Source organism: Acinetobacter zhairuonensis, from assembly GCF_022601715.1.
Classification (GTDB): Bacteria; Pseudomonadota; Gammaproteobacteria; order Pseudomonadales; family Moraxellaceae; genus Acinetobacter.
The window spans coordinates 288357-346027 of the sequence record NZ_JAKVIM010000001.1; the positions used below are offsets into that span (position 1 = coordinate 288357).

Annotated in this window: 56 protein-coding genes and 1 tRNA gene (1 of these 57 only partly in view); 36 read left to right on the forward strand and 21 right to left on the reverse strand. The window is 39.4% G+C overall.

The features are described from left to right. Window positions 1–609: the 5' portion of an EF-P beta-lysylation protein EpmB gene (gene epmB, locus MKI85_RS01405; protein ID WP_241624269.1), read on the reverse strand. Its footprint begins 408 nt before the window's first position; 609 of the gene's 1017 nt are visible here — the first part of the coding sequence; the start codon lies at window positions 607–609; its stop codon lies off the left edge, out of view. A 90-nt stretch (window positions 610–699) separates the two neighbouring features. Between epmB and efp the strand changes: the two genes are divergently transcribed. Further along, window positions 700–1269 carry an elongation factor P gene (gene efp, locus MKI85_RS01410; protein ID WP_241624271.1) on the forward strand — a complete coding sequence of 190 codons (570 nt, stop codon included), beginning with the start codon at window positions 700–702 and terminating at the stop codon, window positions 1267–1269. Between the two features lie 479 nt (window positions 1270–1748). Here efp and MKI85_RS01415 read toward each other — a convergent pair whose 3' ends face one another. From MKI85_RS01415 to MKI85_RS01445, 7 genes are all read right to left on the reverse strand, one after another. Continuing rightward, window positions 1749–1967, reverse strand: coding sequence for a DUF6500 family protein (locus tag MKI85_RS01415; protein WP_241624274.1), 219 nt, complete (start codon window positions 1965–1967; stop codon window positions 1749–1751). A gap of 82 nt (window positions 1968–2049) precedes the next feature. Then, the gene (locus tag MKI85_RS01420; protein ID WP_241624275.1) at window positions 2050–2295 is read right to left on the reverse strand and encodes a hypothetical protein; all 246 of its coding nucleotides are present in this window, start codon (window positions 2293–2295) and stop codon (window positions 2050–2052) included. Between the two features lie 83 nt (window positions 2296–2378). Continuing rightward, window positions 2379–2627, reverse strand: a complete 249-nt coding sequence (locus MKI85_RS01425) for a hypothetical protein (protein ID WP_241624277.1) — start codon at window positions 2625–2627, stop codon at window positions 2379–2381. 414 nt (window positions 2628–3041) lie between these two features. Further along, window positions 3042–4262, reverse strand: a complete 1221-nt coding sequence (locus MKI85_RS01430) for a glycosyltransferase family protein (protein ID WP_241624279.1) — start codon at window positions 4260–4262, stop codon at window positions 3042–3044. 26 nt (window positions 4263–4288) lie between these two features. Continuing rightward, the gene (locus MKI85_RS01435; protein ID WP_241624283.1) at window positions 4289–5089 is read right to left on the reverse strand and encodes an HAD-IIB family hydrolase; all 801 of its coding nucleotides are present in this window, start codon (window positions 5087–5089) and stop codon (window positions 4289–4291) included. A 21-nt stretch (window positions 5090–5110) separates the two neighbouring features. Beyond that, on the reverse strand, window positions 5111–5818 hold the full coding sequence (locus tag MKI85_RS01440; protein ID WP_241624285.1) for a transglutaminase-like domain-containing protein: 708 nt from the start codon (window positions 5816–5818) through the stop codon (window positions 5111–5113). Window positions 5819–6023: 205 nt separating this feature from the next. Beyond that, window positions 6024–6443, reverse strand: a complete 420-nt coding sequence (locus MKI85_RS01445) for a hypothetical protein (protein WP_241624287.1) — start codon at window positions 6441–6443, stop codon at window positions 6024–6026. A 420-nt stretch (window positions 6444–6863) separates the two neighbouring features. Here MKI85_RS01445 and MKI85_RS01450 point away from each other — a divergent pair, with 420 nt between their 5' ends. The 8 genes from MKI85_RS01450 (at window position 6864) to MKI85_RS01485 (ending at window position 15910) form a co-directional block, all read left to right on the forward strand. Beyond that, window positions 6864–7328: a hypothetical protein gene (locus MKI85_RS01450; protein WP_241624288.1), complete on the forward strand. Its 465-nt coding sequence runs from the start codon at window positions 6864–6866 to the stop codon at window positions 7326–7328. Between the two features lie 61 nt (window positions 7329–7389). Continuing rightward, the gene (locus MKI85_RS01455; protein WP_241624290.1) at window positions 7390–7836 is read left to right on the forward strand and encodes a hypothetical protein; all 447 of its coding nucleotides are present in this window, start codon (window positions 7390–7392) and stop codon (window positions 7834–7836) included. A gap of 1559 nt (window positions 7837–9395) precedes the next feature. Then, a complete protein-coding gene (locus MKI85_RS01460) occupies window positions 9396–11498 on the forward strand; it encodes a carbon starvation CstA family protein (RefSeq protein ID WP_241624292.1) in 2103 nt (700 codons plus the stop codon). Next, the gene (locus MKI85_RS01465) at window positions 11498–11803 is read left to right on the forward strand and encodes a YbdD/YjiX family protein (protein WP_241624434.1); all 306 of its coding nucleotides are present in this window, start codon (window positions 11498–11500) and stop codon (window positions 11801–11803) included. Before MKI85_RS01460 ends, MKI85_RS01465 begins: the two co-directional genes overlap by 1 nt. Before the next feature lie 86 nt (window positions 11804–11889). Further along, window positions 11890–12849, forward strand: coding sequence for an AAA family ATPase (locus tag MKI85_RS01470; protein ID WP_413351768.1), 960 nt, complete (start codon window positions 11890–11892; stop codon window positions 12847–12849). Window positions 12850–12869: 20 nt separating this feature from the next. Further along, window positions 12870–13775, forward strand: a complete 906-nt coding sequence (locus MKI85_RS01475) for a DUF58 domain-containing protein (protein ID WP_241624435.1) — start codon at window positions 12870–12872, stop codon at window positions 13773–13775. Between the two features lie 2 nt (window positions 13776–13777). After that, window positions 13778–15805, forward strand: coding sequence for a transglutaminase family protein (locus MKI85_RS01480; RefSeq protein ID WP_241624296.1), 2028 nt, complete (start codon window positions 13778–13780; stop codon window positions 15803–15805). 28 nt (window positions 15806–15833) lie between these two features. Next, window positions 15834–15910: transfer RNA gene (locus MKI85_RS01485), tRNA-Val, on the forward strand. Between the two features lie 584 nt (window positions 15911–16494). On the opposite strand, the gene MKI85_RS01490 is transcribed toward MKI85_RS01485, so the two are convergent. Next, a complete protein-coding gene (locus MKI85_RS01490; protein ID WP_241624298.1) occupies window positions 16495–16824 on the reverse strand; it encodes a site-specific integrase in 330 nt (109 codons plus the stop codon). A 507-nt stretch (window positions 16825–17331) separates the two neighbouring features. Here MKI85_RS01490 and MKI85_RS01495 point away from each other — a divergent pair. The 3 genes from MKI85_RS01495 (at window position 17332) to MKI85_RS01505 (ending at window position 18498) form a co-directional block, all read left to right on the forward strand. Next, window positions 17332–17556, forward strand: a complete 225-nt coding sequence (locus MKI85_RS01495) for a hypothetical protein (protein WP_241624300.1) — start codon at window positions 17332–17334, stop codon at window positions 17554–17556. Window positions 17557–17676: 120 nt separating this feature from the next. Continuing rightward, window positions 17677–17913, forward strand: a complete 237-nt coding sequence (locus MKI85_RS01500) for a hypothetical protein (RefSeq protein WP_241624302.1) — start codon at window positions 17677–17679, stop codon at window positions 17911–17913. 327 nt (window positions 17914–18240) lie between these two features. After that, entirely contained in the window at window positions 18241–18498 is a 258-nt protein-coding gene (locus MKI85_RS01505) for a hypothetical protein (protein WP_241624304.1), read from the forward strand. Window positions 18499–19472: 974 nt separating this feature from the next. On the opposite strand, the gene MKI85_RS01510 is transcribed toward MKI85_RS01505, so the two are convergent. Beyond that, window positions 19473–19727, reverse strand: coding sequence for a hypothetical protein (locus tag MKI85_RS01510; RefSeq protein ID WP_241624307.1), 255 nt, complete (start codon window positions 19725–19727; stop codon window positions 19473–19475). Between the two features lie 368 nt (window positions 19728–20095). Here MKI85_RS01510 and MKI85_RS01515 point away from each other — a divergent pair, with 368 nt between their 5' ends. From MKI85_RS01515 to MKI85_RS01535, 5 genes are all read left to right on the forward strand, one after another. Beyond that, on the forward strand, window positions 20096–20287 hold the full coding sequence (locus tag MKI85_RS01515; protein ID WP_241624309.1) for a hypothetical protein: 192 nt from the start codon (window positions 20096–20098) through the stop codon (window positions 20285–20287). A 424-nt stretch (window positions 20288–20711) separates the two neighbouring features. Then, window positions 20712–21167 carry a DUF2147 domain-containing protein gene (locus MKI85_RS01520; protein WP_241624311.1) on the forward strand — a complete coding sequence of 152 codons (456 nt, stop codon included), beginning with the start codon at window positions 20712–20714 and terminating at the stop codon, window positions 21165–21167. A gap of 500 nt (window positions 21168–21667) precedes the next feature. Next, window positions 21668–22330 (forward strand): hypothetical protein, encoded by a 663-nt coding sequence (locus MKI85_RS01525; RefSeq protein WP_241624313.1) that lies wholly within the window; start codon window positions 21668–21670, stop codon window positions 22328–22330. Window positions 22331–23263: 933 nt separating this feature from the next. Then, entirely contained in the window at window positions 23264–24586 is a 1323-nt protein-coding gene (locus MKI85_RS01530) for an NCS2 family permease (protein WP_241624315.1), read from the forward strand. Window positions 24587–24649: 63 nt separating this feature from the next. Continuing rightward, window positions 24650–25648, forward strand: a complete 999-nt coding sequence (locus tag MKI85_RS01535) for an adenosine deaminase (protein WP_241624317.1) — start codon at window positions 24650–24652, stop codon at window positions 25646–25648. Between the two features lie 79 nt (window positions 25649–25727). Here the strand turns inward: MKI85_RS01535 and MKI85_RS01540 are convergent, their stop codons facing one another. Continuing rightward, window positions 25728–26282, reverse strand: coding sequence for a cytochrome b (locus MKI85_RS01540; protein WP_241624319.1), 555 nt, complete (start codon window positions 26280–26282; stop codon window positions 25728–25730). A gap of 226 nt (window positions 26283–26508) precedes the next feature. On the opposite strand from MKI85_RS01540, the gene MKI85_RS01545 reads away from it, so the two are divergent. The 3 genes from MKI85_RS01545 to rnhB all read left to right on the forward strand — a co-directional run bounded on the left by MKI85_RS01545 (window position 26509) and on the right by rnhB (window position 28019). Then, on the forward strand, window positions 26509–26886 hold the full coding sequence (locus MKI85_RS01545) for a hypothetical protein (protein ID WP_241624320.1): 378 nt from the start codon (window positions 26509–26511) through the stop codon (window positions 26884–26886). 128 nt (window positions 26887–27014) lie between these two features. Then, window positions 27015–27380 (forward strand): hypothetical protein, encoded by a 366-nt coding sequence (locus MKI85_RS01550; RefSeq protein WP_241624322.1) that lies wholly within the window; start codon window positions 27015–27017, stop codon window positions 27378–27380. A 66-nt stretch (window positions 27381–27446) separates the two neighbouring features. Then, window positions 27447–28019, forward strand: a complete 573-nt coding sequence (rnhB, locus tag MKI85_RS01555) for a ribonuclease HII (protein WP_241624324.1) — start codon at window positions 27447–27449, stop codon at window positions 28017–28019. 55 nt (window positions 28020–28074) lie between these two features. Here the strand turns inward: rnhB and csrA are convergent, their stop codons facing one another. The 3 genes from csrA to alaS form a co-directional block, all read right to left on the reverse strand. Next, window positions 28075–28329 (reverse strand): carbon storage regulator CsrA, encoded by a 255-nt coding sequence (csrA, locus tag MKI85_RS01560; protein ID WP_016166582.1) that lies wholly within the window; start codon window positions 28327–28329, stop codon window positions 28075–28077. A 244-nt stretch (window positions 28330–28573) separates the two neighbouring features. Then, complete coding sequence (locus MKI85_RS01565; protein ID WP_016166581.1) at window positions 28574–29854, reverse strand: aspartate kinase; 1281 nt, start codon at window positions 29852–29854, stop codon at window positions 28574–28576. Between the two features lie 65 nt (window positions 29855–29919). Further along, window positions 29920–32613: an alanine--tRNA ligase gene (gene alaS, locus MKI85_RS01570; protein WP_241624326.1), complete on the reverse strand. Its 2694-nt coding sequence runs from the start codon at window positions 32611–32613 to the stop codon at window positions 29920–29922. A gap of 400 nt (window positions 32614–33013) precedes the next feature. Between alaS and gap the strand changes: the two genes are divergently transcribed. Continuing rightward, a complete protein-coding gene (gap, locus tag MKI85_RS01575) occupies window positions 33014–34036 on the forward strand; it encodes a type I glyceraldehyde-3-phosphate dehydrogenase (protein WP_241624328.1) in 1023 nt (340 codons plus the stop codon). 44 nt (window positions 34037–34080) lie between these two features. On the opposite strand, the gene MKI85_RS01580 is transcribed toward gap, so the two are convergent. Further along, a complete protein-coding gene (locus MKI85_RS01580; protein WP_241624330.1) occupies window positions 34081–34602 on the reverse strand; it encodes a hypothetical protein in 522 nt (173 codons plus the stop codon). 258 nt (window positions 34603–34860) lie between these two features. On the opposite strand from MKI85_RS01580, the gene MKI85_RS01585 reads away from it, so the two are divergent. Then, complete coding sequence (locus tag MKI85_RS01585) at window positions 34861–35175, forward strand: hypothetical protein (protein WP_241624437.1); 315 nt, start codon at window positions 34861–34863, stop codon at window positions 35173–35175. A 17-nt stretch (window positions 35176–35192) separates the two neighbouring features. Here MKI85_RS01585 and MKI85_RS01590 read toward each other — a convergent pair whose 3' ends face one another. Beyond that, window positions 35193–35492 (reverse strand): AzlD family protein, encoded by a 300-nt coding sequence (locus MKI85_RS01590; RefSeq protein ID WP_241624332.1) that lies wholly within the window; start codon window positions 35490–35492, stop codon window positions 35193–35195. After that, entirely contained in the window at window positions 35489–36241 is a 753-nt protein-coding gene (locus MKI85_RS01595) for an AzlC family ABC transporter permease (RefSeq protein ID WP_241624334.1), read from the reverse strand. The genes MKI85_RS01590 and MKI85_RS01595 overlap by 4 nt, the downstream gene beginning before the upstream one ends. Window positions 36242–36383: 142 nt before the next feature. Between MKI85_RS01595 and MKI85_RS01600 the strand changes: the two genes are divergently transcribed. The 5 genes from MKI85_RS01600 to MKI85_RS01620 all read left to right on the forward strand — a co-directional run bounded on the left by MKI85_RS01600 (window position 36384) and on the right by MKI85_RS01620 (window position 40970). Further along, complete coding sequence (locus tag MKI85_RS01600) at window positions 36384–36836, forward strand: Lrp/AsnC family transcriptional regulator (protein WP_241624336.1); 453 nt, start codon at window positions 36384–36386, stop codon at window positions 36834–36836. A 212-nt stretch (window positions 36837–37048) separates the two neighbouring features. After that, window positions 37049–38215: an ATP phosphoribosyltransferase regulatory subunit gene (locus MKI85_RS01605; protein WP_241624338.1), complete on the forward strand. Its 1167-nt coding sequence runs from the start codon at window positions 37049–37051 to the stop codon at window positions 38213–38215. A 69-nt stretch (window positions 38216–38284) separates the two neighbouring features. Then, window positions 38285–39604 carry an adenylosuccinate synthase gene (locus MKI85_RS01610; RefSeq protein ID WP_241624340.1) on the forward strand — a complete coding sequence of 440 codons (1320 nt, stop codon included), beginning with the start codon at window positions 38285–38287 and terminating at the stop codon, window positions 39602–39604. 168 nt (window positions 39605–39772) lie between these two features. Further along, the gene (locus tag MKI85_RS01615; protein ID WP_241624342.1) at window positions 39773–40081 is read left to right on the forward strand and encodes a phosphoethanolamine transferase domain-containing protein; all 309 of its coding nucleotides are present in this window, start codon (window positions 39773–39775) and stop codon (window positions 40079–40081) included. Between the two features lie 112 nt (window positions 40082–40193). Beyond that, on the forward strand, window positions 40194–40970 hold the full coding sequence (locus tag MKI85_RS01620) for a M48 family metallopeptidase (RefSeq protein WP_241624344.1): 777 nt from the start codon (window positions 40194–40196) through the stop codon (window positions 40968–40970). A gap of 112 nt (window positions 40971–41082) precedes the next feature. On the opposite strand, the gene MKI85_RS01625 is transcribed toward MKI85_RS01620, so the two are convergent. Both MKI85_RS01625 and crp read right to left on the reverse strand, forming a co-directional pair. Beyond that, window positions 41083–42132, reverse strand: coding sequence for an NADP(H)-dependent aldo-keto reductase (locus tag MKI85_RS01625; protein WP_241624346.1), 1050 nt, complete (start codon window positions 42130–42132; stop codon window positions 41083–41085). Window positions 42133–42285: 153 nt separating this feature from the next. Then, window positions 42286–42993 (reverse strand): cAMP-activated global transcriptional regulator CRP, encoded by a 708-nt coding sequence (gene crp / locus MKI85_RS01630; RefSeq protein WP_241624348.1) that lies wholly within the window; start codon window positions 42991–42993, stop codon window positions 42286–42288. A gap of 148 nt (window positions 42994–43141) precedes the next feature. On the opposite strand from crp, the gene MKI85_RS01635 reads away from it, so the two are divergent. The 3 genes from MKI85_RS01635 to MKI85_RS01645 all read left to right on the forward strand — a co-directional run bounded on the left by MKI85_RS01635 (window position 43142) and on the right by MKI85_RS01645 (window position 47928). Further along, window positions 43142–43564, forward strand: a complete 423-nt coding sequence (locus MKI85_RS01635; protein ID WP_142768353.1) for an OsmC family protein — start codon at window positions 43142–43144, stop codon at window positions 43562–43564. Window positions 43565–43847: 283 nt separating this feature from the next. After that, window positions 43848–46427, forward strand: coding sequence for an ATP-dependent chaperone ClpB (gene clpB / locus MKI85_RS01640; protein WP_241624350.1), 2580 nt, complete (start codon window positions 43848–43850; stop codon window positions 46425–46427). A gap of 211 nt (window positions 46428–46638) precedes the next feature. Continuing rightward, window positions 46639–47928 (forward strand): DUF945 family protein, encoded by a 1290-nt coding sequence (locus tag MKI85_RS01645; protein ID WP_241624352.1) that lies wholly within the window; start codon window positions 46639–46641, stop codon window positions 47926–47928. A gap of 64 nt (window positions 47929–47992) precedes the next feature. On the opposite strand, the gene rlmKL is transcribed toward MKI85_RS01645, so the two are convergent. Continuing rightward, window positions 47993–50197 (reverse strand): bifunctional 23S rRNA (guanine(2069)-N(7))-methyltransferase RlmK/23S rRNA (guanine(2445)-N(2))-methyltransferase RlmL, encoded by a 2205-nt coding sequence (gene rlmKL / locus MKI85_RS01650; RefSeq protein WP_241624355.1) that lies wholly within the window; start codon window positions 50195–50197, stop codon window positions 47993–47995. A gap of 262 nt (window positions 50198–50459) precedes the next feature. On the opposite strand from rlmKL, the gene MKI85_RS01655 reads away from it, so the two are divergent. The 6 genes from MKI85_RS01655 to MKI85_RS01680 all read left to right on the forward strand — a co-directional run bounded on the left by MKI85_RS01655 (window position 50460) and on the right by MKI85_RS01680 (window position 56517). Continuing rightward, window positions 50460–50804 (forward strand): hypothetical protein, encoded by a 345-nt coding sequence (locus MKI85_RS01655; protein ID WP_413350714.1) that lies wholly within the window; start codon window positions 50460–50462, stop codon window positions 50802–50804. Window positions 50805–51054: 250 nt separating this feature from the next. Further along, window positions 51055–52071 (forward strand): aspartate carbamoyltransferase catalytic subunit, encoded by a 1017-nt coding sequence (locus MKI85_RS01660; protein ID WP_241624358.1) that lies wholly within the window; start codon window positions 51055–51057, stop codon window positions 52069–52071. 9 nt (window positions 52072–52080) lie between these two features. Then, window positions 52081–53316, forward strand: a complete 1236-nt coding sequence (locus tag MKI85_RS01665; RefSeq protein WP_241624360.1) for a dihydroorotase — start codon at window positions 52081–52083, stop codon at window positions 53314–53316. A 156-nt stretch (window positions 53317–53472) separates the two neighbouring features. Beyond that, window positions 53473–54930: an OmpA family protein gene (locus MKI85_RS01670; RefSeq protein WP_241624362.1), complete on the forward strand. Its 1458-nt coding sequence runs from the start codon at window positions 53473–53475 to the stop codon at window positions 54928–54930. A 214-nt stretch (window positions 54931–55144) separates the two neighbouring features. Next, complete coding sequence (locus tag MKI85_RS01675; protein ID WP_241624364.1) at window positions 55145–55846, forward strand: VIT1/CCC1 transporter family protein; 702 nt, start codon at window positions 55145–55147, stop codon at window positions 55844–55846. 446 nt (window positions 55847–56292) lie between these two features. Further along, window positions 56293–56517 carry a hypothetical protein gene (locus MKI85_RS01680; protein WP_241624366.1) on the forward strand — a complete coding sequence of 75 codons (225 nt, stop codon included), beginning with the start codon at window positions 56293–56295 and terminating at the stop codon, window positions 56515–56517. A 110-nt stretch (window positions 56518–56627) separates the two neighbouring features. Here the strand turns inward: MKI85_RS01680 and bioB are convergent, their stop codons facing one another. Further along, window positions 56628–57617 carry a biotin synthase BioB gene (gene bioB, locus MKI85_RS01685; protein ID WP_241624368.1) on the reverse strand — a complete coding sequence of 330 codons (990 nt, stop codon included), beginning with the start codon at window positions 57615–57617 and terminating at the stop codon, window positions 56628–56630. Window positions 57618–57671 lie beyond the last annotated feature (54 nt).

Below are 57671 nucleotides of genomic sequence, written 5' to 3' on the forward strand. Positions count from 1 at the left end.
ATCGACACGGTTGGGGATTACGATAGGAACCCGTGAATGAATTCTCAAAAATTTAATTTGTGGTAATGATTCTAATCGTTCGATCCAGAGTTTTAACTTGCGATTGGTAAGTGTAAGCGGATCTCCACCACTTAAAATCACCTCATTCACATCAGGCTGACTTTCAATATAGTCTCGAATATTGAGCCAATCTTCATTTTTCGGCAGGTTTTCTTGATATGGAAAATGGCGGCGGAAGCAATAACGGCAATGTACGGCACAAGCACCCGTCAGTGTTAATAAAAAACGAGACTTATATTTATGTAATACACCAGGTTGCTGATTGGCTTGTTCTTCACCCAAGGGGTCAGTCACAAACTCAGGATGATCATTTAACTCGAGATGATGCGGTAAAACTTGCAATAAAAGTGGGTCAAAGCTATCCCCGATGTTCATTTTTCCGACGAACGCACGTGGAACACGTAATTTGAACTGTTCAGAAGCCAAGATTGCCCCTGATAATAATTGCTCTGGTGATAACTGGAGCGTTTCAAGCAACTCTAAAGGGTCTGTGATTAAGTCACTCAGTTGAGATTGCCAGTTTTGCTCTTGATACAAATAGTTTATCATGCCACGTGTTAAAAATAGTGCTAGTCTAGCATTAATCGACTATTCTAGCATGAACAGATTTTAAGTTAGCAAGTTTGGAGTGTGCCAGTCATGGCCAATTATTCTACAAATGATTTCAAGCAAGGCCTTAAGGTAATGCTTGACGGTAACCCATGTTCAATCATGGAAAACGAATACGTTAAACCAGGTAAAGGTCAAGCGTTTAACCGTGTTAAATTACGTAACCTTAAAACAGGTAAGGTATTAGAAAAAACGTTCAAGTCTGGTGACTCTCTTGAGGGTGCAGACATTGTAGAAGTAGAAATGAACTACTTGTACAACGACGGTGAATTGTGGAACTTTATGGATCCTGTAACTTTTGAGCAAATCGCAGCTGACAAAACAGCAATGGGCGATGCTGCAAAATGGTTAAAAGACGATTCTAACGAACTTTGCACAATTATGTTGTTCAATGGCGTGCCTTTAAATGTAAATGCACCGAACTTCGTTGTATTAAAGATCGTTGAAACTGATCCAGGCGTTCGTGGTGATACTTCTGGCGGTGGCGGTAAGCCTGCGAAATTGGAAACAGGTGCTGTTGTACGTGTTCCATTATTCGTACAGCAAGAAGAAAGCGTTCGTGTAGATACTCGTACGGGTGAATACTTAGAACGTGCATAATAGTTTTATTCAAAACTATTATCGAAGGGATGATGATTAATCATCCCTTTTTCATTTATAAGCATTTGTTTTTTAATATCTAATTATTTTAATTATTAAATCATACTCACATTATGAAATCCACCTCATAAAAAAGCCGCTTTAAGCGGCTGTAGTGTTGGTCACAACTGACTGCGCATAAGAGAGCAGCCAGTAACTCTTTCGACCATCTCGAAATGGTTTGTTGTATAGACCATCCTGAATTCTTGAATCAAGTGTTTCAGGTTCTATGTTGAGCATAAATGCTATATATGAAGTGCAGCGGTGGTATTAGAAGTAATCTGTAAATACATCTACATTTACATTCAGAACCTGTTAAAACTCTGATGAATAAAGATTGGAGAGTTTGTATACATAATTAAAATGGAAAAACTACACTAAGAATAGTGATGATTTGAAGCATGTAAATGCATATAAAAATGCTCTATATACCAGAGGGGCTAAGACTCATTTAAAATAAGCTGCTTAATCTTAACTGCTTTTTCAAAGTGATCGAGTTTATGTTGCATGATCCACCAATGCGCTGCTTCCATTAACAGTTCAGGGTTGTCATTTTTATTTTTAAAAAAAGCATAAAAAGATAAACCTACGTTGTCGCCTTTTTTCTCAATCTTTTCATCGCATCCGCGAATAAAAATTTGTTTTAGTTCATCTCTCATACATTACTCAGTTTCATATTAATTATAAAAGTTAAGTACATTCGAACAAAAACCCTCGGGCGAGGGTTTTTGATGCAAACAATTAATGTGCTTTACCATCTTCACCGTCAGGAGCAACTGCATGAGATTCCGTGGTTGGCTGTGCTGGGGGAATTACCGCTGGTTGCGTCGCAGCTTTAGGTTCACGGTTAGGCATATACTCAGGATCGCTAGACATAGCCAAATACAAAAAAGTAAAAAAGATGGTCGTGATAATTCCGACAATAGCAATAAATTTCCAACCCAATACGGTTGATTCGGTATCATTCGAAGTTGAAGTATTTTTCATAAAAGCCCAAATGGCAAAAAAGTAAAAAAAGCGCCTACCTTATAGCATAAAATTGAATCAATTCAAAAATGATCGAAAATGGGTTACTTTTTATTTGATGGGTCTGTTTCCAGTAAAGGATTCTGTTTCGCATCATCTATGCAAGCTTTTAGGCGATCAATACTCGCTAGCTTTACACTGGCATCAGCCACGGAGAACTTGTTATCTAAAATATGATCTACGTAATGTAGTAAAAGTTGATCCAGATCGTAACCATCTAATTTTAATAAATTTACAAGAGCAACCAAGGTCGTTTCCGAAAGCTCTGCTTTTGAATAGGTCTCTACTGACATGATGTTCTCTTTATAATTATATAATTATTTATATTAACAACTTTATTCTCCAAAAACCTCAGTAGCGCGCTAAAAATTCCCCATGCTTTTTCGCCAAGTAGTCTTGAACACTGACTCGATCAATAAGTGTCATTTTATAATTTTGATCTCTCACCAATGTATAACTTGTCGTGTATTGAGCATCAATTTCTGAAGGCTCCCAACGATCATTATAAACAATCCTTTGACTATATAAATATATGCCTTTCTTTTTGATACATCTCATAAGCTCCATCCATAAATGGATTGGATTTGTATGCCAGAGGATTCTTAGGAGAGGTTGTTAAAATGTGTAAAATTATTGCCTGAGCTTTTTATAGAGTCACTGGTTCGGACTTATATCCGAATCATTTTATCCTTTAAAGTATTAAAAGCTTAGACGCTTCCAACATTATCTTCTTCAACCGCTTGATAAATTTCATCAAAGATATTTGGAAATGCGGATTGCACTCTATTCCAACTTGGAATAAAGGGTTGATCATTGGGTCTGTCTATAAATGCTTGACCAGCTTCTAGAATAGATTGTGTAAATAACTCAACTGCTATTTCTTCAACATTTTGATCAAATGACAGCCCATTCATCACGGCATCATGATGATAAATTTCGATCATATCTAGGGCGCTACGATAATAGGTTGCTTTCAAAACTCGGAATGAGTCACTGGTCACATTCACCCCCAATATCGCCAATTTACGTAATAAAGATAAAATAATGTCCTGACTCATACGTTTTAAACCGCCAGTTCCATCCTCATGTGTTAATAATTGATGCTTATGTTCATAGTTATCCAGAATTTCGATTTGGCAGCTGCGTTTAGGGCTGTAATTCCGATAGATTTCCGACAATATCCCAATCTCTAGCCCCCAGTCTGACGGGATTTTAATGTTGTTCAGTACGCGAGTCCGCATTGCAAACTCACCAGATAACGCATAGCGAAAATGGGACAAGTACGCTAGGAAATCGTGATGACCATACACCAGCTGTAAAGAGTGTAATAGGGGACCCACAAGTAGTCGGCAAACGCGTCCATTGAGTTTATCTTGCGCTATACGTGAATAATAACCTTTGCAAAAAATGTACTGGAAAGAAGGGTTGGCAACAGGATAAATCAGCCGCGCCAGTAAAGAGCGATCATAAGTTAAAATGTCACAGTCATGCAAAGCTACACAGTCGGTTCGATCTGATGCTAAGTTGTAGCCCATACAAAACCAGACATTGCGACCTTTACCAGCTTCTAAGGGGGCAAGCCCTTTTTCTTTTAATTTCTCATCAATTGCTTTTAAACGAGGACCATCATTCCATAAAATGCGATGTCGTTGTGGCAGTCGCCCAAAAAACTCTTTTGCATATAAAAATTGCTCCCGACTTGCCCGATCTAGCCCAATTACAATTTCTTCCAAATAAGGCACTTTGGTGAGTTCATTAATAATGTGATTGAGGGCAGGACCTTCAAGTTCACTAAATAAGGAAGGTAAAATTAAGCCCATTTTTCGGCGTTTTGAAAAGGTGAGTAATTCTTGTTCTAGCTCTTCTACAGGTCGGCGGGTAAGATTGTGAAAGTTAGTAAACATTCCATTTTGATGAAAATCAGACATATAGCTCTCCTTTCTAAAGTAAATTGCTATAGTAAAAAATGTCGAATACCTTCACACCATCCCTGAGGACCTTGATATTGACTATGATAAATATTGTGCTTGTCTTTACGTTTTAACAGCATTGTTTTGTCTAAGGCAGAGCGAATAATGACTGCATAATCGGTCAGTTCTAAAAATGATAAGTCGTTAGGACTGTCGCCTAGACCGATTGTTTTCCACGTTCTCTGCTGTTGCAGCTCTTGTTGCATAAATGCGTTGAATGCGGCCCCTTTATGACTGCCAGCATTCATCACATGCCAAAAACGACCTCCTTGAATCAGATCCAGTTGCTTTGAAACCAATAATTGCTGAAAGAGCGCAAAATTCTTAGCAGTGTCTTTCCATAAAATAGGTTCAGATGCAATACGTTCTTGCGAAAATCGTGCCTGCTCAAGGGTTAACCCTGTTAACTGTACAACTTGAATAGTGTCAACATCATGAAATCCAATGAATTGAAAGCCATAAGTTGTTCTAATCTGACTTAATATTTCTGTAATTTGAGGATAGCTTAGACCAATCGCAGCATCAGAAATGATCTGGATCTCATGGTTTATAGACAATATTGCACCATTTTCAGCAATATAGGGCTGACCCAGTAAGCCCATTTGCCTTTGTAAGGCTTCAATCTCGGATTGTGTCTTACTGGTACAAAACACAATCGGAATGGCTTTATTTTTTAACTGGCACAAACAGGATTCTGCTGCGACCCAATCATAATGACGATGATCGAGTAATGAACCATCTAGATCAGTTATGATCATGAATGCTGTTTCATGTCTACTGGTCATTTTTATAATGAAAATCCTCTTTTAGGTTATTTTTGTAGATCGAATCGTATTAACATTTTTATTCATAGAATGCCTGATCCAATTTCTAAAAAGTACGCCCTTTAAGTAACTAAATTCTTGCTGATGCGTTTTGTAGAAATCATCTGGGCTATCAAACAATCCAAAATCTTGATTAATCCCTTTGTCTTGAATGTAGGTATTGCTGAGATTCCAATCTATAGGAGGATGATCAAAATTCTCTGTGAAAACGCCAAAACCACAAAAAACGTTTGAAGTATTTTTATTCATTTTTTGAAGTTGTGCTAAGTATGGTTTATCTAGAATAACACCTTCCAGAATGTAGCAGTTGTCATTGACAAAGACCTCGACCCAGCTATGCAGAATATTATCTGGAGAAAGCGCATACCAGATCCCATCAAGCGCACCTTTCTGTAATTTCTTATCGATAGTGAAGCCGTGTAGACGATTAGGAATGCCTACTGCTCTTAATAGTGCCATCAATAAGGTGGCTTTGGTATTACATTGTCCATAGCCATCAGTTAATACTTCGGATGCTTTAATTGCGTCACTGGTGTTGTATCCAAACTTAATATCATCCCGCACAAAGTTATAAATCTGTTTTACTTTTTCCACATCATCAAGTCGATTCCATTCTTTTTGATGGGTGAGTTCTTTTATTCGCGGATGATTAAAGTCTAACAGGGGAGTTGCTTTCAGATAGTTTTCCATAGTGATTTCTCATTCTAAAGTCTGTTCTTAGATTAAAAACTATGAAGTAAGACTTAGGTCAATATGAAAAGAAGAATAAGAATTTATGCGAGACTATTCGCAGCCTGAATCTTTTTACGCAGGGCTATGGTTTAACGGCGTTGGATTGGAAATTAAGGGAAGAGGGTTTTATATCAAAGGCTCTCAATTGAGAGCCTTAAAACGCTCATGACTCACAAAGTTCCATGCATGCACAACCTATCGCATCGACAAAATGCCAGAAACATATATCTGCCGTGAGGTTTTGTGGTTTGTTTACTATAGCTATATCGAACAATCGGTCTGAATTGATTTCTATTCCATTTTCGTCACCACCTAGAAATTTAACTTTTCCTTCGGTAGCGACATCGATTGAAACAACGGATGGGGAACCATAACCTAAGTCATTGAGTGCAGCAAATGGTTCAAAGATATGTATTATTTTTTTATTTCGATCGACTTGAACCGATATAGAGTCATTACTACTACTGTCTATTAATCCATTAATTACATGTTTTAAATATAAAAAATCATTCTCTTCAAATGATTTTGCCCATGTAATTGAGTTTAAAGCTGTAATTCTGTCTTGATCTATAATTTCAGGCATTGTAATTCCTTATACCATTCTGAAAGCGATGAAGTAATTATTTGGGGAAGGGGGTGTTCTATAGTCCTTATTCATGGCACCGATCTAGGTCCACTTGTTATATTTGTGATTCTTGTAATCATCAGATCATCATTTTACTCCTTTACGGCCTTAGCGCCGTGACAAAATCCTCCATGTTTTTTGCTAAGTCATCTCTGGAATTCATTCAATCTAATAAAAGATAAGAACCCTCCAGAGTATGGAGTCCAACCATAACGTGTTGCTGCCTGAGCGTCAATTTCAAAAGTGCTCAAATAAGCATCTATGGGGAGATGGTCTAACCTGCCATAATTTTTGATTTTTACAAATGTGAAACTACCTATACAATGATGTTTTTTAGCCGATTTATTGGCTTTTTATTTTTATCTCAGGGGTAGTTTTATGAAAGGCTTAATCAAGAGTACCTTGGCAATTTTGCCAGCTTTATTTATTTCAACGCATGTGTTTGCGAAAGTAGAGTGTCAAATAGCCTACATCACCAATCAAGAACTGGACAATATGATTATAGATAGAGGGCTTGAGCTAGAAGATTACGACAAGACATGTGCATTGTTGAAAGCAGCCAATGCCACGATTGATATTCAGTATGCTTATCAAATTACACCCCATCAAACTTCTGCTTCAGCATCCATTCGTTTACTGGCGAATGAGTATTTGGAGCAAGATGTCGCTGTATATTCAACAGCAGATAACTGGATGACTTATGACGCTGAGCGTACCTCTAAGGCTCAAAAAGATGTTTTATATGATGTTGCCATGATTGGAATTGATGATATTAAACAAGATGCGGTAGATAGCTTGAATGAGCAACGCGCTAAATTTAAGGCTTACCAAGTAAAGAAATAAATCACATTTAAGCCGAAGAGGATTGCGCTTCGGCTATCAGCATTACTTAAAGAATAGGTAGATGATTGGGGGAGAGCTAGCCATTAAACCTCAAATTTATATGATCATGCTGTTGAGTTTTAGCATTATTGCACTTGCGCTGTATTTTACGTTTAAGCCCTTAAATAAAAAGACTTACCTTAAAGATTTGCTTCCTGCTGAAATGACACGATTACACAGTCCACCACAAAGTCCTCGTGAAATACAGGGTGAGGAGAGAATTGTGACGTTACTGGATCATTTTATGCGCCAGTGTCATGCAGTAACTTATTTAGAGACAAAGGCGCAGCCAGATTTTCACTTTGTCTTTGAAAATAACGAGCGCATAGTCTCATATATGATTTATCAGATTGATGAAGACAATTTTCAGATGCAGACGAACCAGCAAGTGAAAGATTCTATCTGGAGTGGTGTGAAAGCACGTTTTTATGAATGTGATCAGAAGCTCTTGCTTAGTGAAGAAACTTAATATTTTGAAGCCAGCAAAAGATTAGAAAAACGATCTACTCTATAAATGGACAATGCAGTAAGTGTAGCTCTAACCAATGCTCTAAATATGATGAGGCGACGTGTAAGTTAAACCCACAGATTACATTTTGTACAGAACTATTTTATAAATGGTACTTTCGTTTCTTGGATGTTTATTGCGGAATCGGAGAAAGTCTCTTTAAGAATGCAGTCTGAAGCTTATCAATAGAATCGAAGAGAGAATGAGTGGTTGGAATCAACCTATATTTCATAACTTATTACGACCTATGGAATATCAATGATTTCTGCAATTCAATTAGAAGTTCTTTAAGTTTAGATTAATTTATTTTGAATTAATTTCATATACTAAAACCAAGTAATACAACGGTAATCAAGGCAATCAAACCGCATACAATCCATAAGCCAATAGCAAGAAATAAAGATATAAAAAATTTCCTAAAATTTGACAGATTATAGTGTTCTAAGCTCCAAACTACCGATATATAAATGGTGATAAAACAAACGAGTCCAATCAATCTTGAATATGTGGTACTAAGGTCTTTAATTTTATTTAGATCAGTCGTGAGATAGGCAATATTGAGAATTATCCAGCCAATAGAAAGAATAATAAACAGGAGGACTAATCTCGCCCATTTTTTGTGAATTAAGGTCATTCTAAGCTTCTCTTTTCTTTAATTATTGTGCTCTATCTAACATGTGGTTAGCTTTAACTCTATACCGATAATCCATAAATCATCTATGGTACTCCCTGAAAAAAGAGAAGGTTAAAGTGACTGACAAGAGAAATCTATCTTTTTTATTAATGTATTACGTATGATTTGAGTTCGTCGACTGATGAAATAGCTCTTACATCTTTATTGCCTATACCCTTATAAGCATCCTAAAGGCAACTTGTCTAAAATCACACACAATACAGGTGAGATTGGATAGCCATTTTTACCTTGATAGACTTCTGAATAATCTGCTTAAAAGTATTTGTACAAGTATTTTTAGCCTCCACTTTTTTTTCTGCGCAATGAGTGATAGGGTTAATGTTACAAACACGCAAACCCTTTGCTTCATCACGCTTTTTTATAGCTTCTCGGCTAATCTGATGAGGGGATATTGACCAATTGTAAGAATCTTTGGCATGGCTAAATATCGGTAACGATAGCACCAACATTTCTTCTCAGTTAATTCTAATCACAGGTCATCTGAATGAGTTCAAGCTACATCTTTTCAGCGGGCTTTAAGGAGCAAAGTTTAGAATCACTCAGTATGATAAAAATGAGTATGAATGGAAGTACTCACAATATATGATTTTACTAAGTTTGGTTAAAATTCTTCCAATTAACTAAACTGTTGCTTTATAAGAATAGAAGATCATAAGAATTTTTAAAGGGCGATCTGGATTTACCTTAAAAATAACATGATTAATCAACCTTTTCATCCCAAAGTCGTAGAGGAATACGAAAGTATAAGGAGTAGAGTGAATAAGGAATTCGGCAGACAACGCGAATAAGAATACAAACTGCTTAACGAATCTGAATGAGGTCATGAATGGATACGATTCAACAAAAATCTACGCTCCCCTCAAAACTTGTCTGGAGTTTAGTCGCGATTATAGGCGCGGTGTCTTTTGGAATATTAGCGGTTAGTCGTGGAGAACATGTTAATGCGGTATGGCTAGTTTTAGCGGCTATCTGCGTATATAGCATTGCTTATCGCTTTTATAGTCTTTTTATTGCAACCAAAATCTTTGAACTGAATCCAAAGCGATTAACACCAGCACATCGTTTAGCTGATGGTTTAGATTATGTGCCGACCAATAAATATGTATTGTTCGGACACCATTTTGCGGCAATTGCAGGTGCAGGTCCCTTGGTGGGGCCAATTCTCGCTGCGCAAATGGGTTATCTACCAGGAACACTCTGGTTACTGATCGGGGTGGTCTTTGCTGGTGCAGTACAAGATTTCTTGGTGTTGTTTATTTCTACACGTAGAGATGGGCGTTCGCTGGGTGAAATGGCGAAACAAGAACTCGGTACTTTTGCTGGAATTGTGGTCATGCTTGGGGCACTAGGCGTAATGATCATTATCCTAGCGGTACTGGCGCTGGTCGTAGTGAAGGCATTAGCACATAGCCCGTGGGGTGTGTTTAGTATTGCTGCCACTATCCCAATTGCCCTGTTTATGGGTGTGTATATGCGTTACTTGCGCCCAGGGAAAATTGCTGAAGTCTCGATCATTGGTTTTGTCCTGATGATGATGGCGATTGTCTATGGTGGTCAGGTTGCCGCAGATCCTTATTGGGGACCGTTCTTTACCCTGACAGGGACACAACTCACATGGTGTTTAATCATCTACGGCTTTATCGCCTCTGTACTGCCTGTCTGGTTATTACTTGCACCACGTGATTATCTGTCTACCTTCCTCAAAATTGGGGTAATTGCGGGCTTAGCTGTCGGAATCATGGTGGCTATGCCAATGCTGAAAATGCCATCCGTAACGCACTTTATTGATGGGACAGGTCCAGTATTCTCAGGCAGCTTATTTCCTTTCTTGTTCATTACCATTGCCTGCGGTGCAATTTCAGGTTTCCATGCCTTAGTATCGAGTGGTACATCACCGAAACTGGTTGATAACGAAGTTGATATTCGGGTGATTGGTTATGGTGGCATGTTGATGGAGTCATTCGTTGCCATTATGGCAATGATCTGTGCCACTGTACTTGATCCAGGTATTTACTTTGCCATCAATGCACCATCTGCTGTACTGGGAACCACGGTTGAATCTGCTGCAGAGGCGGTACGTAATCTAGGCTTTGTGGTCACACCTGAAACACTCAGTTTGTTGGCACAGGAAGTCGGTGAGTCAACGATTTTATCTCGTACGGGTGGTGCTCCAACCTTCGCGATTGGTATGGCTCATATCATTTCGGAAATTTTCAATAACCGCTCAATGATGGCATTCTGGTATCACTTTGCCATTCTGTTTGAAGCTTTATTCATCTTGACCGCAGTTGATGCTGGAACACGTGCTTGTCGTTTTATGGTGCAGGATACCGTAGGTATCGTTATTCCAGCAGTTAAAAAATCAGGTTCATTCTTTGGTAATGTGATTGGCACGACTGTAGCCGTAGGTGGTTGGGGTTTCTTCGTGTACCAAGGTGTTGTCGATCCACTTGGCGGGGTGAATTCTTTATGGCCATTGTTTGGTGTAGGTAACCAGATGTTGGCTGCCATGGCCTTGATTTTGGGTACTGTCATCTTGTTTAAGATGAAAAAAGAAAAATATGTGTGGGTGACCATCATCCCAACAATTTTCTTGCTCATCACCTGTATGGTTGCAGGCTGGCAAAAGATTTTCCATGAAAATCCAAAAATTGGTTTCTTGGCACAAGCGAATCGCTTTTCAGATGCGTTGGCTCGCAATGAAATATTAGCGCCAGCTAAAACTGTTTCAGAGATGCAAACCGTGATCTTCTCGAACCACATCAATGCGCTTTTATGTGGTTTCTTCATGATTGTTGCAATTGTGATGGTAATTACTTCGATTGGTGTCATTCGTCGTGCATTAGCAAGCAAAGTTCCAACCATGAACGAAGCTCCAGCAGTTTATGTGGAAGAAAATGTTTCAACAGTAACTTCAAAAGGTGAGTAATCATGGAATTGAAAATTGCTAAGAATGGTAAATCTATGATTGTGAAAATCATCAAGATGACCATCATGTCGCAGAAAGACTTGATTCTTAATCCAAAGAATTGGTCGCGAATTGCGACTTTGTGGCAGCGCTTACAACAAAGTTTTCGCTTGATGGTGGGTGTGCCCGATTACGATCATTATCTGGAACATATGAAAAAGCATCATCCAGATTTAACGCCTATGGATGCTAAAACCTTTTATCGCTATTGTGTGGATGCGCGTTATCCCTCTGCAGGTGGGACTTTAAAGAAGTGTCCGTGTTGAGTGTCTTTTAGAAAGTTACTGATTCCTTTGGAAAAAGTAGAAAACGGTGTATGTTAAGCATGCGCCGTTTTTATTGGGGAACATTTGTGATTTGGGCAAAACAGAAAACTGAACAGCACCTTGCAGAAGATACACGGAAAATCGAGGCTGCGATTCAAGCAAATGCCGGTAAAATTCAGGCATTTCTGACTCAAATTAATCAAATTATTCTAGATAAACAACAACAGACCAAATTGGCATTGAGCTGCTTACTGGCAGGAGGGCATGTCCTTTTTGAAGATTTACCTGGTTTAGGCAAGACCACACTATCCAGTGCCTTAGCGCACATTGCTGGATTACAATTTCAACGCATTCAGTTTACCAATGACATGCTGGCGAGTGATGTGATTGGCGTGAATATGTTTAACCAAAAAGAACATCTGTTTGAGTTTAAACAAGGACCGATTTTTACCCAGATTTTACTGGCGGATGAAATTAATCGCTGTAGCCCAAAAACCCAGAGTGCTTTGCTTGAGGCAATGGAAGAAGGTGCTGTGACGGTAGATGGTATTCGTTATGCTTTACCTCAACCATTTTGGGTGATTGCTACACAAAATCCACTATTTCAGAGTGGAACTTATGCTTTGCCAGAATCACAGTTAGACCGTTTTCTCATGCGTTTATCATTGGGTTATCCTTCGCGCTCGGCAGAAAAACTCTTATTGCAGCAAGATTCACGACAGGTCCTGATTTCCACCTTGGCACAAGTCTTTCAGCAAGATGAAATCCTGCAATTACAACATCTGGTGCAGCAGGTCTATGTGGGCGATGTGGTGATGGATTATCTTTTAGATTTGGCACAAGAAAGTCGTAAAGGACGACATGGTTTGTCGACCCGCGGGTTATTGGCACTGAAAAAAGCTGCACAAGCGCATGCCTTAATTGAGCAACGTAGTTTTGTCACCGCAGATGATGTACAAGCGGTTTTTGTTGCAGTCACGGCACATCGAATTGGATTAAGTGAATCTGAAACTGCTCAGATGATGCGCCAAATTCGTATCAGCTAATCGGAAGGAAGCTCGATGTGATTCAGTCATTCTGGTCAAAATGGACAAAAAAAAGATTTAGTTTTGCCCGACAAAAAACACTCACGCAAAAGGATGTGCTGGTTTTTATCTATCAGCAAGGTTATTTATACCTAGTACTAATCTTCATTACCTTTATCGCTGGTGTGAATTATGCCAATAACTTGATTCTTGGTTTTTGTTTCCTGATTAGTGCTGTTTTATGTATTAGTTTTTACATTACCTTTAAGCAATTGCATGGCTTAGAGATAGACGTTTCTTATGCAGAGCTGGGGCAAGTGGGGCAGCCTTTAGTATTAGAACTCTACTTTAAACAAAGTCATTCTCAAGCACGGTATCTGTGGGTACAGGCAGATGAACAGCTTGATCATATTTTATTTAGCGACTTACAACATCGATATACACTCGAATTGAGTCCAGATACCCGTGGGATATTTACCTATCCGACGATAAAGTTTTTTTCAGTCTATCCATTTGGACTGGTTCGTGCATGGACTTATCTATATTTAACAGGACAATCTTGGATAGCTCCGCGTGCTGAATATCCTACGATGGAGCAACAGCGGAGCCAGCAAAAACTGGAACTTGAGTTCGATGAATTTCGAGAACTACGCAATTTCCGCCAAGGTGATTCGATACAAGCAGTTTCATGGAAGCAGGTAGCACGGGGGCAGGGACTTTATGTAAAAGTGTTTGAACAGCATGATGATCAGCACAGCATAGAGATTGACTATCAACACATGCCAAGTACAGATCATGAGGAAAAGTTGCGTTTGATGATGGGGCTGATAGAACAATGTGAACAACAACAATGTGCGTATCGCTTGTTTTTACCCCATGCTGAACTACCAAAGGGAATGGGTGAGCAGCAATTACAGCAAGCTAAACGATTATTGGCACAGGCTTAAGTATGAAAAATACCATTACTGTATCGGTTAAATTTTCAATATTGCTTAGCTTAAGCTTAATTTTAATTGCACAAGCCTTTTATTTACCGATTGTACTCTCAGTCCTTTTACTGATTGCGATATGCATTCTTTATATTCAGTTTCGTCGAGAAGCATTACCAGTATTTTCTAAACTATGGTTAGGTTTTGGAGTAATGGTAGCACTTGCGAGTATCTATTTTAGTTATCACACATTTATTGGGGTAGAAGCGGGTGTAGCCATATTGACCACCTTCCTATTTGCCAAAGCTTTAGAAATTAAAAATAGTCGCGATGTGATTATTATTTTTAATTTTGCATTATTTGTTGCTGCAAGCTCATTCCTTTTTAGCCAGTCGTTTTGGATGGCAGTGATTGTACTGACTAGTTTAGTCAGTAGTTTAATGGGATTGTATCGGTTACAAACTTCAAATTTTCATCATCAAGTGACTATGAGGGCTGGATTGAAGCAGGACCTTAAGCATGTCACTAAATTTATTGGTCTGGCTTTACCATTTTTTGTGTTGCTGTTTCTGTTCTTTCCGCGCTTACCGCCGTTATGGCATATCCCAATTCCTGAAAATAAAGCCGTCACAGGTATGAGTGATCGTATGTCCCCTGGGGATATTGCGGAATTATCACAGTCGAGTGCTTTAGCATTCCGAATTTTAGGTGATATGTCGAAACTACCGCCGCGTTCAGAATTGTATTGGCGCGCGATGGTGCTGGATCACTATGATGGACAAACGTGGACCAGTGGTCAGCGAAATCAGCACAACTATGGACCTGAGAATCGGACAATTTTATTGCAGCAGAGTCAGTTTGCTTATCAATATTTAGCAGCGAATCCGCAGAGTAGTTGGGTGATGGGGTTGGATCAATCGATCCCCAATAATAATCAATATTCGTTAAAGGTGGATGGCAGCATAATATCAAATCGTGCTGTTCAGTCGAGTCATCCTATAGCGCTACGATGGTTGGGCAAGACAAGTCTGAATGAACCTTCCAATAATCAGAAAATCACATTCAAAAACACGACGGATTATCCTGCAAAGTTAGATCTACACTCACAAAAATTAGCACAGCAATTATTTGAACAATCGGGTCGTGATCCTGAGCAATATATACAGCATTTAATTGGCTGGTATAAGCAGCAACAGTTTGCCTATACCTTGCAACCGGGTTTGCTGGGGCAGAGCCGTATTGATGATTTCCTGTTTCGGTCTAAACAAGGTTTTTGTGAACATTATGCTTCCAGTTTTGCTTTGTTGATGCGTTATGTGGGGATTCCTGCACGAATAGTCGTTGGGTATCAAGGTGGAGAATTGGCTCCTGATGGCAAGAGCTGGGAAGTTCGACAACTCGATGCTCATGCTTGGACAGAAGTTAAATTACATGATCGATGGATTCGAATTGATCCGACAGCGATTATTGCACCGCAACGTATTGATTCGGGGATGCAAAACTTTATGGAGGCAGATCAAAATGTATGGGGAGCAGAACGCTCTAGTGTGAGTTATCAGCAATATGCCTTACTCAAAAACATGCGAATTTGGAGCGATTACGCGAGCTATCAATGGCAAAGTAAAGTGGTTGGCTATAATGCTGAATCACAGCAAAGTTGGTTAACTAAGTTTGGTATTCATTCTGTCTATTCCATGGTTATTGTTTTATTTGTCAGTATTGCATTCCTGATAGCAGGATATTTTGTCTTTATTTTTTATCATAATTGGAAAAGTACATCTGAAGTTGAGCGCATAATTGAGCGTTTTTCGAAAGGATTGCAGCCAAATTGGCGTAAGAAAACCGCTGAAACGGTCTCTGTTTGGATGCAACGACTGGGTGATCAAATTGACACGAATGAAGCACAGATCTTTGAAAAAGTTGCTCAATTACATCAAAAGATTAAGTATGCTCCACAACATAATCAGCAAGACAAGGATGAGTTAAAACGAATGCTTAAAACTTGTTCATCTGTATTGAAGAATAAGAGAAAGTTCTTGTCTAAGTAAAAAAAAATTAATATTATGCGTGGCATATAGGCGTATAGCTCAGTTGGTTAGAGCGCTACGTTGACATCGTAGAGGTCTCCAGTTCGAGTCTGGATATGCCTACCAAATATAGCTGTTAATTCAGCAACAAAAAGCCCACTTCAAAAGTGGGCTTTTTGTTTTCGGGTAACTTTCGGGGAATGAAATATTTTCCTACTGTTAATAACTCGCCCATTTAAATTTAAAAACGATGACTAACGGTAGTTAATTTGCTCCAGTTTTGGGCTACATGATAACTATTAAAAGAATATGCTTTAATGCATAAAGTCTATTTAGTCCCAAAGTGGATTTAAATAAGCTCATTAAAGTTGGGATTAGATTTCATTTGGAAAATTAGAAAAATGCTTAAGAAAAATTCACCAATTTTAATGCTAATAATTATCGTAGTAGGCGCACTAATTTACTCTGTGAATGGCGGCAGTAATCTATTTCTGAGAAAACCATCTATGGTCGATTCGAAGTGTTATGGCGTTGATGTTCCCGCATCAATTAAGTACCACAAAGCAGAATTATTCTGCTCATGTATTCAAGTAGGTGGGCATGTGAGTAAAGAAGAAAATTATAAATATTGTTTAGGTAGATTTAGTGAGTAGACCTAAAATGTACCAAAGCTGATGATCCATTTAATGAAAGCATCAGCTTTGGCATGACTAACGGTAGCTAATCCGCTCTGGTTTTGGCGCTTCGTGACCTTCTAAATAGTGGTCGGTCATCTTCACATTTGCATGCCCAGCCAGTGCTTGTGCGTACTTTTTCCCATACTTTTGCGTAATGTTATAAATACCCAAGGCACGTAAGTCATGCAGTGATGGTCGTTGGTTTGGCCCTAAATGATAAGCACCAGACAAGACCCAATACTTCTTAAACTGCTTGGTAATATGATCTTCCGTTACTGCAAAATGATGCAGTTTCGCATTACGGATTTGTTCATTAATGCATTCTGGTCGAGTTGCAATAAGGTAAGGGTAGTGCAACTTCATAGAATGCTCTACACATTACAGCACAACTTCTCTTAGCTCTGGATGCATATCTACTTCATAAACACAGGCTTATCGTGATTCAGCGATATTCATTGCTGTAAGGTCATTAAGGTGCGTAATCGGTGTTATTGCTGTTCAACACATTTTGATTACAAGCTGTGATACTTGGATTGAATCCATGCTTGAGTAAGGTTTAAAAATGGATGAAAGTGCAATGTTCAATAATTTATCTACTTGAACGGTGCAGATCACTAAATTATCTACTAATACAATTAATTATATGAAATGTAACTAATACAAGTCAGTTACTTATTGAGAAAAACTTGCATTTAAAGGGAAGATGGTTAATATGTCTTAGGAGTGATTGAAGTTTAATTGATAAAATATTGATGGAATTTACTCCAAACTCAGCATTTCGATCAACAAATTATTTAGGATCGATTGTCTTATAAGCTCATATTCAGGTTGGGCTTTTCTATTTATAAAACTATTACAAAAGGGATTATTATGTATTTTTTATTGAAAGAAGATTCGCTTCAGTCAAATCGGAAAATATTTGTGACTGGTGGTCTTGGAGCCGATTATCGAGATCCATCAATAACAACCCGATACGTTACGCATAACGTTGAGGAGGCATTGAATTTTAAAACGCCTGAAGATGCCGCTCAGTTTTTATGTCGGGGTTATGTCGTAGCTAAACGAGAAGCAAACGATATTTTCATACCTGTATAACAAAGAAGAAAAGCTCATCGAAAGATGGGCTTTTTTTATTGGTCATTAATTCTTTTTTTTGTAAGAACAATAGGTTTAAAGTGAAGTACTTCATTATAAAAGCAGCAGGGGATAATCCAAGTGAGTGATATCAATTTAGATTTCTTAGATGAAACATTAAATCAGAATGAAAAGAAGAAAAGGAAAATTAAGAAAATACGTATTGGTTATAAGCTTTATGAGAAATTTATGGGAGATCATAAATTTGCTGAAGAGGTGGTTAATTCGGCATTAGATCTTGATAAGCGTTGTTATCGTGGAATAAAGATAAAGATTACACATGATGATTATGAGCTTACTTTTTTAACAAATGATTAGTAATTTCTATTTAATTATCATTTTGTGAGAATTTAACCGATATTTATCTTGTGTGAATATTCATATTTTGGCAAAATTGCGACGAATTTCTCGCGCTGGAAGTTTCCAGAGTTTGGTCTGCTTTATCACCCATAGAGCAGGCCTTTTTTATAGCGGCTCCTTTCATTCGTAGTCTTTAAAATTGAATGCCGACACCCAATGCGCGATTAGAGCTCGGTCAAGTGATCGGACTTTTTTGTTCTTAGGAATGTTACAAGCAAATCAATCTAGAATCGATTGATCGTCGTATAATATAAAATGTTAATGGCGAATGATTTGAGAATAAAAATGACGACTCAAAAATCACATTGGTATATGGTTAACTTGAATTTCTTACAAGACAGTAATCCAATTCCTAAGAACCACGTGGTGTTCCTTCCGATGGAAGAAAAATATGAAAATATTAATGCATCCATGGTTAAGCAATTTTCTATGCTGGGAAAAGATTGGTTAGAGAATAATGGTCATTCACATATTATGGACATCTTTACAACCAGTATTACTTATTTAGGCTTCATGTCTAATGAAGAGTTTTATACGGAATAAGCTTCTTGGTCGTAATTCTAGTTCACTTTAGGAAGATCAAAATTGGATGAAATGATCAAAAATGTTGAGCTCTTATCAGCCTTTAGTCTTGTGCCATTGAAGGATATATAGAGATATCCGAATATTAATATATATTGTTTAGCTCTTTAGGTAACAGACGGTACAAATATGTTCATAAAGGTAAACGACATTATCGTTAATTCAGATCTTATTCAATATATGGAAGTGAAGAGTGATGGTCCATTTAGTGTAAGTATTCAATTTAATGTAGGTAGCGTAAAAAGAATAAAGTTTAAGAGTCTACGAGAACTGAATGATTTTCTGGGAAAGCTGAATGAAGAAGATCCTTCAGGTTTCGTTTATGCAAATGCTGTATAAATAAAAGATGAAAAGAGCTCACCTCTTCAGGTGGGTTTTTTATAGGATTTAATCTACCTTGTCCGATGCTGGATTGCGAAGTTGCTCAGGAACTTTGTTTAGTCTATTTCTTGGTGTATCGCTAAAAGTACATGTTGCAGAGTAACTTATGAGAACAGTGAATAATGAAACTGAGCAGCATATAGAACAATAATACGCAAGATATTCATAAATCTATAAACCAAAAAGAATATTACTATTAGGCTGATTCGTAGCTGTAATGAAGTAATTGAATGAGCTTCAATATGTTGTTGCTGCATTGAGGAACCATTAGTGCTCACTTGATAACAATCAGCAGTTTAAAACATCGAAAGGCTATGCCGTGTTTTGCATTTGCTACAGATTACTCAATGCATATTAATTATGTACATGATCAAGCTATGTACTAGATTTTGTAGGTGAATGGTTATAGATAGTAATAAGCGATAATTCTTTATGTACCACACTTATTATCATAGAAACATTTGATGTTTGATTTTAAGATTATGATTTTAAATGCTTTATAGTTTTTTGAAAGCCCTACATATGCGAGGGCTATACAATCAGAATCTTATTTTTTAGAGTAACCAACTATCTTTTTTTTCGATATCAATATATTCCCAAGTTTGCTTAAGTCCTTTTTCATGAAATCTAAGGGTGAATGGTTTGTTCGTAATTATTTCAGTAATATCATTTTTATAAGAAATTATAACATTTGCCATAATTTCCTTTTGATCATTTAAATAAAAGTTAATTTCAGGTTTAGGTTCTTCTACAAAGTAACAATTTTCTGGAAGGAAGACCATGGCTTTGGCTGCATCAATTGCATTCATCCGGTCGTGCTCAGAAAAGAATGTATCAAAATTCATACTGATTAACCCCGATTTATATCGTTTTCTTTATTGTAAATGATAGTTTTAAAAATGATATATATTTAACACTTTTACATATAAAAGATGATTGGTATGCAATATTAATTTATTATGTTAAGTATATTGATTGAAATAAATAATTATTTTTAAAGAAAATTTTCTATACGATTATGCTTTTAGATCCACCGTAGTTTGCTACATCAAGTAAGAGCCAATCTAAAAGTTATTTTTATAAAATAGGCAATTGTCTAAGTTACAATTAATTTATTGTGATATAGGTCACACTTTTGTATTATTCGATCTCATTTACTGGTTCTTATGGGTGGATTATGATCATTTCTGATGGCGAATATGTATTCCCTGAACGCGCGAATACTTTTAAAGCTTTCCTTAAGAAATACCTATTTGAATTGGATGGTGAGCATTTGCTTGAAGAAAAAACTTTTGTGTATGACATTGAAGATGATGAATTTCTTGAATCAGAGATTCAGGCATTTTATACACTTTGGTCTCCAAGCTAAGTAAACTGAATTAAACCGCCTTTAGGCGGTTTTTTATTATAAAATATATGTACTTATACAATTAAATGTAAATAATTACTTAAGATTCTTATTTGTTATGCTAAAGAGCTGTAGATGAACCTAGTTGCAAGGAAGCTATTTTTTCCTTAGGTGTGAAATTCTTAAAAATAATCCAGATTGAATCTTTTGCTTGATATAAAAATGCGAGGGCCTATCTCGTTCAAGCTAGATAGAGCGAATAATAGTAAAGACCGATAAAATGGAACGGATACTTTTAGTTGAAATAATGAAAATGTGTTGATGACTGTTATCAATAAAAAAAGACCAAATTTTATCTTGCTCTATATGAAATTTTTGCTAACAAGCTGATTTATAGATTATTTTTTTGCTATACTCCCGAAGCTTTTTTATACATGACAATTTTATGAAATTTAGAATTTTAATTGCTTCGACTTTGTTATTGGGTTCAACACAATTTGTAGCGGCTATGCCTGTAGATCCCTTATTAGGCTCGTGGAAGGTCATAGATGATAAAACGGGTCATTACATTTCAGAAGTCGCTATCCGCAAAAATTCGAAAACTCAATTGTATAGTGCTTCAATTATGAAGTCATATGCACTACCAGGTATAGCAGCTTCAGACGTTTGTAATAAGTGCTCAGGAGCTATGAAAAACAAGCCACTGTTTGGTTTAGAGGTTATGACTAACTTGCAAGAATCAGCAAAAAATAAATTTAATAGTGGTACTTGGGTGAATCCACAGAATGGTGTGGTGTATACCATTGGTGCTGATTTGAGCAATACTGGTGATCAAATGAAAGTATATGGAAAGTCTAAAAGCGATAACTCCACTACAAGTATGACGTGGAAAAAGTTTTAAGGATCAAAACTATAAAAAGTTACAGCTCGTTCGGGCTGTGACTTGAATTGTCACCTATAGGTTCTATTAAATGAGGATTTGAGGTATAGCTGACAGTAAAATGATAATTGCGTAATGTAGAAGCATGTTCAGAAAGACAAAATCACTTTGTATATCGACTAAGATTATGTTGATCACTTTCATCAGTATCTACTAAAAATATTATTGTAGAAAGGACATGTAAATCAGGAAGATAGAAGTTATAGATTTGTTCTGGATTTTTTTAAAGTTCTATAAAATGGTCATAATTCACCTTCCTGAGACTTTAAGGTTAGCTCAATCAATTCAAGCTTCTAAATAATTATATATATAAAAAACAGTGATAATTGATTCTTCGTGTTGGTAATCGGTCTTTTGAATAATTATTTGGCTAGATGTTTTCTAGAAATACTTGAAAGTGGTTGGATTATTTTTACTCACTTTGTTAGATTAGAAAATGCGAATAACAACAAGGTCATATCATGAGAAAATTATTTTTCTTTGGGGTCGTAGGTTTAATGATAGGTGCAGCAAATGCAGCCCAGACTCAGGAAAAGCCGTTACAACTACAAGATGTTGAACCTGCGCCGATGGGGGAACCAGTTCAAGCGCAACCTGTCAAACTAGAGCAAACACAATACAATACTCAACTTCATCAAAGAGGTGTGATCTATTTAGGCTATGCAGGTTCTCAAATAGACTCAATCTACCTCGATGAAGATAAAAGCCATCATGGTGTAGATATTGGTTATGCTGCTGAATATATCGATAACGTCAATTACGGAGTAGGTTATACCTATCAAGCTTCTTCAGATTGGGAGTATTCGGAAGTTTACGCAAAATTAGGTTATCGTTTTTTTGAGAGAAATGCGCATTACGCAGCAACTTCTTTAGGTGTAGGTTATGTGTGGGGTGATGCCAAAGATTATAATATTGATACTGAGTACTTTTCTGTCCCAATAGAGCTTGAGTTAGGGCATTATGTTCAGCCTAATTTCGCCATTTATGGGACATTAGGCTACAAATGGTTATTTAATCAGGATGTAGACCTGTGTGCTAATGGCGAGTGTGCCTCGGCTGATGGTATAGATGAATTAGATCTTGATGGTCTGACGTATAAATTAGGTATGAAATATCACTTCTAAGTGACCTTGATTGATCATTTTTAATCAGTCATAACAACCATAATAAAACCCTGCAAGTGTAGGGTTTTATTTTATCCCTTGCTTGTCGAAAAAGAATCAGTAAGAGTATGTTGAATATTAGTAATATTTAATCCCCAACATTCAACATTAAATACAATGACGGACGGTGTAAAAAACGTAATTGTAAAAAAACTTATTATTAAGCCTTTCTGGTGATTAAGTTCATATTTATGGAGCAAGGACTTTAGTCAAAAGATGAAAGTTATTCATATTGTTCATTCTTGTACAATTTAATGTGAACCATGAATCATTTTAGTGTATATTTTATCAATAAGTAAAAACTGTACTTTATAATAATGAAGAAGTTACTCATCCCATTTTTTATCGTGATGGTTTGCATCTTGGGTTTTAGTGTATACCATGAATCTGAAGCTAGGCAAAAGCAGAAAATTGATCGTTTAGTGAGCGAAGCACATAGCTCATTACAGCAGATTGAAGCCGATGTGCACTCAAAAAAAATTTTAATAAAAAAAGATCAATAGCTGTATGAATTCATTTTTGTAATTAAAGATTTAAATTTACTTTTCTTCAATTTTTAGGCGCTAAGTCTCTGTAGTTTAAAAATTCTAGAAACAATGAGAAAATCAATATGTTATAATTCAGACCGAATTCAATGAAATGTTTATGTTTTTTATTTAAGTTATTGATTTAAAGAGTATAAATGGTAAGGCTGCATATTTTATGCAGCTTTTTTCGTTTACTCGTTGGTAGTATTTCATGTTTTATATCGTGGACTCCCATATTTAGCTTAGAAAAAAGCATCAGATATTTGGCATACCCATTGCTTAAAATTTTGATATTTAAATGGCGAAAAGTTTATTTTTTAGCCTAGGTTCGAATTTTAGCATCATGTTTTTTTACAGGGGCGAGGTCATGACGACTCCTAATCCAGCTTCAGAAAATGTGCTTGAGCGCTTATTTAAATTAAGCGAAAACAAGACAACATTTCGTACTGAAGTGCTTGCAGGTGTAACCACCTTTTTAACCATGTGTTACATCATTATTGTTAATCCAATGATTTTATCCGAAACAGGGATGGATCATGGAGCTGTCTTTGTCGCAACCTGTCTTGCTGCAGCTATTGGCTGTTTAGTGATGGGGATTATTGCGAACTATCCAATTGCTTTAGCACCTGGTATGGGACTTAACGCTTACTTTACCTATTCAGTGTGTATGGGTATGGGCGTGCCATGGCAAACGGCTTTGGCCGCTGTCTTTATGTCTGGTTTGATTTTCATTGCCATTAGCATGTTTAAAATCCGTGAAGCGATTGTGAATGCAATTCCAATGTCACTTAAGCTTGCAATTGGTGGTGGTATTGGTTTGTTCTTGGCGTTGATTGCGTTAAAGAACTCAGGCATTATTGTTGATAATCCAGCAACTCTAGTAGGTTTAGGCGATCTTAAACAACCAACAGTATTGTTGACGTTGTTTGGTTTTTTGATGATTGTGGTGTTGCATCAGTTTAAAGTACGTGGTGCGATTATCATCAGTATTCTGGTGTTGACTGCAATTTCTACCTTTATGGGTTTAAGTGAGTTCAAAGGTGTTGTCGGGGAAATTCCTTCAATTGCACCGACGTTCTTACAAATGGACTTTGAAGGCTTGTTCACTGCTAGTCTAGTTGGGGTCATTTTTGTCTTCTTCCTGGTGGATTTATTCGACTCGACAGGTACGTTAGTCGGTGTTGCGCACCGTGCAGGCTTACTTCAAGATGGTAAATTACCACGTTTGAAGAAAGCATTGTTTGCTGACTCAACTGCGATTGTTGCAGGTGCGGCTTTAGGTACATCTTCCACTACACCTTATATTGAATCTTCTGCAGGGGTTGCTGCTGGTGGTCGTACAGGTTTAACGGCTGTTGTTGTCGCTGTATTATTTGTACTGTGCTTATTCTTAGCACCTTTAGCTCAATCTGTACCAAGTTTTGCTACTGCGCCAGCACTCTTATTTGTTGGTGTATTGATGATTCAGGGTATCGTGCATATTGAATGGGACGATATTACTGAGGCGGTTCCAGCATTTTTAACCATCGTATTTATGCCATTTTCATATTCAATTGCAGATGGTATTGCTATGGGCTTTATTAGCTACGCATTAATTAAATTATGTACAGGCAAGGCTGCAACTGTTCCATATATGGTATGGATTGTTGCGGTGCTTTGGGCGATTAAATTTGCATTTTTTGGTGGTTAATACCCACACCAATTTTAAGGGTGTAAACTTGTTTACACCCTTTTTTCTTTCTGAGGATAAGGTATGAATCAACTTGAGCTCATCCGTGCTTTACCAAAAGCGGAATTACACGTCCATATCGAAGGGACTTTTGAGCCCGAACTGATGTTTGCAATCGCACAACGTAATCAGATTGAAATTCCGTACAAATCGGTTGAAGAAGTTAAACAAGCCTATAATTTTCATAACCTGCAATCCTTCCTAGATATCTATTATGCGGGTGCCAATGTACTGGTACATGAGCAGGACTTTTATGATCTTGCTTGGGCATACTTCGAAAAATGTCATGAAGATCGTGTCATGCATACCGAAATGTTCTTTGATCCGCAAACACATACTGATCGTGGAATTGCATTTGAGACCGTGATTAACGGTTTACAGCGTGCCTGTGATGATGCCAAATCAAAATATGGCATCAGTTCGCATTTAATTATGTGTTTCTTGCGCCATTTAAGCGAAGAAGCGGCATTTGAAACTTTGGCACAAGCACTGCCATTTAAAGATCAAATTATTGGTGTAGGACTGGATTCAAGCGAAGTGGGTCATCCACCATCAAAGTTTGAACGTGTATTTGCTCAAGCACGAGAAGCGGGTTTCTTGGTGGTTGCACATGCGGGTGAAGAAGGTCCTGCAGAATACGTGTGGGAAGCTTTAGACTTATTAAAAGTTAACCGTATTGACCATGGTGTACGATCGGAAGAAGACCCAGTGTTAATGCAGCGTTTAATCGCAGAGAAAATGCCATTAACCGTTTGCCCACTCAGTAACTTAAAACTGTGTGTGGTGGATGATATGGCACAACACAATATCCGTCGTTTATTACAGCAGGGCGTGCATGTCACTGTAAATTCAGATGATCCATCCTATTTTGGTGGTTATATGAATGACAACTTTATTGCGATTACTGAAGCATTGGCATTGAGCAATAACGAACTGAAAACACTCGCACAAAATTCGTTTGAAGCATCCTTTATTAGTGATGCAGAAAAGCAAAAATGGATTGCAGAAATTCAGGCGCTATAAAAAACTACAATGTAAAAAACCGCACAATAAAGTGCGGTTTTTTATTCACATGAATAAACTGTATATGGTCAGTCCAAAATTATTTCGGCTGACGAGTCATACTGGTGAGCACAGTATCTTTATCAATAAAGTGGTGTTTTAAGGCTGCTGCAATATGACCAACTACCAAAAAGCCTGCTCCCCAAGAAAGATAGATGTGAAGTGGTTTTACAATCTCTAATACATCGTAATTTTCTTCAATTAGGGTTGGTAGATTAAACAGATACAGCACAGGGGCAGGGTGGCCCGCGCTCCAACTGAATAAACAGCCCGTAATGGGTAAGGCAAGTAACATTAAATATAAAGCCAAATGCCCTGCATGTGCCAATCCTTTCATCATTGGCGACATGCTATCAGGTAAAGATGGCGCAGGGTGTGTATAGCGCCAGAAAATACGAATCACGACCAAAAAGATAATGGTGGTAGCAATATTTTTGTGTAGGGTAATGATATCGCCTTTAAAACTGCCATCAGTTTCATAACTTAAAAAATTTCCGCTATAAAAACCAATCAACCATGCAGCAATAAAAATAATTGCCATGAGCCAGTGTAGAACTTGTGCGGTGCGCGTGTAATAGAGTGTTGTATTTTTCATAAAGTATGAAGAAACAGGTCAGAAATTTCCATCATCTTACTGAATTGGAAATAGCAAAAATACGCAGAATCTGCAACGAAGCGTATATTTGTTGCAACGCTGAATGGTGCGGAATGTCTTTGTCTTTAATTTGTGCAAAGAGTTGTGCCTTTACGCAATTGGGGCTTTTTATTTAGAAATGATGCTGCACAATAGCGCTACTTAAAACCAAGACAAGGGAAACCCTGTGAATAAACGATTAGCTGCCTTAGTTCCTGTTTTTTTAGTACTTACAGCATGTGCAACGACAGAAACTGCGAACACTACTGCGACAACAACACAGCAAGTGGGTATGGCAGCCATGAAAATTGCGATTAATGCAAAATGTACAACTGAACTAAATAATACGCCTGCATGGAAGACGGCAACGCAAGTGATGACGGCTGAGCAGAAGCAAAGTATTCAAACGGATATTTGTGGCTGTGTCAGCGAGAAAGCTCCACAAAATGTAACGACTGTGGATTTGGCTACAGCCGCTCTAGATCCAGCTGCACGTGCAACAATTGTCACCAATGTGGTGACCAAAACCATCCAGAGCTGTGTGGCAGAAGCAGTCAATAAATAAGCACTAAAAGCTAGGAATTACCTAGCTTTTTTATTAATATTTTTTGTACATTTCGCATAATTTCCTCTATATTAAATTGAATAATAAATAACCTCTACACATGATGAACTATAGATAAGGGTTGCATAATGATGAAAAAACTTAAACTTTTGATGTGTCTATCCGGAGCAGTGCTATTGTCGGCATGTGCATCCTCCCCAATGTCTGGCTCAGATTCGAATGGTATTTCTGTAATTCGAATGGCATCCAACCAAAAATGTATGGATGAAATTGAGAGTAATCCAACTTGGATAGTGAGTAGTAAATTACTGTCTGAAGATCAAAAACAGAAGAAGAAACGTGAAGTCTGTAAATGTGTAGGAGAGAATGCACCTAAAATGCTGTCCAAAGAACAGTTGGCTCTGGCTGCTATCGACTCAAAAGCTAAAGATGCCTACGCTGCTTTGGCAAATACAAAAACTTCAGCAGTATGTGCATCGGAAATGTTAAACTAAACAGATAAGATTAATTATGATTTTTAAAATGGCTGATAATTCAGCCATTTTTTATGAGAGTAAGACATGCGAATAGCTGGTGTAGATGAAGCAGGGCGTGGTCCCTTAGTGGGTTCAGTTGTTGCTGCAGCTGTAATTCTAGATCCGAATAACCCGATTGAGGGTTTGAATGACTCTAAGAAATTAACTGAGAAAAAGCGTGAAAAACTTTTCTTGGAGATTCAGGAGAAGGCATTGGCATGGTCGATTGCTGAAGCGAGTCATGAAGAAATTGATCAAATTAATATTTTGCAAGCCTCTTTATTGGCAATGCGTCGTGCGGTAGAAGCATTACAAATACAGCCAGAGCATGTCTTGGTAGATGGCAACAAAATTCCTCAAGGTTTGAGTATGAGTTGTGATGCTGTGGTCGGGGGAGATGCGCTGCATGCTGAAATCTCAGCAGCAAGTATTTTGGCAAAAGTCACACGTGATCGTGAAATGGTGATGCTAGATCAGAAGTATCCACAATATGGATTTGCCAAGCATAAAGGTTATCCAACTAAAGCACATTTTGAAGCTATCGCTGAACATGGCGTAATTGATGAACATCGCCGAAGTTATGCCCCTGTAAAGAAAGTACTAGAGCAATTGGCTTAAGCCATAAAAATTTAAAGCGGCTTAGAAAAGCCGCTTTAGGAGATAACATTTAATATTAACGATTAAAGTTATTCTGGGAGTAATTATCTTCCTCAAAAGAAGGCTGATAATCTTGATCGAGATGTTGAAGGTGTTCGTGCATCGCGCGTTCATGTTGAATGCGTTGATAGATCTCTTCGCGATGAACTGATACTTCTTTTGGAGCATTCACGCCAATACGAACTTGGTTGCCTTTAACGCCAAGCACAGTAACACTGACTTGATCCCCAATCATTAATGTTTCTCCGACACGTCGGGTCAGAATCAGCATGTTTATCTCCTTGCAAAATGCTAAACCTGCATTGATTAAAAAGTTAAAATACACAACCTTGGTAATAAAGAAAATTTAACAGAACTTATAGGCTTATAAATTGAGTACTTATAGAATTCTGTTGAAATTTACCAAAACGCCTCTAGCCTAATATAACAGAGCCACTATAGAAAAAACTATAGTGGCTCTGTATTTTTATTGGAATTTGAAAAATTATCTATTGAAAAATTTTCAACTTTCCGATTTAAGCACGAGCGCTAGATTCGCCGTGTTCACGATCTAAGCCGAATGCTGTGTGTAAACAACGGACAGCAAGTTCTAAATAGTTTTCTTCAATCAGTACAGAGATTTTAATTTCTGATGTTGAAATCATTAAAATATTAATGCTTTCATCTGCTAACGCAGTGAACATTTTACTTGCAACACCTGCATGTGAACGCATACCTACACCAACGATTGAGACTTTGACGATATCGTCGCGAGTTACAACTTCACAGCCTTCAATGCTGCTTGCTGTTTGTTCCAAGATTGCTTTTGCTTTTGCCAAGTCAGTACGGTTTACGGTAAAAGTAAAGTCTGTCGTACCATCTTCTTCTACGTTTTGGATAATCATATCCACTTCGATATTGGCATTACTGATAGGCGATAAGATTTTAGATGCAATACCTGGTTCATCAGGAACACCCAAGATAGTGAGTTTTGCTTCGTCACGGTTAAATGCAATACCTGCAATGATTGGTTGTTCCATATCGTCTTCTGCCTCAGTCGTAATTAGTGTGCCTACGTTTTGTTTGAAATCTTCATCAAATGCGCCATCATCATCATTATCAAAACTTGATAATACACGCAATGGAACTTGATATTTACCAGCGAATTCAACAGAGCGGATTTGTAAAACTTTTGAGCCTAAAGATGCCATTTCTAGCATTTCTTCAAAAGAGATACGGTCAACTTTTTTCGCTTTTGGTGCAACGCGTGGGTCAGTGGTATAAACACCATCTACATCAGTATAGATTTGGCATTCATCTGCTTTCAGCGCAGCTGCCAGTGCTACCCCAGAAGTATCTGAGCCACCACGGCCTAAAGTTGTGGTGTTGCCATCGGCATCAAAGCCTTGGAAACCAGCAACGACAATGACACGACCTGCATCTAAGTGCTCAGTCATTACGTCAGTATCAATCGATTCAATACGTGCTTTGGTAAACGCGCTGTCCGTTTTAATACCAACTTGGCGACCAGTGAGTGACTTAGCTTCAACGCCAATTGAATTGAGCGCCATCGCTAACATGGAAATCGTTACCTGTTCACCCGTTGAAACCATTTGGTCTAGTTCGCGTGGGTCAGGGGTGTCCGTAATGGCTTTCGCGAGAGCTAATAAGCGGTTTGTTTCACCACTCATTGCTGATACTACAACCACTACCTTGTGGCCGTGGTCATGCCAGCGCTTCACACGACGAGCAACATTTAAAATGCGCTCGGGGGTACCCATAGAAGTACCGCCATATTTTTGAACGATTAATGCCATAGTTGTTCCATATAAGCCATGACCCTGAAGTGCCAATCAGGGTCAGTTACACAAAAGGTGAAGTTTTATTTTGCTTCAAGCCAAGCAGTTAAATCTGCCATCACTTGTGCAAACTTCTCGTTTAGTGGCGCGCCACCTTGTGCCAAGTCAGGTTTACCACCACCTTTACCACCCAGCTCGGTTGCCAAGTGTTTGATGATGTCACCTGCCTTTATAGAAGCAGTAAATTCTTTTGCTACAGATGCGATCAAGCTCACCTTGTCACCCTCTACACCTGCAAGAACGATTACTGCATTTTCTAATTTTGATTTCACACCGTCATGTAGGTTGCGAAGTGCTTTTGCATCCATGCCCTGAACAGTCGTGATTAAAGTTGTGCGGCCTGCAAGCATTTGAACTTGGCTTAAAAGTTCAGCAGCTTGTAGGCTTGCTAATTTCTGATTGAGTTGTTCAATCTGTTTTTGCAATGCAGATGAAGTTTCAACAATCGCTTCAACTTTCTCTACAGTTTGCTCTTTCTGAGCTTTCAATAAGCCATTGATATGAACAATATCGGCTTCGACTTTCTGTACAACTTCTAAAGCCTTAGTGCCTGTAACTGCTTCAATACGACGTACACCTGCAGCAACACCACCTTCAGAAGTGATTTTGAATAAGCCGATGTCGCCAGTGCGTTGTACGTGAATACCACCACACAATTCAATTGAGAAGTTTTTCTCTTCAATAATTGAACCCATAGACAGTACGCGAACTTCGTCACCGTACTTTTCACCAAACAGCATCATTGCGCCTTTGGATTTTGCTGACTCAATATCTAATAACTCTGTAGTAACTGCTGTATTCGCTAGGACTTCAGCATTCACTAAGCGTTCGATCTGCTGCAATTGTTCGAATGAAACAGGTTGGTCATTGGCAAAGTCGAAACGTAAGATGTCGCTTGCAACTAAAGAACCCTTTTGCTGTACATGTGAGCCTAAAATTTGGCGTAATGCAGCATGTAAAAGGTGAGTTGCAGAGTGGTTGCGTGCAGTTGCAGCACGAATATCTGCTTTAACAATCGCTTCTACATTTTGCGTAGCTTTAAGGCTACCAACAGTTACGATCCCTTGATGGACAAATGCACCGCCTGACTTTTTAGTGTCTTGAACTTCAAAAATACCTGTTTCATTTTTGAAGATACCTGTGTCACCAATCTGACCACCGCTTTCTGCGTAGAATGGCGTTTGATTCAGGACGATGAGGGCTTCATCACCTTCAACCACTTCATCAACTTGCTCGCCATCTTTATACAAGGCAACGATTTGACCTTGACCTGCAGTCGCATCGTAACCGTCGAATTGCGTTTCGCCTTCAACTTTTACAACGCTGTTGTAGTCAATCGCGAATTTCCCAGCATCACGCGCACGTTGGCGTTGTGCAGCCATTTCAACTTCAAAGCCAGCTTCGTCAATGGTTAAATCACGTTCACGAGCGATGTCAGCAGTTAAGTCAGTTGGGAAGCCGTAAGTGTCGTAAAGTTTGAAGACAACTTCACCTGGAATTACAGAACCTTTCAATTGAGCTAATTCACCTTCAAGCAATTTCAAGCCTTGCTCAAGTGTTTTAGCAAATTGCTCTTCTTCTTTAAGAAGTTGCGCTTCAATACGTGCCTTTTGTGATTCAAGTTCTGGATATGCAGCACCCATCACTTCAATTAGAGGTTGCAACATTTTGTGGAAGAATGAACCCGTTGCACCTAACTTGTTGCCGTGACGAACAGCACGACGAATAATACGACGGAGTACATAACCACGACCTTCATTTGAAGGGTTTACGCCATCAGCGATGAGGAAGCAGCATGAACGTGCATGGTCAGCGACTACTTTGAGAGAAGCTGGGTACTGAACAGGCGTACCTTTTTCTTTGGCTTCTGCTTCAAGCGCAGCAGTGTCTAAACCAATGATTTCTGCAGCTGCTTTTAATAAGTGCTGGAATAAATCGATTTCGTAGTTGGAGTTCACGTGTTGTAAAACAGCTGAAATACGCTCCAAGCCCATGCCTGTATCAACAGAAGGTGCTGGAAGAGGATGCAGTACGCCATCTGCAGTACGGTTAAACTGCATGAAAACGTTGTTCCAGATTTCAATGAAGCGGTCACCATCTTCTTCAGGTGTACCCGGCAAACCACCCCAAATGTGATCACCATGGTCAAAGAAGATTTCTGAACAAGGACCACAAGGACCTGTGTCACCCATTGCCCAGAAGTTGTCCGATGCGTATTGACCGCCTTTGTTGTCACCAATACGGATAATGCGAGATGCATCTAAACCAATATCTTTGTTCCAGATGTCAAATGCTTCATCATCGGTGTGATAAACCGTTGCATAAAGTTTGTCTTTTGGAAGTGCTAACCAGTTGTCGCCAGTCAGGAACTCCCAAGCGAATTTGATCGCATCACGTTTGAAATAGTCACCAAACGAGAAGTTGCCTAACATTTCAAAGAAAGTATGGTGACGTGCGGTATAACCGACGTTATCTAAGTCGTTGTGTTTACCGCCAGCACGGACACATTTTTGTGACGTTGTAGCACGTACATAGTCGCGCTTTTCTAGACCTAAGAAACAGTCTTTAAACTGGTTCATACCAGCATTTGTAAATAATAATGTTGGGTCGTTGGCTGGAACCAGAGAACTCGACGCGACACGTGTATGCCCTTGCGATTCAAAATAGCTTAAAAAAGCTTCGCGAATTTCAGCGGATGTCATAAAACGAGTACTCACAACCAAGTCACTCCATAAATCTCGAATTTGGCTAAATGCATTGTTTATTGGGGTTTCGATACACCCTATAAAAATACAGGCTTAATTTTTTAAAACGCCAAATTATAACGGAAAAAGCCCCATGCACCAATCACTTTACTATGAATTAATGACAAAACTATGGAATTGTAAGTCATCCTTTAGTATGTATTTATTTTCAGTAAAGAAACTGCTGCTTGTTTACTTCAAGTAATCTCTACTTGAGAAATGAATAATGCCAAGCTGATTTGCTGCTTATTTTATTAAAATTGTTGTCACAGAATGAAATTTCTATGGCTTTTGCAAGAAAACAGCTTGGATAAAGTGCAAAATCCATTAACATAAGGCAGCTTAAATTAAGGTTTCATATAAAGGAAAAGTCATGCAAAAGGTGGCGATTAATGGATTTGGTCGAATTGGTCGTAACGTTTTACGTGCTTGGTTCGAAAATCCTAAAGATTTCCATTTTGAAATCGTGGCAATTAATGATATTGCGGATGTAGAAACCTTAATTCATCTGTTTAAATACGACAGTACCCATGGTCGTTTCAAGGGTAAGGTTGAACTTGAACATGAGAATGATCAGATTTATATGCATGTCCATGCAGGGCTTGCCAGTTTAAGAGTGCAAGTCTTGTGTGAAGCCGAGCCAGCGCAGTTGCCATGGCAACAATTGAATGTTGATGTGGTACTAGAATGTACTGGCTTGTTCCGTTCGCATGAAGCAGCGACGCGACATATTCAGGCGGGTGCAAAGCGGGTCATTATTGGCGCTGCACCATTTGATACCGTAGATGCTGCCATTGTGTATGGTGTTAATCACCATGAGGTAAAAGCAGCTGATCAAATTATTTCTAGTGTGTCGTGTACTACACAGGCATTAGTGCCATTGGTCAAAATCATTGATGATGCCTTTGGTATTCAAACCGCTTTGATGACGGAAATTCATGCGGTCACTGCCGATCAGTCGGTGTTGGATCATGCACATCGAGACTTACGTCGAGCACGTGCATCTGGGCAAAATATCATTCCAACCACATCTTCGGCATTAGGTGCCTTGAAGCAAGTCATGCCAAAAATGGATGGTCGTATTGACGGCTATTCAATTCGCGTACCGACCATTAACGTTGCAGCAATTGATTTAACCTTTTTGTCACAGTCTCCGATTACCGCACATAAAATTAATGAAGTATTAATTCGTGCTGCGGAAAGTGATTATGCTGAAATCATGCAGGTCACAGATGAGGCTTTGGTGTCTAGTGATTTCAATCACTCACCGTATTCATTGATTGTTGATTTGACTCAAACCATGGTAGTGGGGCATCAGGCTAAAGTCTTTGCTTGGTATGATAATGAATGGGGTTATGCAAACCGTTTATTAGATCTGTGTGAATCCTTTGTTTAAAACTTACAGCACCTGACTTGTTGAAAAATAAGGTGCTGAAATCCTTATTTGTCTGCTTCCGCTTCGTTTAAAAAGCCTTCTTTAATTTCTGTGGGTAGACCTTCGTGCCACCATGAATAGATTTCAGCTTTAATGTTGAGATCTTCTTCAGGGTCATTGAATGGTTCGTCATCTTCACGTATCAGCTCATCACCTTCAAATTTTAGCCAGAACTCCCAAGGATCATCATCTCCGCAGCCCCATGCCTGCACTTGCAGTTCAGGACTGAGACTTTTAAGGAAGAACAGAATGGCTTCCATAATGTCATCGCCTGATGAGCCGTGTACAAAATGTAGAATACTATAGCCTGCAAGTCGATAGGCAGTTTCTGGAGCCAGATCGTATTCCATTTGATCGACTTGATCTAACAGCTCTTGAGCAAGTTCAATCCCATATTCAGCATTTATTGCGCCTGCTAACTGTAAAAAGGTCACAGGATTGTCCTGATGCTGCTGGAACAGTTGATCAATACGTTCCATGACGGAGGTATCTGGGTGGTGATAGTACAAATTACTATGTAATTCCATAATGATGATCCAAATGAATTTTTTTAAGTTGAATAGTTGTTATGTGAATTGACTATAAAGCTAGAGATGTGTTTCTGAAACCTAAAACATGTATCAAAATGTCATACTTTATATTTTGATATGTAAAGGCTATGATGAAAAAGCTTAAGAAATGTGAATGATTGAAAAATATTGAGTTTTTTCTATAATTTTAAGCATTCAGGCGCACATTCTTGGCATATTATAGAAAAAGTACAGAATGACAATGAGAACGATATGATGATGTTAATTTGGGGATTTATTTTGCTGTTGGCAGTTGCTGTCATTTTTCTGGTGTGGTTTCAGTTTAAACAGCAGGGAGGAAGTGGTAATCATGATGTTGAGTATCAGCAGCATTTAGAGCAAAAAGTTGTCCATCTTGAAGAGAACTTAAAGAAGACGCTGGAAATCATGCAAGACCTTGCCAAGAAAATGCATGTGCAGCAAGAGGCGATTGATAAAACTGTGAAAAGAACACATCAGTTGGAATTACAAAATGCTGAATTAGTCAGTTTATTAAGTAAGTCTGTAGGGCAAACGGATCGTCCGTTTTAAGCCCTTTGTGCCAAATTTTAAATCAGGATTTGGCGCAGTATAGCTGCACTGAGCATGCTAATGATCACCGTTGAGAGTAGAGGTAGTCTTGATGCTGCCAATAAGGTAATGCCAATAGCAATTAAGTCTGCTGGATTATCCTTTACAAAATAAGGCGCGATCACTGAAATGAGTACACAACCTGGCACCACTTCCAATATTTTTCTGTGCTTATTGGACAAGGTTTTATTCTTTAATAAGACATAGCCCAATAAGCGAGTTAGATAGGTGGTGATTGCGACCAAAAGAATTGCAATCAAAGTGCTGCTATGAATCATTCGTCATCTCCAATTAGGAAAAATGCAGAAACAACTCCTGTGAGCGCACCCAAAGGTACATGCCAGCCCGCAGGCAAATATAAATAAGCAAGCGCAGCGACCACTAAACTCACTAACCAAGGACGTGCTGCTGCAAATCCTGTCCACATTCCGCGTAATAACACCAAAATAATGGCTGGAAAAGCCATATCAAAACCATAAGGGCGAATATCCCCCAAGACTGGACCCAGCACAGAACCTAAGGTGGTGACGGATACCCACATGACGTATAAAGCTAAACATACCCCTGCATAAAAAGACATGTTGAATGCATGTCTTAACCCAACTTGATGAATACGCTTTTGTGCATCGGATAAGCCTAATGCCCAACTTTCATCACACAGGAAAAAAAGTGCAGGGTACACTTGGCGGTCAGGAAGGTGTCTTAAATAAGGCACCAGACTTGCTCCCATAAGTAGATGTCGACTATTGATTAAAAAGGTAATAAACATCAAGAGTAGAAATTGCGGTGGATTGGTCCACATTTCCAAAATGGCAAATTCCGAGCCGCCTGCAAAGTTCAATCCAGTTAACAGTGAAACTTCGACTAGTGAAAAACCCTTTTGAGAGGCTTGAGTGCCCAGCACCAATGCCAGTGGGACAAAGCCAAGCAGCATTGGGAGTGTGGTTTTAATGCCACGTAAAAATTCAGCTTGATCCTGACTTTTCAAGCTGAATGAAAGCGTGGAGCTGCTTTTTAAAGTGGACATGGAAGAGACCTCACAATGTGGGAAGTCATTTTAGAAACTTTGCAGTGATATTTGACGCTAAAATAAGCAATATTTGCGAGGGATTGAGCATAAAATTGCTCTAAAATAAAATTAAAGAGTATTTAATGCTAAGAGGGTGGATATGGATAAAATTGACCGACGAATTTTACAGACGCTACAGCAAGATGGAAAACTAGCAAACAATGAATTGGCACAGCGAGTCGGCCTATCGGCTTCACCTTGCTTACGTCGTGTGAAGCAGCTTGAGGACGCAGGGATTATTGAAAAGTATGTGGCTTTGGTGAATCCGCAGAAAGTCAATTTAGGCTTGACTGTTTTTGCACGGATTTGGTTGAAAGGGCAAGATGCTAAAACGGTGAATCACTTTATTGATTCGGTGAGAGAGATTCCTGAAATTGTGGAATGCCAACTAATGGCAGGGGATTGTGACTTCTTTTTAAGAATTGTGGTGTCTGATTTGGATGCTTATCGTAAATTTCAAATTCAACACCTCAATAAAATTTCGGGCATCCAGAACGTCAAAACTGAAATTCCCTTACAGAGTATTAAGCAGACGACTGAATTGCCGTTATAAACTCTATGGTGGATAAGATAAACTAATTTATTGATAACAATCTTTAACTTAGTGTGAAAAATCACAGCGACTAAATTGTGTATAGTTTGGTATTTAATGTAAAAATCTCAGTGCATGGTGTGAACTATCGTGCTAAACTAGGAGAAATCGGGTGTGCTCCCGATTTTTTTATGCGGATTACTTCCGCGCTGACAAGAATTTAGGTTTACAACATGCCCATTTCAGAGACATGGTTATTACCTGATGGTGTAGCTGATGTATTACCAGAGCAAGCGCAAGTAATTGAAAACTTGCGTCGTGACGCCTTGGATTTCCTCGCATCTCGGGGATATCAATTGGTGTACACACCGTTTATTGAATACATAGAATCTCTTTCATCTTTATCCGAATCGAATCACGATTTAGACCTTGCGACATTCAAAGTAATTGACCAATTATCTGGTCGTTTATTGGGGATTCGTGCAGATATGACGCCACAAGTGGCGCGTATTGATGCTCACGTCCATCCTGTAGAAGGTGTGGCACGTTATTGCTATGCGGGTACTGTGCTGCATACCAAGCCGCAAGGCTTTAATACCACACGTGCACCATTACAACTAGGTGCGGAGCTATTTGGTTCGGACAGTCTAGATGCTGACGTTGAAATGGTCGACGTGATGCTGGGGCTGATTGAGAAAGCGGGCTTAGTTGACGGTATCCATCTGGATTTAGGACATGTTGGGTTATTCCGTAGCTTGGTTAAGCGTGCAGGTTTAAATAAGAACACAGAACGTGAATTGTCAGATCTTTATCAACGTAAAGCACTGCCTGAGTTAGCAGAATTTACTCAAGATTTGAACTTCGGTGCTGACTTTTATGCGCTCGGTCGTTATGCCAGTGATCTGGATGCATTGCAAACCCATTTGAGTGCAGAGATTCTTTCAGATCTAGAATTCAAACATGCTTTAGATCAAGTTAAAACAACGCAGTCTGCGATTCAGGCGCGTTGGCCAAACTTATTGATTGGTGTTGATGTCGTAGAATTACGTTCATACCACTATCATACAGGTTTAATGTACGCTGTTTATGCACCGAACCGTGCTGCCTCTTTGGCTCAGGGCGGTCGTTATGACGGTATTGGCGAGCATTTTGGTCGTGCTCGTCCTGCTACAGGTTTTAGTTGTGACTTATATGCGTTAAGTACGGGTCAGTTTAAAGCTGCCTCTGTGGTTGTTGCGCCTAAAGGTATAACTGCTGATTTACAACTAGCGATTGCGGCTGTTCGAGCACAAGGCTTAAGTGTAATTCAGTTATTGGGTAATGATGATTTAAACTCTATTCCAAATGCGACGCATCAACTTGTTGATGTTGCTGGTGAGTGGCAAGTTAAACCAATTTAATCACTACGAGTAGTGTTCATGTCACTACTTGAAGTTTTAATTTTAACAGCATGATGTAATGAGGCTATTATGGGCAAGAATGTTGTGGTACTTGGTACCCAATGGGGCGACGAAGGTAAAGGTAAGATCGTCGACCTGCTCACAGATCAAGCGGCTGCGGTAGTTCGTTATCAAGGCGGACACAACGCAGGTCATACTCTCGTGGTTGGTGGTAAGAAAACTGTATTACACCTCATTCCATCTGGTATTTTACGTGAAAACGTACTGTGCTTAATTGGTAACGGTGTTGTGCTTTCACCAGAAGCGTTAATCAAAGAGATGACAATTCTTGAAGAGCAAGGCGTACCTGTTAAAGAGCGTTTACGTATTTCTCCAAACTGTCCTTTAATTCTTCCGAACCACATTGCACTTGACCAAGCACGTGAGAAAAAGCGCGGCAATGCAAAAATTGGTACGACTGGTCGTGGTATTGGTCCTGCATATGAAGATAAAGTTGCGCGTCGTGCAGTACGTGTTGCGGACTTGGTTCGTGGCGGTGAAGCGTTAAAAGCGCAATTAGCTGAAGTCTTGGATTACCATAACTTCCAGCTTACTCAATACTACGGTGTTGAAGCAGTTAAGTTAGAAGATGTACTTGCACTTTGCGACCAATGGCGTGAAGTGGTTGCTCCGTTAGTGGTTGATGTAACAACTGAATTACACAACTATCGTAAAAACGGTGACAACATCATGTTTGAAGGCGCTCAAGGCTCTTTACTTGACGTTGATCATGGTACATATCCGTTTGTAACTTCTTCAAATACAACTGCGGGTGGCGTAAGCTCTGGTTCAGGTTTGGGTCCTTTACATCTTGATTATGTATTGGGTATTACTAAAGCTTATACAACACGTGTAGGTGCAGGTCCTTTCCCAACTGAATTACATTACGATGCTGCGACAGATACAGGCGATGCAATTGGTCGTCATTTAGGTACTGTGGGTCACGAATTTGGCGCATCTACAGGTCGTCAACGCCGTTGTGGTTGGTTCGATGCAGAAATTCTGCGTCGTTCAGTAGATGTCAACTCACTTTCTGGTATTTGCTTAACTAAACTTGACGTTTTAGACGGTTTAGAAGAAGTGAAAATCTGTGTAGGTTACGAAAACACTGATTCAGGTTGTGTAGGTTCTTCTGATGCGCTTGCATATGAAAACTTAAAGCCTATCTACGAAACTATGCCAGGTTGGACTGAGTCAACTGTTGGTGCAACCAGCATTGAACAGCTTCCACAAAATGCAATTAACTACATTAAGCGTATTGAGCAGTTAATTGAGTGCTCAATTGATATTATTTCAACGGGCCCAGACCGCGCTGAAACCATCGTATTACGTCATCCATTTGATGCTTAATCGATAGCTGTATCCTAAAAAGCCTCGCAATTGCGGGGCTTTTTTATTGTGCGTATGCAAAGTCAAACTGGATCGAGCTAAAATCCAGACTAAAGTTGCATTTGCTTGTGCGCTTTTTCAAAATAGCCTTGTTACAATAACTTAACAGTAAATCTGGATTTTGGCAGGATGCAAAAAAATATTTCAAGCACCATTTTACATTCATTAATTTTTGCTATGGGTGGTGCACCTACAATTGCCATTTTAATTATTCAGGCGCAAACCCAAGACCCTAATATTGTATTTTCTGCCTTCGTAGGTCTAAGTGTGATTCTGGCCTGTATTTTAGTGCCGATTATTTTGATTCAAAATGCCTATTTATGGTTCAAACGTAATGATGAGAAGCTAGAAGAGAAGATTAAGCCTGTTGGACAGGTTTATATGGTTCTGAATGTATTATGTTTGATTTACTGGTTAAGTTACCAGTTTTTGCATTAAGTCAATTACATAAATACTATGTTTATGAAGTTGTTATTCATTCAAAGCTCCACATTGATTGCATATAATGCGCATATATTACTGTGATCCAAGAATGGTGGAGATTAAAATAATGAAGAACAAACTGATGTTGAGTTTGTGTGTGGCAGGAGCTGTCACGATTTCAGGTTGTACAACAGTCGCTGATATGGCTGGGGCAGATACAGCATCATTAAATGTGGCTGCGACACAAGGGTTTAACAAAACCGTTCAGGAAGCTCGAGGCAATAATACCTTAGATACTTCATCAACGACCTATAAACGCATTAATTCAGTATTTAATCGTTTAAAACCGTATGCAGATCAATTGAACCAAACTGGAACCAAGTTTGAGTGGCAATTGGCTGTGTTAAAGTCCGATCAGGTGAATGCATATGTAGCACCAGGTGGTAAGGTTGTGTTCTACACAGGAATCGTGAATAAATTGAACCTGACTGATGCTGAAATTGCTGCGGTGATGGGGCATGAGATGATTCATGCGCTGGAAGAACATGCTAAAAATAAAATTGGTGCCCAAGCTTTAACTGATTTGGCATTGGGTATTGGTTTAAGTTATGCGGGTGATGGTGTGGGTCAATTGGGTGCTGCGGCTGCACAATTGGGTACACAAGTCGGTGTAGGTTTGCCGTATTCACGCAGCTTAGAAAGCCGTGCGGACCAAGGTGGTTTGTTATTAATGGCGAAAGCAGGCTATAACCCGCAAGCAGCAATTACGCTATGGGAAAAAATGAATAAGCTTGAAGGTGCTGGTGGCACATCGTTCTTATCGACTCACCCATCGAACAGTCAACGTATTGAAGCCATGCGTAAAAACTTGCCTGTAGCACAAGCCGTATATAACAAGCGTTAATAATATCGCTGGAATAAAAAAGGATGCTTCGGCATCCTTTTTAGTTTTGTGTAGGGCAATTATTTGTAGCAGTTTAAGTTTTACTTGTCATGAATAAATTATTGTGCAAAATTTATGGCGCTGGATTCGGTTGCTGGCGGTGAATCGCTTCTATGCCTTGAATCACTTCTGTTGGGGGTACTAGGTCAAAGGCATCAATATTCTCTTTCAGTTGATCTAAATTGGTTGCCCCGATAATGGTACTGGTTACGAAGAACTGTTGCTTAATAAATGCAAGTGCCATTTGAGTTAAGCTGATACCATGCTGTTCTGCAAGAAGTGCATATTGTTCAGTTGCCCATTCACTTTCAGGGTTGCTGTAACGACTAAAACGCGAGAATAAGGTAATACGTGCATTGGCAGGGCGTGCGCCATGACGGAATTTACCCGTTAAGTAACCAAAGGCAAGCGGTGAATAAGCCAATAGCCCAACACCTTCATATTTAGCAATTTCAGCCATTCCAATTTCATAACTGCGATTGAGGAGGTTATAAGGATTCTGAACACTGACAATCTTATCTATCCCCAATTGTTCTGCAAGTTGTAAAAACTTCATGGTTCCCCATGGTGTTTCGTTGGATAGCCCAATATGACGGATGCGTCCTTTTTCTACTTCCTCGGCAAGTGCTACTAATGTTTCCGCAAGGGCGGTCACGGGCTTGTCATCTAAAGCTTCAGTATTGCCATAGCCAAGTTTGCCAAAGAAATTGGTATTACGTTGTGGCCAGTGTAGTTGATAAAGATCAATATAGTCGGTTTGCAGGCGTTTAAGTGAGTCATCAAGTGCTGAAGAAATTTCAGCGGCAGTAAAGCGGGTTTGTCCATCACGAATGTGACTGCCGCCTTGTGATGGACCAGCAATTTTGGAGGCAATAAATAACTGATCGCGTCCACCATGTTGTGCAATCCAGTTGCCAATAATGCTTTCAGTTCGTCCTTGAGTTTCAGGCTTAGGTGGGACAGGGTACATTTCTGCGGTATCCCAGAAGTTGAGTCCACGCTCCAAAGCATAATTCAATTGTTGAAAGGCTTCTTGTTGAGTGTTTTGTTCGCCAAAAGTCATGGTGCCTAAACAAATTTCTGGAACGAGAATACCGCTATTACCTAATGGTCTGAATTGCATAACATCTTACCCTGAAACAAACAATGGATTCAGGCTACCGTAAATATGCTGCTTTGTTAACGAATAGTTGTGTGTCATTTTGTGAAAAAAATGAATTATTTAGCATAAAAAAAGCAAATCAAAAGATTTGCTTTTTAGAGACAATGCGAATATTTATTCTTCATCGTCTTCGAAGTCTTCCTCAGAGTTTGTTTGCTCCAAAGAAACATCAAAAATTAGAATGGCTTTACCATCAGTTTGAATCATACCTTGGTCTTCAAGTGTTTTAAGAACACGACCCACCATTTCACGAGAGCAACCCACGATACGACCAATTTCTTGGCGGGTGATACGAATTTGACGACCGTTTGGTAAGATCATTGCTTCAGGCTGTGCAGAAAGATCAATCAAGCAGCGTGCAATACGACCAGAAACGTCGATAAAGGCAAGGTCAGTAACTTTACGGGTGGTATTTTTTAAGCGACGAACCAATTGAGCGAAAACTGCATAGCTTAGGTCTGGATATTGTTTGCTTAGCTCATGGAAGTTTTCGTAAGTGATTTCTGCAATCTCACAAACATCACGAGTACGAACTTCAGCAGTACGTTGTGGATTTGATTCGAATAGTCCCATTTCCCCAAAGAAGTCACCTGGATTCAAATACGCAACTACAATTTCACGCTCATCATCTTCACGTAAAATAATAGAAACTGACCCTTTTAAAATCAAATAAAGTGATTTTGATTCTGTGCCCGCATCGACAATAGTTGTACGTTTTGGGTAACGGTTTATATATGCTCGTTTTAATAGTGCCTTCACTGATTCAGGTAATTGACCTGGCGATAGCGCATCAGTACTTAGCTGTGAAAAGTTTGAAGTCATGCTTTTGGTTTCCGAAAATGGATAAATAATAGATCGCACAAGACCTAAAATGAACTTGTCACACAGAAGAGCTGAAATTCCTTATCAACTCAAATTATGTTAGTGTACAGGTACACGGTAAATTTATAGCTTTTTTTAGGTAGTTGCAATGCAAACAAGTGTACATTGGCTAGAGAATGTTGCTTTTGAAGCGAAATCAGAAAGTGGCCATAGTGTGGTGATGGATGGTTCCCCAGAGTATGGTGGTGAAAACCGTGGACCACGTCCCATGGAACTCATATTAATGGGACTTGGTGGGTGTGCTTCCTTCGATATTGTGACAATTTTGAAAAAATCTCGTCAAGATGTGACAAATGTTGTCTGCCAGCTTAAGGCAGATCGTGCTGATAGCATTCCGGCAGTGTTCACCAAAATACACTTGCACTTCGTTGTAACAGGCAAAGCAGTGAAGGAAAAACAGGTTGCAAAAGCGGTTGAACTCTCTGCGGAGAAGTATTGTTCAGCCAGCAAAATGTTGTCTGATGGTGGCGTAGAAATCACCCATGATTTTGAAATTATAGAAGCTGAATAAGCGTGAAAAAAGGCTGGTCAATGATCAGCCTTTTTTGTATTAGGCATCCAAGTTTTGTACTTATTTTTTAGATTGAAATGAGAACACGAATGAATCTTAGAAGATGCTAGAAAAATTACATCAACGCTCTTGAAAATAAAAATAGTCAGACCAATATTATAACTGAGATCTTACATAATTATTTATTTAAGATATTGAAAAATATGTGAAAAATAGTTTGAAATTGAAGAATAAGTTCCCATATATCCTACAAGTTAAAAATTTGTTGTGAGGAATAACAAGAATGCGTTTCGAGAAATTTACAAATCGCTTACAGCAAGCGCTCTCCGATGCACAATCTTTGGCTATGGGCAAGGATCATACCTCCATAGACGGTATTCATGTGCTCTCCACTCTACTGGAAGAAGCTTCTAATATGAGTCTTCTGCAACAGTCAGGCGCCAATCTACGTGATTTGCAAAGCAAATTGCAGCAGGCATTGAAAGATGCACCTACACTGGCAAATCCAACTGGTGATATCAACCTGAGTCCAGAAGCTGTCAAAACCCTGAATCTGGCGGATAGCTATGCGCAAAAAGCAGGTGATGAGTTTCTTTCTACGGATTGGGTGTTGTTGGCTCTTGCAGAAGTGGGGGCAACCAAGTCTCTATTAAATAGCGTAAGCGTAACCAGCGACAGCTTACGTAAAGTAATTGATAAAATTCGAGGGGATGAGAAGGTCATGAGTAATAATCATGAAGATCAACGTGATTCACTAAATAAATATACGATAGATTTAAATGAACGTGCTCTAGATGGAAAACTTGATCCAGTTATTGGGCGTGATGATGAAATCCGACGCACGATTCAGGTGTTGTCTCGTCGTACCAAAAATAACCCTGTATTGATTGGTGAGCCAGGGGTGGGTAAAACGGCCATTGTGGAAGGCTTGGCACAGCGTATTGTAAATGGTGAAGTCCCAGAGAGCTTAAAAGGCAAGCGAGTACTTTCGCTTGATTTAGGTTCATTGCTTGCGGGTGCCAAATACCGTGGTGAATTTGAAGAACGCCTCAAAGCGGTACTTAAAGATTTAGCCAAACACGAAGGCGAGATCATTCTGTTCATCGATGAGCTGCATACCTTGGTAGGCGCAGGGAAAGGCGATGGGGCAATGGATGCAGGCAATATGCTGAAACCTGCCTTGGCGCGCGGAGAGTTGCGCTGTGTGGGTGCTACCACCTTGGATGAATATCGTCAGTACATTGAAAAAGATGCTGCCTTAGAGCGTCGTTTCCAGAAGGTATTGGTTGATGAACCAAGTGTGGAAGATACCATTGCCATCCTACGTGGGCTTAAAGAAAAGTATGCAACCCACCACGGTGTACAGATTCTGGATTCCGCGATTATTGCCGCTGCGAAAATGTCACATCGTTACATTACCGATCGTCAATTACCAGACAAAGCCATTGACCTGATTGATGAAGCTGCGTCACGAATTAAAATGGAGTTGGACTCCAAGCCTGAAGCCCTCGATAAACTTGATCGCCGCTTAATTCAGTTGAAGATGCAACTTGAGGCAGTGAAAAAAGATGAAGATGCTGGGGCCAAAGGTGAGATCAAACTGTTAGAAGAGCAGATTGCAACAGTTGAGAAAGAATATAACGATCTTGAAGAGATTTGGCGTGCTGACAAAGCTTTGGTAGAAGGCAACAAAGATATTCAAGTGAAGCTGGATCAAGCGCGTATAGCTTTAGAAAAAGCACAACGTGAAGGTGATTTAGCCGAAGCTGGACGTCTGCAATATGGTGTGATTCCTGAATTGCAAAAGCAACTGGAACGTATTGAGGTGGCGGAAGAAAATGAAGCACCAAAACTATTGCGTAACAAAGTCACGGATAATGAAATTGCTGAGGTGGTGAGTGCCGCTACGGGGATTCCAGTTTCTAAAATGCTGCAAGGTGAACGTGAAAAACTGTTACAGATGGAAGATTTCTTACATAACCGCGTGGTGGGACAAGATGAAGCTGTGGTGGCTGTATCAAATGCAGTGCGTCGTTCACGTGCAGGTTTGTCTGATCCAAACCGTCCGAGTGGTTCATTCCTGTTCCTCGGACCAACGGGTGTAGGTAAAACAGAATTGACCAAAGCCTTGGCAAACTTCCTGTTCGATAGCGATGATGCCATGATTCGTATCGATATGAGTGAATTCATGGAGAAACATTCGGTTAGTCGTTTAGTCGGTGCACCTCCAGGTTATGTGGGTTATGAAGAAGGTGGGGTGTTAACTGAAGCAGTTCGTCGGAAACCATATAGCGTGGTGTTGTTTGATGAGGTTGAGAAAGCACATCCAGATGTTTTCAATATCTTATTGCAGGTATTGGATGATGGTCGCCTGACCGATTCACAAGGTCGTGTGGTGGACTTCAAGAATACCGTGATTGTGATGACTTCAAACCTAGGTTCACAAGATGTGCGTGAATTAGGTGAAGGTGCAACAGAGGATGAAGTGCGTGCAGTAGTGATGAGTGCGGTATCGCAACACTTCCGTCCAGAGTTCATTAACCGTATTGATGAGCTAGTGATCTTCCATTCATTGAAGAAAGCACAAATTCGTGGCATTGCCGATATTCAGTTGGATCGTTTACGTAGCCGTTTAGTTGAGCGTGATTTGAGCTTGTCTGTTGAAGATACTGCATTTGACCAATTGATTGATGCTGGTTTTGACCCAATTTATGGCGCGCGACCATTAAAACGTGCCATTCAACAACAGGTTGAAAACCCATTAGCGCAAAAAATTCTTGCTGGAGAGTTCCAACCTGGCGATACCATTTTAATCAAATCGGATCACGGTCATTTAGTCTTTGATAAAATGAAATTGAGCTAAAATTGAACATAGAAAAACCAGCTTCGGCTGGTTTTTTTATGTGACAAGTCTCGGTCTGAAATTTATATTCTGAGTCAGAAAGTGACATAAATAAGCAGATATCTGTGATAAGTATCACTCATAAGGTGCTTATATGTAAAACAATTATCTTTATTTTGGGTTTTTGATTATACTGCATGCACATAATAAGCAGACAATATGAGTCATATAAATGTCAAAAATAAAGTGGGGTGTTGGAGGGGTTGTTGCGGTTGCGACATTGGCTGTAGGTGGAAATTTATATGCAGATAAAACTCTGCAAACTTACTATCAGCAAGAAGCAAAACAGCCAAGTAAAAATCTCAGCTTGAACTATCGGAACTTTCAGATGGGTGCTTTTCAAGGCAGTGCTGACTGGACAGCTGAACTGACCCTTGATCCATGTAAGCCGAAAGATGTCATCAAAATTGCTGGGCGTGATCATATTCAGCGCAGTTGGAATGGTTATCAAATTCAATCCGATATTAAAATTGTTCAAGCAGATAGCGCATTCAAACCTTTACTGAATCAACCATTAAAGCTTCAAACTCACGTCAATTGGTTGGGTGCGATGAAATCGACCCTGACTACGCCAGAGATTGTGCGTAATGAAGCGAAAATGCAGGCACGCTTAGATCCAGTAACTTTAGAGTATCGTACTAAATCGGTTGATGATCAGCTTCAGGTACAGGATCTAACCTTAAAAATTCCCAATTTAACAGTAACGGATGCGGAAACACATTTCCAAATGACGGGGTTAACCTTACAAACCAATCAGGGGTTAAGTGGCAATTATCTGGAAGCTGGAAAAACCAAAATCCATATGGATTTGCTAAAAATGTCGGATCGTAGTTTGAACAATCCGATGAGTGCAGAGTTAAAGAATTACCGCATTGAAGCTGAAAGCGATTTGACGGAACGGGTATTGAATACGAAATTTTCAATTCAGGCTGATGAAATGAAAGTGCCTTATTCACCAGTCATGCAAAATATTCAGTTCAACTTCAATTTACAGGATCTCAATCGTGCCAAACTTCAGACCTTTTTCGATGTAGTGGAAAAGCGTGAGAATAGCTGTTTAGCAAAAGAGACGTTACTGGAAGATCTTGAACCTGCATTACTTGCTGTAATCAATGAAGGCTTTAAATTTGAGTCTAAGGATAATCAACTTAAAGTGGGTACGGGCGAAGCTAAAGCCAGTTTGACGGGGCGCTTTATGCCTAGTCATCAAAAAACTTTAAAAGGCATGGTGAGTATGGTACCGAGTTTGGTGGAATATAAAGCCGACATGCAGTTTGATAAAAACATGGTTGCATCCATTATGAAGAGTTTACCGGGTCAGACGCAGCAGTCGATGTCTGATCAAGAGTTGGAAAGTATATTAAGCAGTATGCAACAGTCAGGGCAACTGAAACGCGATGGTGATGTGATGAAAATGTCGATGGAATATAAATATGGCGAGAAGAAATTTCTCACGGAATAAGCATTTTAATTGACATCTATCTTATAAAAAAAAGACCGCTTCTGCGGTCTTTTTCATGTCTGGATTAAATAGGGTGGTGTTGGATTTTCCATGCGCGGTGAATTTTTTGATTGCGCTTGAAGTCAGGACCAATGGTTTCTTGGGTGATTTCTTGCACATTAAACATCGCTTCAATTTCCTCATCCAACTCGAAACCGCGGTAGTTGTTCGAGAAGTATAAAGTACCTTCGGTGGTTAAGCGGTTCATGGCACGTTTCAGTAGAGAAATGTGGTCACGTTGCACATCAAAGGTTCCATAGAACTTCTTAGAATTCGAGAAGGTTGGTGGATCAATGAAAATCAGATCATATTGCTCATGACCTTCTTTGAGCCATTCAAAACAGTCGCTAGCAAAGAATTGATGCTGTTCATCGGCATGATCAACAGTTAAACCATTTAAGACGAAGTTTTCTTTTGACCAGTTCAGGTAAGTATTAGACAAGTCCACGCTAGTCGTACTTGCAGCGCCACCTAAAGCGGCATGTAAACTTGCCGTTGAGGTGTAGCTATACAAGTTTAGGAAATGTTTGCCACGTGCTTCTTTGGCAATACGTAAACGAATTTGACGATGATCAAGGAACAGACCTGTATCTAGATAGTCAGTCATGTTCACTAAAATTTTGGCTTTACCTTCCTGTACGATAAAGCGTTTTGAGGCTGTACTTTGTTTGGTGTACTGATTTTTACCTTCTTGACGTGCACGCGTTTTAATGAAAATTGCATCACGTCCTAAGCCAGTCACGGCACGAATGGCAGCTAAAGCCAAGTTAAAACGCTTTTTGGCTTTTTCAGGATCAATAGTTTTTGGTGGTGCGTACTCTTGAACGTGTAGACGATCCCCATACAAGTCAACAGCGACATTAAAATCAGGTAAGTCAGCATCATACAAACGCAGGCAGAATACATTATCTTTCACAGCCCATTTTTTCAGGGTCTGCATGTTTTTCTGTAAACGATTGGCAAAATCTTCAGCACCTTCAATCGGCTCAAATTGCAGTGGTTGCCAAGTTTCGAGGAATGGCTTCACAACGCTAGCAGGTTTGATCTTGCCTAAACGGACGTAGATTGGCAATTTACCATTCATCAAACGCATGGTTTGCGGATCACTAAACGCCATCACGTCCGCTTGTTCAACGGCTGCTGCAATGACTGCGGCAGTTTGATTCGGGAAATTCTTTTGTAATAGCGCAGACAAGCCCAAATACAAGGCACGGTTAGAGGCTTTATCACCTAAGCGCTCACCATAAGGTGGGTTAGTCACAATAAAGGCAGTTTGGTTGCCAAGTTCAAAATCGGGCCAGTCGGATAGGGTGCGCTCTTCCATCTGGATTAGATCGAGCTGGTTTTCAAAACCGGCTGCGATGATATTTTGTTTGGTTGCTTTGACCGCTTCCCAATCTGCGTCGAAGGCATAGAACTTCGGTAAAGGTTGTTCAAGTGCTTGTTGATGGCGTTCAGCTGCTTCTGCTTTAATCGACATCCACAAGTCATGATTATGACCATTCCAGCCATTAAAACCGAAACGACGGACTAAGCCTGGTGCACGGTCTGTCAACAGCATTAAAGATTCAATAATGAAGGTACCCGAACCACACATTGGGTCCAAAATGATATCTGGGCGTAATTCTAGTAGTTTTGCTTTTTGCAAAATGGCGGCAGCAAGGTTTTCTTTGATTGGAGCATCCGTCATAAAACGACGATAGCCGCGTTTATGCAACGAATCACCCGATAAGTCTAGGCAGTAGGTATGTTCAGTTTTACCCGCAAGGACATACAAGGTAATTTCAGGTTGTTTGGTATCAATACTTGGACGACGACCAACCGCCTCCATGAACGAGTCCACCACACCATCTTTGACACGTAAAGTTGCGAATTGGCTGTTTACCATAATTTCACGTTCAACGTGCAAACGAATGGCAAAAGTACTTTGTGGTGCAAAAATAAGTGACCAGTCAAAGCTGATCGCACCTTCATACAGTTCTTCAGCAACATCACGCGCATCATGACTGCGTTCAAGTTCATGGGTATGAATAGGGAGCAGAACACGTGAAGCCAAACGTGACCACATGCAAATACGATAGGCTTGTTCTAATGTGCCTTTAAAAATTAAACGCCCTGGAAAGCGTTCAATTTGTTCGATGCCTAGACCTTGTAATTCTTCTTGGAGTAAGGTTTCTAGCCCATCTGCACATGTGACCCAATAGTTGCTTAAACGGGAAGAGCTATTCATAAATTAGATAGACCAAAATTTTAAAAAAATACTTCCTAAAGTTTAACTGATTTTGGCGTTGAAAGCTTTTTAAATTGCGTGTTTGCAAAAATAGATCATAGAAAAATACCCTTTTAATTACGTGGTTCTCAAAAACTGGTATGCATTTTGCTAAATCAAGAACAATAAATGGCGATGCGCATTGTAGTTTTACTTTACTTGTTCAATCTGCTGTGAACTCATTATTCGTATTAAATTTAATAAAACTGGGGGATTGAAAGAGATGTCTAATCACGGATTTGTTGCTCATCCTGAGGCTTTTTCTGCTGCAACTTTGATTTATACACGATTACGCCGTGTGTCTGGGCGCGTCATTGATGCGATGTACCTTGCGGAAAACAAGGCGTATGCCCGATATGTAGTCGATTTGGCTTTGGCAACAGGAGATGCAGAGTTGGTTCGTCAAGCTGAACGTTTACGCAGTTTTATGGATTTAGATACAGTGATTGAACTCGAGGTGATGACTGAAACCGTAGTTGAGCCGACTCATTATCGTGAAGATGAAGTGACTGAGGAAGAAATCTATCGTGCGCAGGTGCATCATCACTATATTGGTGCATTACGCTAAATCTTGTCGCAAATTAGGTAACTCATTATCTTAATTTAAGCCAATCATCTTAAATCCCAAATTTAGGGTGATTGGTCGGTTACGCTTTGAGTGATAAATTTTGTTTAAATTATCTTATTGAAATAACGCATAGGAAAATAAGAAAGCATTTTAAATATCATTATATTTTCTTTTGAGTGCCGAAAACTTCAACTGCCAAATCTGGGGAATCTCTGTATAATACGTTAACTTAACGTATAAGGAATCTCTCATGCACTTGGCGGCATTGCATACTCCGAGTCAGATTCAACTCAATAAAGATGGAAATCTAAAGCATTTCCTGACCATCGAAGGGCTATCGAAAGCCACACTCACGAAAATATTGGACACAGCGCAGTCCTTTTTTAATGACCAAAATCAGCTGATAACCAACAACCTGCTAGAAGGTCGTACGGTCATGAATTTGTTCTTTGAAAATTCGACTCGTACCCGTACCACTTTTGAAGCGGCTGCAAAACGTTTATCTGCAAATGTACTGAATATTGATATTGCACGTTCAAGTACCTCTAAGGGTGAAACTTTACGCGACACGCTGTGGAATTTAGAGGCGATGGCGGCAGATATCTTTGTCGTGCGTCATTCATCTTCAGGTGCAGCACACTTTATTGCACAGACAGTTTGCCCACATGTCGCAATCATCAATGCAGGCGATGGGCGTCATGCACATCCAACTCAAGCCATGTTGGATATGTTGACCATTCGCCGTGAAACCAAGAAGCCATTTGAAGAGCTGAGTGTCGCGATTATTGGTGATATTAAACATTCACGTGTTGCGCGTTCTGATGTTGCAGCTTTACAAACTTTGGGTTGTAAGGATATTCGTGTCATTGCACCGAACACTTTATTGCCACATGGTTTTGAAGAATATGGTTCAGGCGTGCGTTTATTTAACAAAATGGATGAAGGTGTGAAAGACTGCGATGTGATTATCACCTTGCGTATTCAAAATGAACGTATTGATTCGCCAGCCCTGTCTTCTCAATCTGAATTCTATAAAATGTTTGGTTTGAACAAAGAACGTTTAGCTTTGGCGAAACCTGATTGTATCGTGATGCATCCTGGTCCAATGAACCGTGGCGTAGAAATTGATTCAAGTATTGCAGATGGTCCGCAATCGGTGATTTTAAATCAGGTGACCAATGGTATTGCCGTGCGTATGGCGGTATTGGCGTTGTCAATGCAAGGTCAATTACAAGAACAAGGTCTATTAGAAGCGATTGCGGGATAAGAGAAAGTCATGAGTATTGTAAAAATTGAAAATGTCCGTGTCTTAGACCCAATTCAGCAAACCGACTCTGTGCAAACGGTTTATTTAGAACAGGGCAAATTGGTTGCTGCTAAAGATGCAGTTGAAGCGACACTGGATGGACAAGGTAAATGGTTAATGCCAACCATGGTGGATTTGTGTGCACGTTTACGTGAACCAGGTCAGCAACAGCATGGAACGTTAAAGTCTGAAGGTAAGGCTGCACGTGAGAATGGTATTTTGCATGTGTTTACCCCGCCAGATTCAAAGCCGATTGTGCAAGACAATGGGGCTTTGATTCACGGTCTGGTTGAAAAAGCCATGTTGGATGGTGGTATCTATTTACAAGTCATTGGTGCTCAGACCCAAGGTCTAAAAGGGCAACAACCTGCGAATATGGCAGGCTTGAAAAAAGGTGGTTGTACCGCTGTTTCAAATGCCAATGCTCCTTTTGCCAATGATGATGTCGTGATTCGTACTTTGGAATATGCTGCAGGTCTTGGTCTGACTGTCGTGTTCTATGCTGAAGAGCCACAAATTGCCAAAGATGGTTGTGTGCATGAAGGCTTTATTGCGTCGCGTCAAGGCTTGCCAATGATTCCAGCTTTAGCTGAAACTGTGGCGATTGCTAAATACCTACTGATGATTGAAGCAACGGGTGTACATGCACACTTTAGTTTGTTGTCATGCGGTGCTTCAGTTGAGTTAATCAGGATTGCGAAAGAGAAAGGTTTACCTGTAACCGCTGATGTCGCAATGCATCAACTGCACTTAACCGATAGTCTGATTGATGGCTTTAATGCCTTGGCACATGTGCGCCCGCCTTTACGCTCTGAAAAAGATCAAGAACGTTTACGCCAAGGCGTGAAAGATGGTGTGATTGATGCGATTTGTACGCATCATGAACCATTGAGCAGCTCGGCTAAAATGGCACCATTTGCTGAAACAGAGCCAGGTTTTACTGCATTTGATACCTATGTATCTTTAGGTGTGCAATTGGTTAAAGAAGGTCTATTTACTCCATTAGAATGGGTGGAAAAAGTGACTTTAGCCCCTGCTAAAGTGGCTAATATGCAAGACCGTTGGATGGAAGAAGCAGGTTGGGTCTTGGTTGATCCCGAGCTTGAGTGGACTTTGACCAAGGAAAGCATTTTGTCCCAAGGTAAAAATACACCGTTAATTAATCAGACTTTGACAGGGAAAGTATTACAAACTTTTCATGCTTAATTTTTGACAGACAAAAGCCAGCAATTGCTGGCTTTTTTTATAACTTGCTTTTGTGCAATGGTGAAAGAGGTTCTGAAAATACAATAATTTACACTGTTTAAAAAATGAGCATATACACTATTTCAATAATGCTTCAAAAGAATAAGAGGGCAGAAAATGCTGACGAATATTATTGAATTACTGCAGCAACAAGTGACACCCATGGTATTACAGTCGGAGACTGAACATTTACTTGAAAAGAAACATGCGCTAGATAACTTTTATCCTATTCTCTTAAGTTTGTTGAAGGACAAACCAGAATATATTTCAGAGTTACAAAATCATTTAAACCCGCGCTTGACCGATATTTTTACAACGCATACCTCACTCAAAGAAAAATTCATAGAAGCGATTGGAGCAACAGCACCGCCATCAGAAATAGAAGAGGCATTGAACCATGCAATTGCGCCAACCATAGGGGTACTGGAAACACAAGCTGGCTCCAGTAATCAGCATACCATTGAGCATTTTTTACAGCAGCATGCAACCGATATTGCAGTAGCTTTACCTTTGTGGGCGAAACCCTTACTGGCGGCATTAGGAGTGAATACCTTAGTTGGACAAACGGTACATCAAAGTCCAAGTTCGACGTCTTATATTGGATCTGAGAAAAGCACTCGCTGGTGGGTGCCAGTTCTATTTATTGTTGTATTGGGTTTGGTTTTCGCCTTGCTGTTTAAAATGTGTAGTCGAGAAGAACAATCTAGTACTGTAGCAAATACCAGAGTTGCGAGTGTACCTGCTAAATTTCAACTGACTACGGGACAAGATGGGTTACTTGTGACCTGTCAAATATTGACTGCAAATAAATCTTATATTGATATTTTACAGAATGAAGTGAAGCAGATTTTTGCCCACCCTGTGGGATGTGGGGCAGATGATAATATTAATTTGCATACGGCATTTATAGATCAGGATGCAATTCCGAGTGTATTGAAAATAATAAAAGGTACTCCAAATGTATCCATCACGTGGATGGGGGATCAATTGGCTATTCAGGCTGAAAGTAATACTGTTGCCAATGATCTGGTACAGCAAATACAACCTTTAGTTCCAAATATGCACATTGTGACTCAGCAACCATTAGATGTAAGCAAAGCAGTAGATACCAGTGTTAGTGATGCGGAAAAAGCCCTTTCAAGTTTGAATCAAGATCATATAAAAGCACTGGATGTTGCAACGGCATTGAATTTGCAAATCATTAATTTTGAGCCATATTCCAGTGAAATTCCTGAAATCAATAAGTCTATTTTAGACCAAGCTGCAGCATTAATTAAGCGCGCTCCGCAAGTAGAACTGGTAATTGAGGGGCATACAGACAATGTGGGAACTGCTCAAGAAAATAAAGAACTTTCAGTGAAAAGAGCACAAGCGGTGATGGAATATTTGATTAAACAAGGGGTGGATCCTGCCAAACTACAGGCTGTAGGTTTAGGTGCAGAGCAACCAATCGCGGAAAATGGTACGCCTGAAGGGCAATTTAAAAATCGCCGTATTGAGTTTAAAGTATTAAATACCGAAACTGGCACAGTTCGTAAGGTGAATGAGGAAGGCGTAAATTCTGGTGGATATTAACCGTTATACTCAAGCTGAATTGATGTAATGACAAATGACGCAAGAAAAGGACTTTGCTGTTGAGCGGTAAAGTCCTTTCTTATTGCATCTCCAATAAAGGTTAAATCCATGAAAATGCGATAAGTATTCATAGACAAGTTTGGGAAGTAAGCACCAATTGGCTTAAAATAGAATGCATGATGAACAGCAACAATAAACTTTGACGAGCATATAGATGAGAAGATCGATTCATAAAGAGCAGCATAATTTAGAAAAAACAGGGTGGTTGCGTGCTGCGGTGTTGGGGGCGAATGATGGCATTATCTCAGTCACCAGTCTGGTGATTGGTGTGGTTGCCAGTGGAGCAGGGCAACAGACGATTTTTATTACCTGCCTAGCGGGTTTAATTTCTGGTGCGATCTCGATGGCGGCAGGTGAATATATCTCGGTTAAGTCTCAATCAGATATTGAAGAAGCAGATTTAGCACTGGAACGTCGTGAACTCGAGATTAATCCAGAACAAGAATTAAAAGAGTTAACCCAAATCTATATTCATCGAGGATTGGATGAACAGTTGGCACATGAAGTTGCAGTTCAATTAACAGCACATGATTCTTTGGCTGCTCATGCACGTGATGAAATTGGTATTAATGAAATGACCGTGGCCAAGCCTATACAGGCAGCCTTGTCATCAGCCCTGTCATTTTCAGTTGGTGCAGTGATTCCCTTGTTGGCCGTGCTATTTGCTCCCGCACACTATCTCGCAAATTCAATTGTGATTGTTTCAATTTTCGCGTTATTGGCACTTGGTGCACTGGCAAGCTATACCGCAGGTTCTCCAGTTTGGAAAGGTGCATTGAGAGTATTATTTTGGGGATGTTTTGCAATGTTAATCACCAGCGCAATTGGTTCATTATTTGATGTGAGTGTGGCGTAGTACTCAGTATATAGCCTTTCATGACTTTCCGATGAAATGCAGCAGAAGCGCTTTAATTTTATTTTCCATTTGATAAAAATGTGATACTTATAACGTAATGTATCTGATAATTTGGATGCATAGAGGTTTCAGGACAGAAACTGGTAAGCGACAAAAAATTAAACAAGGAGTTTAAGATGCTTCAATTACTCAGAAAGTTACTTTGTTTCCACATTTATGAATATGAGCAAATGCAGGAAATAGGTGAACATCTGGAATGCAGAAAATGCGGGGATAATAAAACGACGTAGTGGTTGAATTGTTCCAGCTAAATCCGAAGTGAGCTAATCATTTCGGATTTTGTTCTTTTAAAGTCTGGGTAAATGATGAGTAAATTTTTCATCAAGTTTATTATCTGATTCGCTAAAGCCGTTACAATGATTTAATCCAGTTTTTACCGATTCAATATGTCTAAAGATTTTCAAAAAGAAACTTATATTGTAGATGATCAACTTGCGGATACGTTGACGTGGTTGTGTCATCATCAAGACTGTTATGAACGCTTTGAATATGATGCTATAGCCGAGCAATTAACTGTTTTTCATGCCAATGGCGCCGATATTATTCGAAAAGGGGATTACCTCAATGCACAATACGGCATTTTGATAACCGCACATAATTTTGCTGGTTAAGATGCTGATTATTGATTGAGTGAGTTATCAAATCTTAAATAAAATACAAATAAAAAAGCCAATTCTTAGAACTGGCTTTTTTATTAGGCTTAGGAACTTAAAAAGTCCTATTAACCTGCCATTGCATCTACAGAAAGTTCAGCAACAGTTGGTTTTGCTTTTTCAGCAACTAAACCTAATTTATTGAAGAGTTGTTTGTCACGCCCTTCACCTGCATTTGGCGTAGTGAGTAATTTCTCACCTGAGAACAGTGAGTTTGCACCTGCCATGAATGCTAATGCTTGGTCAGAATCAGATAAAGATTCACGACCAGCAGAAAGACGAATATAGCTTTCAGGCATAATGATACGCGCAACAGCGATTGTACGAATCCACTCAGTGACTTCTAGTTTTTCAACATCTGCCAATGGTGTGCCTTCAATTGGAACCAACATGTTGATTGGCACTGACTCTGGATGAAGCGGTAAAGTTGCAAGTTCAAGCAATAGACCAATACGGTCTGCTGTGTCTTCACCCAGACCGACGATACCACCACTACATACTTTCATGCCCGCACCGCGAACATATTCAAGTGTATTTAAGCGATCATCGAAAGTACGGGTACTGATAATATTTGAATAGTATTCGCGTGAAGTATCAAGGTTGTGGTTGTAGTAGTCTAGACCAGCATCTTTTAAGCGTTCAGCTTGAGACTGGTTTAACATGCCTAAAGTCATGCAAGTTTCTAAACCTAAGGCTTTTACTTCACGAACCATTTCAAGTACATAAGGCATATCACGCTCGTGCGGGTTACGCCATGCAGCACCCATACAGAAGCGAGAAGAACCAGATTCTAATGCCTCTTTTGCTTCACTAATCACTTTTTCTACGGCAATGCGTTTTTCTGCTTCCAGCTTTGAATCGTAGCGTGCAGACTGCGAGCAGTATTTGCAATCTTCAGGGCATTTACCTGTTTTAATTGATAATAAAGTGCTGACTTGAATGGTATTGGCATCGAAATGCTCACGATGAACTTTTTGTGCTTGGAAAACCAAGTCTAAAAAAGGTTGTTCATATAAAGCTTGAATTTCTTCACGCGTCCAATCATTACGTACAGTCATTCTAGGAAGTCCATCATCTGTATTCTTTATTGGCTTTAATAATACAGATTTCGT

Coding starts and splice junctions, on each gene's coding strand:
- MKI85_RS01680 (WP_241624366.1), top strand. CDS start 56,293: ATGTCTAAAGATTTTCAAAAAGAAACTTATATTGTAGATGATCAACTT.
- csrA (WP_016166582.1), bottom strand. CDS start 28,329: ATGCTGATTCTGACCCGACGTGTCGGAGAAACATTAATGATTGGGGAT.
- MKI85_RS01445 (WP_241624287.1), bottom strand. CDS start 6,443: ATGCCTGAAATTATAGATCAAGACAGAATTACAGCTTTAAACTCAATT.
- MKI85_RS01625 (WP_241624346.1), bottom strand. CDS start 42,132: ATGCAATTCAGACCATTAGGTAATAGCGGTATTCTCGTTCCAGAAATT.
- MKI85_RS01615 (WP_241624342.1), top strand. CDS start 39,773: ATGCAAAAAAATATTTCAAGCACCATTTTACATTCATTAATTTTTGCT.
- MKI85_RS01420 (WP_241624275.1), bottom strand. CDS start 2,295: ATGAAAAATACTTCAACTTCGAATGATACCGAATCAACCGTATTGGGT.
- MKI85_RS01580 (WP_241624330.1), bottom strand. CDS start 34,602: ATGGAATTACATAGTAATTTGTACTATCACCACCCAGATACCTCCGTC.
- MKI85_RS01675 (WP_241624364.1), top strand. CDS start 55,145: ATGAGAAGATCGATTCATAAAGAGCAGCATAATTTAGAAAAAACAGGG.
- MKI85_RS01605 (WP_241624338.1), top strand. CDS start 37,049: ATGCCCATTTCAGAGACATGGTTATTACCTGATGGTGTAGCTGATGTA.
- MKI85_RS01565 (WP_016166581.1), bottom strand. CDS start 29,854: ATGGCATTAATCGTTCAAAAATATGGCGGTACTTCTATGGGTACCCCC.
- MKI85_RS01435 (WP_241624283.1), bottom strand. CDS start 5,089: ATGACCAGTAGACATGAAACAGCATTCATGATCATAACTGATCTAGAT.
- MKI85_RS01450 (WP_241624288.1), top strand. CDS start 6,864: ATGAAAGGCTTAATCAAGAGTACCTTGGCAATTTTGCCAGCTTTATTT.
- MKI85_RS01490 (WP_241624298.1), bottom strand. CDS start 16,824: ATGAAGTTGCACTACCCTTACCTTATTGCAACTCGACCAGAATGCATT.
- MKI85_RS01660 (WP_241624358.1), top strand. CDS start 51,055: ATGCACTTGGCGGCATTGCATACTCCGAGTCAGATTCAACTCAATAAA.
- MKI85_RS01430 (WP_241624279.1), bottom strand. CDS start 4,262: ATGTCTGATTTTCATCAAAATGGAATGTTTACTAACTTTCACAATCTT.
- MKI85_RS01530 (WP_241624315.1), top strand. CDS start 23,264: ATGACGACTCCTAATCCAGCTTCAGAAAATGTGCTTGAGCGCTTATTT.
- MKI85_RS01495 (WP_241624300.1), top strand. CDS start 17,332: ATGTATTTTTTATTGAAAGAAGATTCGCTTCAGTCAAATCGGAAAATA.
- MKI85_RS01645 (WP_241624352.1), top strand. CDS start 46,639: ATGTCAAAAATAAAGTGGGGTGTTGGAGGGGTTGTTGCGGTTGCGACA.
- rnhB (WP_241624324.1), top strand. CDS start 27,447: ATGCGAATAGCTGGTGTAGATGAAGCAGGGCGTGGTCCCTTAGTGGGT.
- MKI85_RS01505 (WP_241624304.1), top strand. CDS start 18,241: ATGACGACTCAAAAATCACATTGGTATATGGTTAACTTGAATTTCTTA.
- MKI85_RS01525 (WP_241624313.1), top strand. CDS start 21,668: ATGAGAAAATTATTTTTCTTTGGGGTCGTAGGTTTAATGATAGGTGCA.
- crp (WP_241624348.1), bottom strand. CDS start 42,993: ATGACTTCAAACTTTTCACAGCTAAGTACTGATGCGCTATCGCCAGGT.
- MKI85_RS01665 (WP_241624360.1), top strand. CDS start 52,081: ATGAGTATTGTAAAAATTGAAAATGTCCGTGTCTTAGACCCAATTCAG.
- MKI85_RS01655 (WP_413350714.1), top strand. CDS start 50,460: ATGTCTAATCACGGATTTGTTGCTCATCCTGAGGCTTTTTCTGCTGCA.
- MKI85_RS01635 (WP_142768353.1), top strand. CDS start 43,142: ATGCAAACAAGTGTACATTGGCTAGAGAATGTTGCTTTTGAAGCGAAA.
- MKI85_RS01610 (WP_241624340.1), top strand. CDS start 38,285: ATGGGCAAGAATGTTGTGGTACTTGGTACCCAATGGGGCGACGAAGGT.
- MKI85_RS01460 (WP_241624292.1), top strand. CDS start 9,396: ATGGATACGATTCAACAAAAATCTACGCTCCCCTCAAAACTTGTCTGG.
- MKI85_RS01595 (WP_241624334.1), bottom strand. CDS start 36,241: ATGTCCACTTTAAAAAGCAGCTCCACGCTTTCATTCAGCTTGAAAAGT.
- MKI85_RS01620 (WP_241624344.1), top strand. CDS start 40,194: ATGAAGAACAAACTGATGTTGAGTTTGTGTGTGGCAGGAGCTGTCACG.
- MKI85_RS01585 (WP_241624437.1), top strand. CDS start 34,861: ATGATGTTAATTTGGGGATTTATTTTGCTGTTGGCAGTTGCTGTCATT.
- efp (WP_241624271.1), top strand. CDS start 700: ATGGCCAATTATTCTACAAATGATTTCAAGCAAGGCCTTAAGGTAATG.
- MKI85_RS01455 (WP_241624290.1), top strand. CDS start 7,390: ATGATTGGGGGAGAGCTAGCCATTAAACCTCAAATTTATATGATCATG.
- MKI85_RS01590 (WP_241624332.1), bottom strand. CDS start 35,492: ATGATTCATAGCAGCACTTTGATTGCAATTCTTTTGGTCGCAATCACC.
- MKI85_RS01480 (WP_241624296.1), top strand. CDS start 13,778: ATGAAAAATACCATTACTGTATCGGTTAAATTTTCAATATTGCTTAGC.
- MKI85_RS01540 (WP_241624319.1), bottom strand. CDS start 26,282: ATGAAAAATACAACACTCTATTACACGCGCACCGCACAAGTTCTACAC.
- gap (WP_241624328.1), top strand. CDS start 33,014: ATGCAAAAGGTGGCGATTAATGGATTTGGTCGAATTGGTCGTAACGTT.
- MKI85_RS01425 (WP_241624277.1), bottom strand. CDS start 2,627: ATGTCAGTAGAGACCTATTCAAAAGCAGAGCTTTCGGAAACGACCTTG.
- bioB (WP_241624368.1), bottom strand. CDS start 57,617: ATGACTGTACGTAATGATTGGACGCGTGAAGAAATTCAAGCTTTATAT.
- MKI85_RS01510 (WP_241624307.1), bottom strand. CDS start 19,727: ATGAATGCAATTGATGCAGCCAAAGCCATGGTCTTCCTTCCAGAAAAT.
- MKI85_RS01600 (WP_241624336.1), top strand. CDS start 36,384: ATGGATAAAATTGACCGACGAATTTTACAGACGCTACAGCAAGATGGA.
- MKI85_RS01535 (WP_241624317.1), top strand. CDS start 24,650: ATGAATCAACTTGAGCTCATCCGTGCTTTACCAAAAGCGGAATTACAC.
- MKI85_RS01515 (WP_241624309.1), top strand. CDS start 20,096: ATGATCATTTCTGATGGCGAATATGTATTCCCTGAACGCGCGAATACT.
- MKI85_RS01440 (WP_241624285.1), bottom strand. CDS start 5,818: ATGGAAAACTATCTGAAAGCAACTCCCCTGTTAGACTTTAATCATCCG.
- MKI85_RS01550 (WP_241624322.1), top strand. CDS start 27,015: ATGATGAAAAAACTTAAACTTTTGATGTGTCTATCCGGAGCAGTGCTA.
- MKI85_RS01670 (WP_241624362.1), top strand. CDS start 53,473: ATGCTGACGAATATTATTGAATTACTGCAGCAACAAGTGACACCCATG.
- clpB (WP_241624350.1), top strand. CDS start 43,848: ATGCGTTTCGAGAAATTTACAAATCGCTTACAGCAAGCGCTCTCCGAT.
- rlmKL (WP_241624355.1), bottom strand. CDS start 50,197: ATGAATAGCTCTTCCCGTTTAAGCAACTATTGGGTCACATGTGCAGAT.
- MKI85_RS01415 (WP_241624274.1), bottom strand. CDS start 1,967: ATGAGAGATGAACTAAAACAAATTTTTATTCGCGGATGCGATGAAAAG.
- MKI85_RS01520 (WP_241624311.1), top strand. CDS start 20,712: ATGAAATTTAGAATTTTAATTGCTTCGACTTTGTTATTGGGTTCAACA.